General features: G+C 64.7%; 50 protein-coding genes and 1 pseudogene (1 of these 51 only partly in view). 22 read left to right on the top strand and 29 right to left on the bottom strand.

Going from position 1 to position 53499, the window contains the following annotated elements:
- A partial coding sequence (locus tag ACFI9K_RS09455) for an alcohol dehydrogenase catalytic domain-containing protein (protein ID WP_462663230.1) occupies positions 1-705 on the bottom strand: 705 nt, incomplete at its 3' end.
- A 164-nt stretch (positions 706-869) separates the two neighbouring features.
- Here ACFI9K_RS09455 and sthA point away from each other — a divergent pair.
- From sthA to ACFI9K_RS09430, 5 genes are all read left to right on the top strand, one after another.
- Positions 870-2285 carry a Si-specific NAD(P)(+) transhydrogenase gene (gene sthA, locus ACFI9K_RS09450; RefSeq protein ID WP_462663229.1) on the top strand — a complete coding sequence of 472 codons (1416 nt, stop codon included), beginning with the start codon at positions 870-872 and terminating at the stop codon, positions 2283-2285.
- Positions 2286-2493: 208 nt separating this feature from the next.
- Positions 2494-3438 carry a proteasome assembly chaperone family protein gene (locus tag ACFI9K_RS09445; RefSeq protein ID WP_462663228.1) on the top strand — a complete coding sequence of 315 codons (945 nt, stop codon included), beginning with the start codon at positions 2494-2496 and terminating at the stop codon, positions 3436-3438.
- A gap of 244 nt (positions 3439-3682) precedes the next feature.
- Positions 3683-4723 (top strand): alpha/beta fold hydrolase, encoded by a 1041-nt coding sequence (locus ACFI9K_RS09440; RefSeq protein WP_462663227.1) that lies wholly within the window; start codon positions 3683-3685, stop codon positions 4721-4723.
- Between the two features lie 90 nt (positions 4724-4813).
- On the top strand, positions 4814-7330 hold the full coding sequence (locus ACFI9K_RS09435) for a DEAD/DEAH box helicase (protein WP_462663226.1): 2517 nt from the start codon (positions 4814-4816) through the stop codon (positions 7328-7330).
- Between the two features lie 42 nt (positions 7331-7372).
- Complete coding sequence (locus ACFI9K_RS09430) at positions 7373-8044, top strand: PhzF family phenazine biosynthesis protein (protein WP_462663225.1); 672 nt, start codon at positions 7373-7375, stop codon at positions 8042-8044.
- Here the strand turns inward: ACFI9K_RS09430 and ACFI9K_RS09425 are convergent.
- Positions 8034-8678: a hypothetical protein gene (locus ACFI9K_RS09425; RefSeq protein ID WP_462663224.1), complete on the bottom strand. Its 645-nt coding sequence runs from the start codon at positions 8676-8678 to the stop codon at positions 8034-8036. The genes ACFI9K_RS09430 and ACFI9K_RS09425 overlap by 11 nt on opposite strands.
- A gap of 60 nt (positions 8679-8738) precedes the next feature.
- Between ACFI9K_RS09425 and ACFI9K_RS09420 the strand changes: the two genes are divergently transcribed.
- Complete coding sequence (locus ACFI9K_RS09420) at positions 8739-8969, top strand: hypothetical protein (RefSeq protein WP_462663223.1); 231 nt, start codon at positions 8739-8741, stop codon at positions 8967-8969.
- On the opposite strand, the gene ACFI9K_RS09415 is transcribed toward ACFI9K_RS09420, so the two are convergent.
- Positions 8953-10212, bottom strand: coding sequence for an aminotransferase family protein (locus ACFI9K_RS09415; RefSeq protein WP_462663222.1), 1260 nt, complete (start codon positions 10210-10212; stop codon positions 8953-8955). The two genes, ACFI9K_RS09420 and ACFI9K_RS09415, sit on opposite strands and share 17 nt — an antisense overlap.
- Before the next feature lie 3 nt (positions 10213-10215).
- Positions 10216-10890: pseudogene (locus ACFI9K_RS09410) on the bottom strand (Pr6Pr family membrane protein).
- Between the two features lie 70 nt (positions 10891-10960).
- Between ACFI9K_RS09410 and hrpA the strand changes: the two are divergent.
- Entirely contained in the window at positions 10961-14857 is a 3897-nt protein-coding gene (gene hrpA / locus ACFI9K_RS09405) for an ATP-dependent RNA helicase HrpA (RefSeq protein WP_462663221.1), read from the top strand.
- A gap of 12 nt (positions 14858-14869) precedes the next feature.
- Here the strand turns inward: hrpA and nrdR are convergent, their stop codons facing one another.
- Positions 14870-15334: a transcriptional regulator NrdR gene (gene nrdR / locus ACFI9K_RS09400; protein WP_222093285.1), complete on the bottom strand. Its 465-nt coding sequence runs from the start codon at positions 15332-15334 to the stop codon at positions 14870-14872.
- Positions 15335-15434: 100 nt separating this feature from the next.
- On the bottom strand, positions 15435-15863 hold the full coding sequence (locus tag ACFI9K_RS09395) for a hypothetical protein (RefSeq protein ID WP_462663220.1): 429 nt from the start codon (positions 15861-15863) through the stop codon (positions 15435-15437).
- 379 nt (positions 15864-16242) lie between these two features.
- On the opposite strand from ACFI9K_RS09395, the gene lexA reads away from it, so the two are divergent.
- Complete coding sequence (lexA, locus tag ACFI9K_RS09390; RefSeq protein ID WP_462663257.1) at positions 16243-16920, top strand: transcriptional repressor LexA; 678 nt, start codon at positions 16243-16245, stop codon at positions 16918-16920.
- Between the two features lie 92 nt (positions 16921-17012).
- Here the strand turns inward: lexA and ACFI9K_RS09385 are convergent, their stop codons facing one another.
- From ACFI9K_RS09385 to ptsP, 3 genes are all read right to left on the bottom strand, one after another.
- On the bottom strand, positions 17013-18155 hold the full coding sequence (locus tag ACFI9K_RS09385) for an acyl-CoA dehydrogenase family protein (RefSeq protein WP_462663219.1): 1143 nt from the start codon (positions 18153-18155) through the stop codon (positions 17013-17015).
- Positions 18156-18308: 153 nt separating this feature from the next.
- The gene (locus ACFI9K_RS09380; RefSeq protein ID WP_462663218.1) at positions 18309-19580 is read right to left on the bottom strand and encodes a uracil-xanthine permease family protein; all 1272 of its coding nucleotides are present in this window, start codon (positions 19578-19580) and stop codon (positions 18309-18311) included.
- Positions 19581-19600: 20 nt separating this feature from the next.
- The gene (gene ptsP / locus ACFI9K_RS09375; RefSeq protein WP_462663217.1) at positions 19601-21331 is read right to left on the bottom strand and encodes a phosphoenolpyruvate--protein phosphotransferase; all 1731 of its coding nucleotides are present in this window, start codon (positions 21329-21331) and stop codon (positions 19601-19603) included.
- Positions 21332-21503: 172 nt separating this feature from the next.
- Here ptsP and ACFI9K_RS09370 point away from each other — a divergent pair, with 172 nt between their 5' ends.
- Genes ACFI9K_RS09370 through ACFI9K_RS09355 form a run of 4 tightly spaced genes read left to right on the top strand, consistent with a single transcriptional unit; the run spans position 21504 to position 25639 of the window.
- Positions 21504-22271, top strand: a complete 768-nt coding sequence (locus ACFI9K_RS09370; RefSeq protein ID WP_462663216.1) for a DeoR/GlpR family DNA-binding transcription regulator — start codon at positions 21504-21506, stop codon at positions 22269-22271.
- The gene (locus ACFI9K_RS09365) at positions 22268-23278 is read left to right on the top strand and encodes a 1-phosphofructokinase family hexose kinase (RefSeq protein WP_462663215.1); all 1011 of its coding nucleotides are present in this window, start codon (positions 22268-22270) and stop codon (positions 23276-23278) included. Before ACFI9K_RS09370 ends, ACFI9K_RS09365 begins: the two co-directional genes overlap by 4 nt.
- 9 nt (positions 23279-23287) lie before the next feature.
- Positions 23288-25339: a PTS fructose transporter subunit IIABC gene (locus ACFI9K_RS09360; protein ID WP_462663214.1), complete on the top strand. Its 2052-nt coding sequence runs from the start codon at positions 23288-23290 to the stop codon at positions 25337-25339.
- A 42-nt stretch (positions 25340-25381) separates the two neighbouring features.
- Complete coding sequence (locus ACFI9K_RS09355) at positions 25382-25639, top strand: HPr family phosphocarrier protein (RefSeq protein WP_032377711.1); 258 nt, start codon at positions 25382-25384, stop codon at positions 25637-25639.
- On the opposite strand, the gene ACFI9K_RS09350 is transcribed toward ACFI9K_RS09355, so the two are convergent.
- The 5 genes from ACFI9K_RS09350 to ACFI9K_RS09330 all read right to left on the bottom strand — a co-directional run bounded on the left by ACFI9K_RS09350 (position 25636) and on the right by ACFI9K_RS09330 (position 30892).
- The gene (locus tag ACFI9K_RS09350) at positions 25636-26721 is read right to left on the bottom strand and encodes a hypothetical protein (RefSeq protein WP_462663213.1); all 1086 of its coding nucleotides are present in this window, start codon (positions 26719-26721) and stop codon (positions 25636-25638) included. The two genes, ACFI9K_RS09355 and ACFI9K_RS09350, sit on opposite strands and share 4 nt — an antisense overlap.
- Positions 26722-26726: 5 nt before the next feature.
- Positions 26727-28268 carry a GTPase HflX gene (hflX, locus tag ACFI9K_RS09345; RefSeq protein WP_462663212.1) on the bottom strand — a complete coding sequence of 514 codons (1542 nt, stop codon included), beginning with the start codon at positions 28266-28268 and terminating at the stop codon, positions 26727-26729.
- Between the two features lie 79 nt (positions 28269-28347).
- A complete protein-coding gene (gene dapF / locus ACFI9K_RS09340) occupies positions 28348-29217 on the bottom strand; it encodes a diaminopimelate epimerase (protein WP_222093275.1) in 870 nt (289 codons plus the stop codon).
- 24 nt (positions 29218-29241) lie between these two features.
- On the bottom strand, positions 29242-30177 hold the full coding sequence (miaA, locus tag ACFI9K_RS09335) for a tRNA (adenosine(37)-N6)-dimethylallyltransferase MiaA (protein WP_462663211.1): 936 nt from the start codon (positions 30175-30177) through the stop codon (positions 29242-29244).
- Positions 30170-30892, bottom strand: coding sequence for a class III extradiol ring-cleavage dioxygenase family protein (locus tag ACFI9K_RS09330; protein ID WP_462663210.1), 723 nt, complete (start codon positions 30890-30892; stop codon positions 30170-30172). Before ACFI9K_RS09330 ends, miaA begins: the two co-directional genes overlap by 8 nt.
- A gap of 242 nt (positions 30893-31134) precedes the next feature.
- Between ACFI9K_RS09330 and ACFI9K_RS09325 the strand changes: the two genes are divergently transcribed.
- Positions 31135-32562 carry a DUF349 domain-containing protein gene (locus ACFI9K_RS09325; protein ID WP_462663256.1) on the top strand — a complete coding sequence of 476 codons (1428 nt, stop codon included), beginning with the start codon at positions 31135-31137 and terminating at the stop codon, positions 32560-32562.
- A gap of 61 nt (positions 32563-32623) precedes the next feature.
- Here the strand turns inward: ACFI9K_RS09325 and ACFI9K_RS09320 are convergent, their stop codons facing one another.
- Together ACFI9K_RS09320 and miaB are read right to left on the bottom strand one after the other, a co-directional pair.
- Positions 32624-33211, bottom strand: a complete 588-nt coding sequence (locus ACFI9K_RS09320; protein WP_462663208.1) for an Rv2732c family membrane protein — start codon at positions 33209-33211, stop codon at positions 32624-32626.
- Positions 33208-34758 carry a tRNA (N6-isopentenyl adenosine(37)-C2)-methylthiotransferase MiaB gene (gene miaB / locus ACFI9K_RS09315; RefSeq protein WP_462663255.1) on the bottom strand — a complete coding sequence of 517 codons (1551 nt, stop codon included), beginning with the start codon at positions 34756-34758 and terminating at the stop codon, positions 33208-33210. Before miaB ends, ACFI9K_RS09320 begins: the two co-directional genes overlap by 4 nt.
- A 249-nt stretch (positions 34759-35007) precedes the next feature.
- Between miaB and ACFI9K_RS09310 the strand changes: the two genes are divergently transcribed.
- The 4 genes from ACFI9K_RS09310 to ACFI9K_RS09295 all read left to right on the top strand — a co-directional run bounded on the left by ACFI9K_RS09310 (position 35008) and on the right by ACFI9K_RS09295 (position 38256).
- Positions 35008-35736 carry an amino acid ABC transporter ATP-binding protein gene (locus ACFI9K_RS09310; protein ID WP_174557262.1) on the top strand — a complete coding sequence of 243 codons (729 nt, stop codon included), beginning with the start codon at positions 35008-35010 and terminating at the stop codon, positions 35734-35736.
- Between the two features lie 53 nt (positions 35737-35789).
- Positions 35790-36620, top strand: coding sequence for a glutamate ABC transporter substrate-binding protein (locus ACFI9K_RS09305; protein ID WP_462663207.1), 831 nt, complete (start codon positions 35790-35792; stop codon positions 36618-36620).
- 86 nt (positions 36621-36706) lie between these two features.
- On the top strand, positions 36707-37384 hold the full coding sequence (locus tag ACFI9K_RS09300) for an amino acid ABC transporter permease (RefSeq protein WP_027496837.1): 678 nt from the start codon (positions 36707-36709) through the stop codon (positions 37382-37384).
- Positions 37384-38256 (top strand): amino acid ABC transporter permease, encoded by an 873-nt coding sequence (locus ACFI9K_RS09295; RefSeq protein WP_462663206.1) that lies wholly within the window; start codon positions 37384-37386, stop codon positions 38254-38256. Before ACFI9K_RS09300 ends, ACFI9K_RS09295 begins: the two co-directional genes overlap by 1 nt.
- A gap of 102 nt (positions 38257-38358) precedes the next feature.
- Here ACFI9K_RS09295 and ACFI9K_RS09290 read toward each other — a convergent pair whose 3' ends face one another.
- The 5 genes from ACFI9K_RS09290 to ACFI9K_RS09270 all read right to left on the bottom strand — a co-directional run bounded on the left by ACFI9K_RS09290 (position 38359) and on the right by ACFI9K_RS09270 (position 42258).
- Positions 38359-38928: a regulatory protein RecX gene (locus ACFI9K_RS09290; protein ID WP_462663205.1), complete on the bottom strand. Its 570-nt coding sequence runs from the start codon at positions 38926-38928 to the stop codon at positions 38359-38361.
- A 12-nt stretch (positions 38929-38940) separates the two neighbouring features.
- Complete coding sequence (gene recA / locus ACFI9K_RS09285; RefSeq protein WP_008716921.1) at positions 38941-39978, bottom strand: recombinase RecA; 1038 nt, start codon at positions 39976-39978, stop codon at positions 38941-38943.
- 197 nt (positions 39979-40175) lie between these two features.
- Positions 40176-40367, bottom strand: coding sequence for a DUF3046 domain-containing protein (locus tag ACFI9K_RS09280; RefSeq protein WP_222093267.1), 192 nt, complete (start codon positions 40365-40367; stop codon positions 40176-40178).
- 10 nt (positions 40368-40377) lie between these two features.
- Entirely contained in the window at positions 40378-41550 is a 1173-nt protein-coding gene (locus tag ACFI9K_RS09275) for a glycosyltransferase (RefSeq protein WP_462663204.1), read from the bottom strand.
- A gap of 48 nt (positions 41551-41598) precedes the next feature.
- Positions 41599-42258, bottom strand: a complete 660-nt coding sequence (locus tag ACFI9K_RS09270) for a TetR/AcrR family transcriptional regulator (RefSeq protein WP_462663203.1) — start codon at positions 42256-42258, stop codon at positions 41599-41601.
- Between the two features lie 223 nt (positions 42259-42481).
- Between ACFI9K_RS09270 and ACFI9K_RS09265 the strand changes: the two genes are divergently transcribed.
- Positions 42482-43378 (top strand): diacylglycerol kinase, encoded by an 897-nt coding sequence (locus tag ACFI9K_RS09265; RefSeq protein WP_462663254.1) that lies wholly within the window; start codon positions 42482-42484, stop codon positions 43376-43378.
- 8 nt (positions 43379-43386) lie between these two features.
- On the opposite strand, the gene ACFI9K_RS09260 is transcribed toward ACFI9K_RS09265, so the two are convergent.
- The 5 genes from ACFI9K_RS09260 to pgsA all read right to left on the bottom strand — a co-directional run bounded on the left by ACFI9K_RS09260 (position 43387) and on the right by pgsA (position 46648).
- Positions 43387-43560, bottom strand: a complete 174-nt coding sequence (locus ACFI9K_RS09260) for a hypothetical protein (protein WP_462663202.1) — start codon at positions 43558-43560, stop codon at positions 43387-43389.
- Positions 43561-43659: 99 nt separating this feature from the next.
- A complete protein-coding gene (gene pspM / locus ACFI9K_RS09255) occupies positions 43660-44529 on the bottom strand; it encodes a phage shock envelope stress response protein PspM (RefSeq protein WP_462663201.1) in 870 nt (289 codons plus the stop codon).
- Positions 44530-44571: 42 nt separating this feature from the next.
- A complete protein-coding gene (locus tag ACFI9K_RS09250) occupies positions 44572-45381 on the bottom strand; it encodes a PspA/IM30 family protein (RefSeq protein WP_222093263.1) in 810 nt (269 codons plus the stop codon).
- 143 nt (positions 45382-45524) lie between these two features.
- A complete protein-coding gene (locus ACFI9K_RS09245; protein WP_462663200.1) occupies positions 45525-45866 on the bottom strand; it encodes a helix-turn-helix domain-containing protein in 342 nt (113 codons plus the stop codon).
- 188 nt (positions 45867-46054) lie between these two features.
- Positions 46055-46648, bottom strand: coding sequence for a CDP-diacylglycerol--glycerol-3-phosphate 3-phosphatidyltransferase (pgsA, locus tag ACFI9K_RS09240; protein ID WP_462663199.1), 594 nt, complete (start codon positions 46646-46648; stop codon positions 46055-46057).
- Positions 46649-46932: 284 nt separating this feature from the next.
- On the opposite strand from pgsA, the gene ACFI9K_RS09235 reads away from it, so the two are divergent.
- Both ACFI9K_RS09235 and ACFI9K_RS09230 read left to right on the top strand, forming a co-directional pair.
- Entirely contained in the window at positions 46933-47520 is a 588-nt protein-coding gene (locus ACFI9K_RS09235) for an amino-acid N-acetyltransferase (RefSeq protein ID WP_462663198.1), read from the top strand.
- 41 nt (positions 47521-47561) lie between these two features.
- Complete coding sequence (locus ACFI9K_RS09230) at positions 47562-47846, top strand: YciI family protein (RefSeq protein WP_462663197.1); 285 nt, start codon at positions 47562-47564, stop codon at positions 47844-47846.
- 75 nt (positions 47847-47921) lie between these two features.
- Here ACFI9K_RS09230 and ACFI9K_RS09225 read toward each other — a convergent pair whose 3' ends face one another.
- Entirely contained in the window at positions 47922-50318 is a 2397-nt protein-coding gene (locus ACFI9K_RS09225; protein WP_462663196.1) for a DNA translocase FtsK, read from the bottom strand.
- On the opposite strand from ACFI9K_RS09225, the gene ACFI9K_RS09220 reads away from it, so the two are divergent.
- Positions 50293-50610 carry a hypothetical protein gene (locus ACFI9K_RS09220; protein ID WP_462663195.1) on the top strand — a complete coding sequence of 106 codons (318 nt, stop codon included), beginning with the start codon at positions 50293-50295 and terminating at the stop codon, positions 50608-50610. The two genes, ACFI9K_RS09225 and ACFI9K_RS09220, sit on opposite strands and share 26 nt — an antisense overlap.
- 57 nt (positions 50611-50667) lie before the next feature.
- Here ACFI9K_RS09220 and ACFI9K_RS09215 read toward each other — a convergent pair whose 3' ends face one another.
- A complete protein-coding gene (locus tag ACFI9K_RS09215) occupies positions 50668-51291 on the bottom strand; it encodes a TIGR03085 family metal-binding protein (protein ID WP_462663194.1) in 624 nt (207 codons plus the stop codon).
- Between the two features lie 79 nt (positions 51292-51370).
- Here ACFI9K_RS09215 and ACFI9K_RS09210 point away from each other — a divergent pair, with 79 nt between their 5' ends.
- Positions 51371-52150 (top strand): sulfite exporter TauE/SafE family protein, encoded by a 780-nt coding sequence (locus ACFI9K_RS09210; protein ID WP_462663193.1) that lies wholly within the window; start codon positions 51371-51373, stop codon positions 52148-52150.
- A 3-nt stretch (positions 52151-52153) separates the two neighbouring features.
- Here the strand turns inward: ACFI9K_RS09210 and ACFI9K_RS09205 are convergent, their stop codons facing one another.
- Positions 52154-53499: the 3' portion of a ribonuclease J gene (locus tag ACFI9K_RS09205; protein WP_462663253.1), read on the bottom strand. 406 nt of this gene lie beyond the right edge of the window; only the last 1346 of its 1752 coding nucleotides appear in the window; its start codon lies beyond the right edge, outside the window — the gene reads right to left on this strand; the stop codon is at positions 52154-52156.

The raw sequence follows: 53499 nt of genomic DNA, 5'->3' as shown, positions 1-53499 counted from the left end.
GTCGACCTGGGATGAGTCGACGGTGTGGGTGGCCCCGAGGTCGAGAGCCCAGTCGAGTTTCTTCTTGTCGCGGTCCACGGCGATGATCGTCGACGCCCCCGCCAGGCGCGCCCCGGCGATCGCGGCGTCACCGACTCCGCCGCAGCCGATCACCGCCACCGAATCCCCGCGCGAGACATGCCCGGTGTTCATCGCCGCCCCGAGCCCGGCCATCACCCCGCAGCCGAGCAATCCCACGACCGCGGGGTCGGCGTCGGGATCGACCTTGGTGCATTGGCCTTCGTGGACGAGGGTTTTCTCCGCGAACGCCCCGATTCCCAACGCCGGGGTCAGTTCGGTGCCGTCGGAGAGAGTCATCTTCTGCGCTGCGTTGTGGGTGTCGAAGCAGTACCAGGGGGTGCCCTTCTTGCAGGCCCGGCATTCCCCGCACACTGCTCGCCAGTTCAGCACCACGAAGTCGCCGACCTCGACGTGTTCGACGCGGTCGCCGACTGTTTCGACGATGCCGGCTGCTTCGTGGCCGAGCAGGAACGGGAACTCGTCGTTGATGCCGCCCTCGCGGTAATGCAGATCGGTATGACACACCCCGCATGCCGCAATCTTCACGATCACCTCGTTCGGGCCCGGATCGGGGATGGTGATCGTCTCGATCGAGACGGGCTCACCCTTGCTCTTGGCGACAACGGCGCGGACCTGCTGCGGCATGTATTCCTCCACTGGAAATCGTGTGTAGCGTGCTCGGTTCAGCCTCGCACAACGCATCGTCACGTGGCGACATCTGCATTCGTTCGGTGTGACGAGCCGTGGAATTCACACACTCGTGACCGAGTGGGCACACAGGCTTCTCGTGGGAGCGGTACCTATGAACGATGTCTGCACCCATGGAATACGACCTGGTGGTCATCGGCTCGGGCCCCGGCGGCCAGAAGGCTGCGATCGCGGCCGCAAAACTTGGCAAGCGAGTGGCGATAGTCGAGAAGGGCCACATGCTCGGCGGCGTGTGCGTCAACACCGGCACCATTCCGTCCAAGACGCTACGAGAAGCCGTTCTGTATCTCACGGGTATGAACCAGAGGGAGCTGTACGGGGCGAGTTATCGGGTCAAGGCCGACATCACTCCAGCCGATCTGCTGGCACGTACCCAGCACGTCATCGGCAAGGAGATCGAGGTGGTGCGCTCGCAGCTGCTGCGCAATCGAATCGAACTCATCACCGGTGTCGGCAAGTTCCTCGACGCACACACCATCGTTGTCGAGGACGAGCAGCGAGGTGAACGCATCACGGTCTCGGCGGCCAACGTGGTCATCGCCACTGGGACCGCTCCCGCGCGTCCCGCCGGCGTCGCATTCGACGACTACCGGGTCCTGGATTCCGACGGGATTCTCAACTTGGAGTTCATCCCGGCCTCGATGGTCGTCGTGGGTGCCGGCGTCATCGGGATCGAGTACGCCTCGATGTTCGCCGCCCTGGGGACCAAGGTGACCGTTGTCGAGAAACGCGATTCGATGCTCGACTTCTGCGATCGCGAGATCATCGAGTCCCTTCAGTTCCATCTTCGAGATCTGGCGGTGACGTTCCGCTTCGGTGAGGCGGTCACGGCGGTCGACGTCGGGCCGCAGGGCACGGTGACGACCCTGGCCAGCGGCAAGCGCATCCCGGCGGAGACGGTGATGTACTCGGCCGGTCGCCAAGGGCTGACCACGGCCCTCGAGCTCGAGAACGCGGGCCTCGAAGCCGACGCTCGCGGGCGAATCTTCGTCGACGAGCATTTCCAGACCAAGGTGGATCACATCTACGCCGTCGGCGACGTCATCGGGTTTCCGGCGTTGGCGGCGACGTCGATGGATCAGGGCAGGTTGGCGGCCTATCACGCGTTCGGTGAGCCGAGCGCCCAGCTCACCGACGTCCAACCGATCGGCATCTACTCCATCCCCGAGGTCTCGTACGTCGGCGCAACCGAGGTCGATCTGACAAAGGGGTCCATTCCCTACGAGGTCGGTGTGTCGCGATACCGCGAGCTTGCCCGGGGCCAGATCGCCGGGGACTCCTACGGGATGCTCAAGCTGCTCGTCTCCACCGCGGACCGGTCGATCCTCGGCGTGCACATATTCGGTTCGGGAGCAACAGATCTGGTGCACATCGGTCAGGCCGTCATGGGGTGCGGCGGCACCGTCGACTACTTGGTCGATGCGGTCTTCAACTATCCGACGCTGTCCGAGGCGTACAAGGTTGCCGCGCTGGACGTCACCAACAAGATCCGGGCGCTGGCCAACTTCGACCGCTGACAGGCGTTCCTCGCCGACCCGACGACCACTGCCCACGACCACTGCCCACGACCACTCGGGAATGAACGACGGCCGCCCGGTTGTTCTTTCAGACAGTGATTCGCCACGTTCGACGTCGGCGCTTACACGATGCACCGGAAGTGTCGGCGTATTCTGACGCGGATCTTGTATCGAGGTAGCGACGAGTCGATCCGAAAGGGGCCCGGCCATGACCGAACAGTCGAAGATGTACGAGCTGGAGTTTCCGGCACCGCAAATCTTCTCCGAAGACGGCGTCGGACCCGTCCTCGTGCACGGCCTGGAGGGATTCTCCGACGCCGGTCACGCAGTGAAGTTGGCCACGACCCATCTGCGCGAGAGCCTGGAATCGGAGCTGGTGGCGTCGTTCGACGTCGACGAGTTGATCGACTACCGCTCGCGTCGCCCCACGATGACGTTCAAATCCGACCATTTCTCGGATTACGACGCTCCCGAGTTGAACCTCTATGCCCTCAAGGACCGGGCCGGCACACCTTTCCTCCTCCTGGCAGGGATGGAGCCGGATCTTCGGTGGGAGAAGTTCACCACCGCGGTCCGGTTGCTCGCCGAGCAGCTCGGCGTCCGGCGCACCATCGGTCTGGGCTCGATCCCGATGGCGATTCCGCACACGCGCCCGCTGGGAGTCACGGCCCACGCCAGTGACCGGGAGCTGGTCAAGGAGGGCAACAGCTGGGCGGGTGACCTCCAGGTTCCCGGCAGTGCGTCTTCATTGCTCGAGCTCCGGATGGCTCAGCACGGCCACGAATCGATGGGCTTCTCGGTCCACGTTCCGCATTATCTCGCGCAGACGGACTACCCCGGTGCTGCCGAAACTCTCCTCGAGAACGTCAGCGAGGCCGCCCAACTCGACCTCCCGCTCGCAGCACTCGGCGAGGCCGCGGCGCGCGTTCGGGAACAGGTGAACGAGCACATCACCGGCAACGACGAGGTGCAGTCGGTGGTGCAGGCGCTCGAGCGTCAGTACGACACCTACGTTGCCGCACAGGAGCAGCAGTCGACATTGTTGGCCGGTGACGAGCCGCTGCCGAGTGGAGACGAGCTCGGTGCCGAGTTCGAGCGCTTCCTGGCCGAGCAAGCCGGTCTGGACGAGGGCGACGAGCCGAACCAGCAGTGAGACGACACCGGACCGCAAGTGTGAGTGGTCACAGCACTATGTCGCATTTGCGGTAGTACCGGACAGCCGGGAGCGGATCGAAACATAGCTGTAACCGCGAATCCCCTCGATGTTCTGCCCTGAACGGCAACTCGTGCGAGAGTCGTAGCGACACGTACTTCGGTATGTACCGTCAACACACTCGTACACGGCGATGCCGTACTGCGTCGCCGTGCGACGCACCAGGGAATGTCAGGAGGCGCAGATGGCTACCATTCCGCGCAGTCGCAAGCTCCGCCCGGTTCCCGATGAAGAACCGCGCCTGATCTTCCGGACCATCCACGGGTACCGGCGCGCGTTCCGTATGGCCGGTGAGGGCCCGGTGGTGTTGTTGATCCATGGGATCGGCGACAACTCCGAGACGTGGAACGAGGTCATTCCACACCTCGCGAAGAACTACACCGTGATCGCGCCGGATCTTCTCGGCCACGGACGCTCGGACAAGCCACGTGCGGACTACAGTGTCGCCGCGTACGCCAACGGCATGCGAGATCTGCTCTCGGTGCTCGGTATCGAGCACGTCACGGTCATCGGCCATTCGCTCGGTGGCGGAGTCGCGATGCAGTTCGCCTACCAGTTTCCCAACATGGTCGACCGGCTCGCGCTGGTGTCCTCCGGTGGCGTCACCAAGGACGTGCACCCCATTCTTCGGCTCGCGTCGATGCCGTTCCTCAGTGAAGCCGTCAAGCTTCTCCGCCTGCCCGGCGCGATATCCGCGATCAAGCTGGCCGGCGGCGTACTGAGCAAGCTGCACAGCTCGCCTCTGCGACCCGGTTCGCTGCTGCACGACACCCCGGATCTGATTCGGGTGTTGAGCGAGCTGCCGGCACCGACCACGTACGAGGCGTATCTGAGGACCCTGCGGGCGGTGGTCGATTGGCGTGGTCAGGTGGTGACGATGCTGGACCGCTGCTACCTCACCGAGAACCTGCCGGTCCTGCTCGTGTGGGGCGATCAGGATTCCGTGATCCCGGTCGGTCATGCACGGCTCGCGCACTCGGCCATGCCGGGCTCGACGTTGGAGGTGTTCGAGAACTCCGGACACTTCCCGTTCCGGGACGACCCCATGCGTTTCCTCCAGGTGGTCGAGGACTTCATCGACTCGACGCCGTCCCTGGCGTTCGACGAGGTTCGGTGGCGAAATCTGCTGATCACCGGAGTCGGCGAGGACATGATCACCGGGAGCGCAGGCACCCGAATGGCTGTTCTCGGTGCCATGGGTTCGGACGAGCGCAGCGCGACCTGAGTTCCCTCCTCGAATCAGGATGCTCGGCGTCGGGGAGGGATGCTCGGTGTCGATGAGGGACGGACCGCACATCCCACATAGCCTGTAGAGGTGCTCCTCACCGAACTGATTCCCGATGTCTCCGCCGATGGTTCCGACGGCGTCGACCCGGACGTTCTGTTCGACACCTTCACCACCTGGACCGCGGATCGCGGTCTGACTCTCTATCCCGCGCAAGAGGAAGCTCTCATCGAGCTGGTCTCGGGTTCCAACGTCATCCTCGCGACCCCCACCGGGTCGGGCAAGTCCATGGTGGCCATCGGTGCCCACTTCGCCGCGATGGCCGCAGGCATCCGCAGCTTCTACACTGCGCCGATCAAGGCACTCGTCAGCGAGAAGTTCTTCGCCCTGTGCGATATCTTCGGCGCCCAGAACGTCGGAATGATGACCGGGGACGCGTCCGTCAATTCCGGGGCCCCGATCATCTGCGCGACCGCCGAGATCGTGGCGAACCTGGCCCTGCGCCAGGGTGCCGAATCGGACATCGGCCAGGTGATCATGGACGAGTTCCACTACTACTCCGAACCCGATCGAGGGTGGGCATGGCAGGTTCCGCTGATCGAACTGCCGCACGCTCAATTCCTGTTGATGTCGGCGACGTTGGGCGACGTGTCGTTCTTCCGAGACGACCTGACCCGGCGCACCGGCCGAACCACGACGGTCGTCTCCGGTACGGAGCGTCCGGTTCCGCTGATGTTCTCGTACGTCACGACGCCCATCAGTGAGACCATCGAGGAACTGGTGCAGACGCACCTCGCACCGGTGTACGTCGTGCATTTCACTCAGGCTTCGGCTCTCGAGCGCGCTCAGGCTTTGACCAGCGTCAACGTTGCCAGCAAACAGGAGAAGGCGGAGATCGCCGAGGCCATCGGCAACTTTCGATTCACCACCGGATTCGGCAAGACCCTGTCGAGGCTGGTTCGACACGGCATCGGCGTGCACCACGCCGGCATGTTGCCCAAGTATCGACGCCTGGTCGAGAAGCTGGCGCAGGACGGCCTGCTGAAGGTGATCTGTGGAACCGACACTCTCGGCGTCGGAATCAACGTTCCCATTCGGACGGTGCTGTTCACCGGACTGACCAAGTACGACGGCATCAGGACCCGCAAGCTCCGGGCTCGTGAGTTCCATCAGATCGCCGGCCGCGCGGGGCGGGCGGGATACGACACGCTCGGCACGGTCGTCGTCGAGGCTCCGGAGCACGACATCGAGAACGCACGTCTGGTGGCCAGGGCAGGCGACGATCCCAAGAAGCTCAAGCGCGTGCAGCGCAAGAAGGCACCCGACGGTTTCGTCTCCTGGGGCGAGCCGACGTTCGAGCGGATCATCTCAGCGAGCCCGGAGCCGCTCACGTCCCGGTTCTCCGTGAGCAACGCCATGCTGCTCAATGTGATTGCGCGGCCGGGCAATTGCTTCCACGCCATGCGACACCTGCTCGAGGACAACCACGAGACGCGGCCCGCACAACGCAAACACATTCTGCGTGCACTCTCGCTGTATCGCGGGTTGGTCGACGCCGGCATCGTCGAGCAACTCGAGGAACCGGACGCCGACGGTCGACACGCTCGATTGACAGTGGACCTACAGCCGGATTTCGCACTCAACCAACCGCTGTCCACGTTCGCGGTCGCGTCGTTCGAGCTTCTCGATGTCGAGTCTCCATCGCACGCACTCGACGTGGTGTCGATCATCGAATCGACTCTGGACGACCCTCGCCAGATCCTGATGGCGCAGCAGCATGCCGCACGCGGCGAGGCAGTGTCGCAGATGAAGGCCGACGGGATCGAGTACGACGAGAGAATGGAGTTGCTCGAGGAGGTCACCTGGCCGAAACCTCTTGCGGAGCTGCTCGTTCCGGCGTTCGAGATCTACCGCGGCACGCACCCGTGGCTCTCCGAAATCGGACTGTCACCGAAGTCCGTCGTCCGTGACATGGTCGAGCGTGCGATGACCTTTGCCGAGCTGATCAGCCATTACGGTTTGATGCGGTCCGAGGGACTCGTCCTGCGTTATCTCGCCGACGCGTATCGCACACTGCGCCAGACGGTTCCGCCGGAATCTCGAACGGAGGAGGTTCAGGACATCACCGAATGGCTGGGCGAACTCGTCCGCCAGGTGGATTCGAGCCTGCTCGACGAGTGGGAGAACCTGACCGACCCCGGTGCCGAGCCCGAAGCTCTGGTCGAGGCTTATGGATCCGACGCGCCGCGTCCGATCTCGGCCAATCCCAGGGCATTTCGGGTGCTGGCCCGCAACGCCATCTTCCGTCGGGTCGATCTGGCGGCGCGTCGGCAGTGGAACGCGCTCGACGAACTGGACGACGGCCCTGATTGGGAAGCCGAGCTGGAACCGTTCTTCGCCGAGTACGGCGAGATCGGAACCGGTCCCTCGGCCCGTGGTCCAGCCTTGTTCACCCTGAATGTAGGTGCGGAGTCCACTACGGTGCGTCAGGTCCTCGAGGATCCGGACGGAGACCACGGTTGGTCGCTCGACGGGGTGGTCGACGTGCCGGAATCCGATGCCGCAGGCGAGATCGTGTTCGACGAGATCGTGATCACTGCCGGCTGACGTCTGCGGTTGCCATGCCCGGGCTTTGGTACCGTCCCGGCCATGACTGTCGAAGTGTCTGTCGTCCGCGTCTTCACCGATCCTCACGGCAGGTTCGGCAACCCCCTCGGAATCGTGTCTGCCGATGCCGTCGCACCGAACGACCGGCAGCAGTTCGCTGCGGACCTCGGCTTCAGTGAAACGGTGTTCGTCGATTTCACCGAACCGGATACAGCATCGGCCACGATCTACACTCCCGCGGTCGAGCTGCCGTTCGCCGGACACCCCACGGTGGGACTGTCCTGGTGGCTCCGCGAGCACGGGCATCCGGTGAGCACCCTCGTCGTACCCGCTGCGGGGTTGAAGATTCGCTACGACGGCGACGACACCTGGGTCCGCGCCCGCGCCGACTGGGCCCCGGACTTCACCTTCCATCAGGTCCGCGACGCCGCCGAGGTGGCAGCGGCCGATCCCGGCGCGTACGACAGTGGGCACCACTACGTCTGGGCCTGGACCGACGAGGAGGCCGGCGCGCTGCGATCACGGATGTTCGCCCCCATGATGGGCATCGCCGAGGACGAGGCAACCGGCTCCGCCGCCGTCCGGATCACCGAGGAACTCGGTCGCGGCCTGCACATCGTTCAAGGTGCAGGCTCGGAGCTGCGTACCACCATCGACGACGGCTGGGTGGAATTGGGCGGACGCACCGCCACCGACGCGCCGATCACGGTGTGAGGGGCACGTCCACTTCTATTTCCTCGCCCAGCCGGAAGCCCGTAGCCAGTGGAAGTCGATCGCCGCTCCAGAACTTTCCGGGGTCGAACCAGTTGGCCTTCTTGTTGCCGGTGAGCAGTCCCATCGAGTCGTAGGTCATGGCGACCACTTCTGCGCAGTAGGCGGTTTCGAGGGTCGCTCCGTCCTGCTCGCGGTGCCGTAATGCGGGTACCCGGCCCCGGAACCACCGACCGGCGAGCGCGGCGGTAGTGGGGAACGCCGTTCCGTCCATGCGAGCTATCGTGCGCAGCAGGGCGTCTTCCTGCTCCGTGGTGACCGGTTCGTCCAATTGCCGCAGCCAGCAACGTTGTCGGTACTTCGTCGCCCACTGGGTGACGGCCGCGCGCAGATCGTGCAGCTGCACGCCGCGCTGAAAGTTGCCGGTCCACATGTCCTGCAACGACTTTCCCAGTTCTGCATGCCACATCAGCGGCGGGAGGTCGTCGAGCACGACGGCCATTCCGACGTGATTGACCGGACTGTTCGTCAGCGCTTGAATCGCACGGTCGGCCGTCGACTCTCCGCGGAAAATCCAGATGTCGCCCGTTCTGGTGGCGTCGACGGCGGTATCGAGGCTGATTCGGGACGGGTTCATGTGCTATACCCTAGGTCTCGGCGCAGCGGGCGCTGCACGTCCTGACGGTACGGTTGCCCGATGAACGTGTGGAAAGCTCTGGGCCTCGCCGGGATGGCCGGAGTCGCCGCCACCGGTGCGCTGGTGGTGCGGTCCGAGCGCAAACGGCGCGCCTATGCACCTGAGGAAGTACGTGATCGGCTGCACCAGCGGCTCGCGGCAGTGTCCGGTGAACCCGAATCCAAAGCTGCTCCCCCGCTCTCGCGGAGACAGCAGCTGCGCCGCAGGCTCCGGTTCAGCCGAGGGCGCTGAGGATTCGCGAGGCCATCTCTTCGATCTCGGCGTCCGTCATGACGAATGCCGGCGATATCTGCATCGCGCCCTGACCGGCCGCACGGCCCGAAACACCGTGCTTGCGTAGCGTTTTGACGAACGGGAGCGCCTCGCCCGGATCGGCGAGCTGCACTGCGGCCACCGCGCCGATACCGCTGCGGATCTCCGAGACCCGGTGGTGCTCGGCCAGCGGCGCGAGGTGCGTGTGCAAGGCAGCTTCGATGCGCGTGGAGTGCGTCAGCAATTCTTCGCGCTCGATGATGTCGAGGTTGGCCATCGCAGCGGCAGCCGCACCTGCGTGACCGCCGTAGGTGTATCCGTGTCGCCACCAGACTCCGCCGGCGAAGAACGGTTCCGCGATCTTCGGGGCGATGAACACCGCCCCCATTGGCACGTATCCCGAGGTCAATCCCTTGGCAGTGGTCATCAGATCGGGTTCGAGCTCGAAGCGCGTCGACGCGAACCAGCTACCGCCGATGCGGCCGAACCCGGTGACCACCTCGTCGGCGACGAACAGGACGTCGTTGTCGCGGCAGATCTGGCGAACCTCGTGCAGATAGCCTTCCGGCGGCAGATAGATTCCGCCTGCTCCGATCACCGGCTCGCAGAAGAAGGCAGCCACATTCTCGGCACCGACCTCCTCGATCAGCGCGAGCAGTGACTTCGCGTCGTCCCACGCGACCGTCCTGGCGTCGGCCATGAGCTCGCCGTAGTGCTCTTTATTGGGCGCGATGCCGGCCAACGAAGTCCCCGCGACGTGCATGCCGTGGTAGGCCTTCTGTCGACCGACGATCAACTTCTTGGACGGCTGTCCCATTTCCACCCAGTAGCGGCGGGCGAGCTTCGCTGCGGTGTCGATCGAGTCCGATCCTCCCGAGGTGAAGAAGATCTTGCTACCGGGAACCGGCGCGATGGCAGCGAGACGATCGGCGAGAGCCAGCGTGGTCTCGGGGACGAAGTCGCCGAAGTTCGAGTAGTGGGCGATCGAGCTCAGCTGAGTGGCGACAGCGTCGGCAATCTCACGACGTCCGTGGCCGACGTTGGTGAACCACAGGCCGGCGGTGGCGTCGAGATACTTCGTGCCTTCGTTGTCGAAGATGTACGCACCCTCGCCTCGCGACACGACGAACGGCCCGTTGGCGGTGACGTTGCCCATGTCGGCGAAGCCGTGCCACAGCGCAGAGGAGTGTGTGGAGGCGGCTGGATCCAGGTCGGAAGACATGCGCTACACAGTAGTGGAGTCCTTCTCCATCGAGTTCGGTCCGTACCTCCACCGTCCTGCGAGCCGCCCGACGGCATTCACCGCCAGGGCCATCAAGGCGAAGGCGACGGTGAGAACGACCAGTCCGACGGCCAGTGCGAGATATCCCTGGTTGCGCGGGTCGAGAAACGGATAGGGATACCAGTCGACGACGGGTCCACGAACCAAGGTGTAGATGCCGTAGAAGAGCGGGAACAGCAGCCACGTCAGACTCCGCGACTCGGAGACCGGCCGCCGCGGCGGAGCAAGAATCCAGTCGAGCAGAAGCACCACGGGCATGATGCGATGCACCACGTTGTTGGTCCACGGATCCGCAACACCCACGTCGATGTTCGCCAGCAGGACCGCGTAGATGATCCCGGTGATCACCATGTACAGGGTCACAGCTCCCCGAAAGAGCTGCCACCGCGCGGATCGCGGATCGATCACTCACCCCACGACGAGTACGAGCACCGTCAGGACGTTGCTGATGACGGTGAAGTAACTGAAGTAGTTGGCCAACGAGAAAGTCGGCGAGTCGAGCCCGTCGAGGACGATCGAGACCAGAGCCGCCGCGGTGAGTGCCGCGAACAGCACCCGCAGCGTCCTGATCGGCACCGGCGTGCGCGGTTCTGCGGCCACATCGTGCGAGACGCTCATACGGCGATCCTGGCACAGTCGCGGCCGGCATTCACGAAGGTCGAGTCGATACGGATATCCTGGCGTGAGTATGTCTACCTCTAATTCGTCCGGTCAGCGCAGAGCTCTGGCCACCCGTCTGACGGGCGTCACCATCCGCGACGAGAACCGGCTCCGTCGGCGGCTCGACAAAGCCCGCACCGACGACGCCTTCACCGCCCTCGAACGTGACGTTGCCCGTGCGGAGGCTGTCGTCGCCCATAGGCGGGCGTCGGTCCCCACACTGGAATTCCCCGAGTCCCTGCCGGTCAGTCTCCGCAAGGACGACATCGCAGCAGCTATCGCCGAGCATCAGGTCGTGATCGTCGCCGGTGAAACCGGTTCCGGCAAGACCACCCAGATTCCGAAGATCTGCCTCGAATTGGGGCGCGGTATTCGCGGTTCGATCGGTCACACCCAACCGCGCAGGCTCGCCGCGCGCACCGTTGCCGAACGCATCGCCGAGGAAGTCGGCGAGCCATTGGGGCAATCCATCGGCTACAAGGTGAGATTCACCGATCAGTCCTCGGATTCGACCCTCGTCAAACTGATGACCGACGGCATCCTGCTGGCCGAGATCCAGCGAGACAGGCTGCTTCGCCAATACGACACCCTCATCATCGACGAGGCACACGAGCGCAGTCTCAACATCGACTTCATCCTGGGCTACCTCGCTCAGCTGCTCCCCCGGCGACCCGATCTCAAGATCATCATCACCTCGGCGACGATCGATCCGGAACGATTTGCCCAGCACTTCGCCCGCGGCGGTGTCCCCGCCCCGATCATCGAGGTCTCCGGCCGCACGTTCCCGGTCGAAATGCGGTATCGCCCATTGACCGTCGACGCCGGCGACACCACGATCGACCTCGACCCCGTCGATGCCACCTGCCAGGCCGTCGACGAGTTGATGGCCGAGGGCGACGGCGACATTCTGGTGTTCCTGTCCGGTGAGCGCGAGATCCGAGACACCGCAGACGCGTTGAACGACCGCAATCTGCGCAACACCGAGATCGTGCCGCTGTACGCGAGATTGTCTGCCGCCGAACAGCATCGGGTGTTCTCACCACACTCCGGTCGACGCGTGGTGCTCTCGACGAATGTTGCGGAAACGTCGTTGACAGTTCCCGGAATTCGCTACGTCGTCGATCCCGGTACTGCGCGTATCTCGCGGTATTCGTTGCGTACCAAGGTGCAACGATTGCCCATCGAACCCATCTCCCAGGCGTCGGCGCGGCAGCGAGCGGGCCGATGCGGCCGCGTCGCCGACGGCATCTGCATTCGGTTGTACTCGGAAGAAGACTTCGAGTCGCGGCCGCAGTTCACCGAGCCGGAGATCCTGCGCACCAATCTGGCGTCGGTCATTCTGCAGATGACTGCGCTGGGGCTCGGCAAGATCGATGCGTTCCCCTTCGTCGAGCCACCGGACCCACGCAGCATTCGGGACGGCATCGGTCTGCTCGAGGAACTGGGTGCGCTCGAACCGTCCACCAAGGACGGCACGGCGACGCTCACCCCCATCGGCCGGGAACTGTCGGCGCTGCCGGTCGATCCTCGAATGGCGCGAATGTTGGTCGAGGCCAACGGCAACGGGTCACTGCGGGACGCACTGGTGGTGGTGGCGGCCCTGTCGATTCAGGACGTCCGGGAACGACCGGCCGAGCATCAGCAGGCGGCGGACGAAAAACATGCCCGCTTCGCCGTCGAGAACTCCGACTTCCTGGCCTACGTCAAGCTGTGGACGTATCTGCGCGAACAACGCAACGAACTGTCGTCCAACCAGTTTCGACGCATGTGCCGCACCGAGTTTCTTCATTACCTACGAATTCGCGAATGGCAGGATCTGCACGGCCAACTGCGCCAGATCACTCGTGGGCTCGGATGGACGGTGCCCGATGCGGACTCCACCGAAACTGCTCTGCACCAGTCACTGCTGTCGGGGCTGCTCTCCCACGTCGGACTCCGGGAAAGTGACAAGCGCGAGTTCCTGGGCGCACGCGGAGCGCACTTCGCCATCTTCCCCGGGTCGGGGCTGTTCAAGAAGCCCCCGCGTTGGGTCATGGCCGCCGAACTGGTCGAGACCGGTCGCCTGTGGGGCCGGATGGCCGCTCGAATCGAACCGGAATGGGCCGAACGGCTGGCACCACACCTGGTCAAGCGCACGTACTCCGAACCGCACTGGTCCATCAAGCGCGAATCGGCGATGGCCTACGAACGGGTGACGCTGTACGGCATTCCACTCGTCACGCAGCGACCGGTGAACTATCACCGCATCGACGCCGAGGCGTCACGGGAGTTGTTCATCAGACACGCACTGGTGGAGGGCGAATGGAAGACCCAGCATGCGTTCTTCCACAAGAACCGGGCTTTGCTGGACGACGTGGGCGAGCTCGAACACCGTGCTCGGCGGCGCGACATCGTCGTCGACGACGACGCACTGTTCGACTTCTACGATGCGCGTATAGCCCCGGAGGCGGTGTCGGCTCGGCACTTCGACACGTGGTGGAAGAAGGCCCGTCGAGCGGACCCTGCCCTGTTGGACTTCACCACGGACACCGTGGTCAACTCCGACGCGGCCTCGGTGCTCACCGGTGCATATCCCGACGCATGGCGCCAGGGTGAGATCCAGTTCCCGTTGACCTACCAGTTCGAGCCGGGTACGGCCGCCGACGGCGTCACCGCACGAATTCCGATCGCGCTGCTTGCGCAGGTGCAGCCGGTGGGATTCGATTGGTTGGTTCCGGGGATGCGCGCGGAGTTGGTGACGGCATTGATCAAGACACTCCCGAAAGCATTGCGTCGTAACGTTGTCCCTGCTCCCGACTTCGCTGCCGCCGCGCTGGCGGTCATGAAGCCGCGCGCCGAAACTCTGGTGACTGCCCTGGCTCGCGAGCTGTCGAGGGCCGCCCAGTGCCACATCACCGCGAAGGATTTCGACACTGCGGCGCTGCCCGAGCATCTGAAGATGACATTTGCCGCCGTAGACCCGTCCGGAAAGGTGTTGGGCAGCAACAAGGATCTGACCGTTCTGCGCACCAGCTTGTCCGGCGAAGTCGGTCGTCAGGTTGCCAGTGCGGTCGGCGACGCGGAGCGCGCACCTACTCTCGCATGGACTTCCGGCACTTTGGGCCGCCTGGAGCCGACGGTCACCCGTGATGTGGGCGGACAGAAGGTCACCGGATACCCGGCGTTGGTGCCGGAAGGCCCGGGAGTTGCGGTTCGAGTCCTGAGTACCCCCGCCCAACAGCGAGCAGCGATGCGCTCCGGAACACGGACGCTACTGCTGTCGACGGCACCGAAAGGTACCAAAGCTCTGCTGGCCGGTCTGCCCACTGCGGAACGCCTTGCGCTCGGCCAGAATCCGTATGGGGGTGTCGATGCCCTCCTCGAGGAATGCCGAGTTCTCGCGGTCGAGGAAGCAATGGACGCGCACGGCGGTCCGGTTCGAGATCCGGAGGCGTTCGAGACACTGCGGGCATCGGTCAATGCCGAGGTTCCCCAGCGCACCGCCGCAGTGCTGGCCCTTGTGCGCCCCGTATTGACGGCCGCTCTTGCGGTATCGGGTCGACTACAGGCGGCATCGGGTGAGCCTGCCGAGGATGTGCGCGAACAGCTCGAGGGGTTGATCTTTCGGGGCTTCATCACCGAGTTCGGTTCTCGCAGACTGGCGGACCTGCCGCGATATCTCGCCGCAGCGGCCAAGAGGTTGGCCGCGCTTCCGAGCAGCGCAGGCCGGGATGCTGCTGCGATGGATGTACTCGACCGCGTCTACGCCTCGTACGGAAGGCTGCTGGATTCGCTCCCGGAGAGCCGAAAGAACAGCGCAGGCGTGCAGGAGCTGTTCTGGATGATCGAAGAATTGCGGGTAGGGCTGTTCGCGCAAGGAATTCGCACTGCATATCCGGTCTCGGAGAAGCGCATCGAGAAGGCGATCTCCGATCAGGCCCGCTGACGCGCTGGGCTGTCAGTCGACGTCGGCCGACTCTCGGTGCTTGCGCAGCTCACGTATTTCCTTCTCGAAATCCTCGGCCGAGCTAAAGGAACGATAGACGGAGGCGAATCGCAGATACGCGACCTCGTCCAGGTCACGTAGCGGACCCAGAATGGCCAGTCCCACTTCGTTGCTGGGAATTTCGGCGGAACCGGCAGCGCGGATGGCATCTTCCACCTGCTGAGCGAGCAGGTTAAGTGCGTCGTTGTCGACATCCCTGCCCTGGCAGGCTCTACGTACTCCCTTGACGACCTTTTCACGGCTGAACGGTTCGGTGACCCCGCTGCGCTTCACGACGGCCAGCACTGCAGCCTCGACCGTGGTGAATCGTCGACCACACTCGGGGCATGAGCGACGCCGCCGAATTGCTTGCCCCTCGTCCATTTCACGCGAATCGACCACGCGTGAGTCGGGGTGCCTGCAGAACGGGCAATGCATGTGGGAGCCTCCGTCGTAGCCGATGCACCGACGTCGAACATTCGTGTCGGGGCAGTCAGTCGAGGATACTCAGTCATTCTGCGTGCACTGGGGCCGGTGGTCATCTGCCGGGCGCGTACTCGACCACAGCTCCATCGTGAACCTCGACCACACCGGCAGGCTGTCCCGCATCGGGTGTTGCGGCTCGCACGTTCGCGATTCCGATCAGGCCACCGGCGACGACGACGACTGCCAGCATCCACAGCACCAGCGATCGCATCCGCACCGGCTGACCGGCGAAGTGCGCCGAGGTCTCGTCGAAGGCGCGATCGGCGGCCTCGCGGTCGGTGACGTCGGTCCAGGACGGCTCCAGAACCGGCAGGCACGCTGACGTCTGTGCTCCGTGCGTCTCGAGAGAACTCCGCGTCTGGAGAGAAGTCCGCGTCGCGGGGGAATTGCGCAGCGCGGGACGAGCACGTCGACGACGCTCGACGCCAGTGGACCGGGTACGGACACCTACGGTGGTGGGGCGATCGGTGGTGATGGTCATCGGAACCTCGTCTTCGCTCGTTGGATCGCTTTTTCGATCAGGCGTTCGATGGACGCTTGTTCGAAGTTCTATCACGAGCCTCCGACAAAGTCTGTAGAAAACGCGACACGAGTCGAACAGATGTTTGATTCAACAGCTGATACACGCTAGATTCGTGTCAGAAACCACACGCCACACGAGTCGACACCATCAACTCCAGTCCGCGCAGAATTCATCACGCAGACCGGATCCAGGACATCAGCAGGAGGCCGACAGCATGAAGGACCAGACCTCGACGAGGTCGACCACGGGTTCCAAGACGACGGGTTCGAAGACGCCGGGTTCCGCGACCACCAAGGCCGCGGCCGCGAAGCCCGCCGCGGAGCCGACGCCCAAGGCCATGGAAGTCGGCACCGACATCAGCGCCGGCCTGACGGAGCGACAGCGGAAGGTACTCGAGGTCATTCGGGCTTCGGTGACCGAGCGCGGTTACCCGCCCAGCATTCGTGAGATCGGGGACGCCGTCGGCCTGACGTCCACGTCGTCCGTTGCTCATCAGCTCCGCACCCTGGAGCGGAAGGGATTCCTGCGGCGCGACGCCAATCGCCCCCGCGCGGTCGACGTTCGCGGTCTCGACGAGGTGCAGGCAGATCAGGCTGCCGCTGCGGTCGACGGTTCGTCCGAGGATCAGGATCGCCTGCCGACTCCGACGTTCGTACCGGTGCTGGGGCGGATCGCCGCCGGTGGACCGATCCTCGCCGAGGAAGCCGTCGAGGATGTGTTCCCGCTCCCCCGCGAGTTGGTCGGTCAGGGTTCGCTGTTCCTGCTGAGGGTCGTCGGTGAATCGATGATCGATGCAGCGATCTGCGACGGTGACTGGGTCGTCGTTCGCCAGCAGTCCGTGGCAGACAACGGAGACATCGTGGCCGCGATGATCGACGGTGAGGCCACCGTCAAGACGTTCAAGCGGTCGAAGGGTGAGGTGTGGTTGCTGCCGCACAACCCACTGTTCGAGCCGATTCCTGGTAACAATGCCGCCATCCTCGGCAAGGTAGTCACCGTGATGCGCAAGCTGTAGGAATTGCTTCGGCAGTGACACGGGAAGGGCCGCAGCACATGTGCTGCGGCCCTTGCCGTGTCGAGCGTCTACCGATCGGAGGTTCGGACGAATCAGAGGTTCAGTCCGCGACCGATGATCTCCTTCATGATCTCGGTGGTGCCGCCGTAGATCGTCTGGACGCGAGAGTCCATGTAGGCCTTGGCGATCGGGTATTCCTTCATGTAGCCGTAGCCGCCGTGCAACTGCAGGCACCGGTCGATCAGCTTGACCTGATTCTCGGTGGTCCACCACTTCGCCATCGCGGCTTCCTGGACTGTCAACTTGCCTTCGTTGAGCAGTTCGATGAACTTGTCCACCATGATTCGAGTGGCGGTGGTTTCGGTGGCCAACTCCGCCAACACGAATCGGGTGTTCTGGAACTTGCCGATCGACTTCCCGAACGCCTTGCGGTCGCGGCAGTACTGGATGGTCATGTCCAGTGCCGATTCCATGGCCGCTGCTGCAACCACGGCGATCGAGAGGCGTTCCTGGGGAAGGTTCTGCATGAGGTAGATGAAGCCCATGCCCTCTTCACCGAGCAGGTTGGCGGCGGGCACGCGAACGTCGGTGAAGCTGAGTTCGGCGGTGTCCTGGGCCTTCATGCCGATCTTGTCGAGGTTGCGTCCCCGCTCGAAACCGGGCATGTCGCGCTCCACTACCAGCAGGCTGAAGCCCTGGGCACCCTTCTCGGGGTCGGTGCACGCTACGACGATGATCAGATCGGCGTTGATCCCGTTGGTGATGAACGTCTTCGATCCGTTCAGGACCCAGTCGTCGCCGTCGCGCACGGCCTTGGTCTTGATGCCCTGCAGATCGCTTCCGGTGCCCGGCTCGGTCATGGCGATCGCGGTGATCAGCTCACCCGAGCAGAATCCGGGGAGCCAACGCTGCTTCTGCTCGTCGTTGGCCAGTTCGATGAAGTACGGCGCGACGACGTCGTTGTGCAGCGTGAAGCCGATGCCGCTGTAGCCGCCGCGGGTGGTTTCCTCGGTCACGATGGCGTTGTAGCGGAAGTCCTTGACGCCGCCGCCGCCGAACTCCTCCGGTGCGGCAGTTCCGAGGAAGCCCTGCTTGCCGGCCTCTACCCAGACACCGCGGTCGACGATGTTCTGCTCTTCCCACTTGGCATGGTTGGGCGCTACGTGCTGTTCGAGAAACTTCCGGTACGACTCCCGGAACAGCTCGTGCTCGGGCTCGAAAAGTGTGCGGTCCACGCAGATCTCCTTGTTCGATGCGCACCGTCGTCGACCACGAGAAAGGGGTGTCACAGCGCGGTCGTCGGTGCGACTGACGTCACCGTTCAACAGTACGTTCGCGGTATACCGGGGGTCGATGACCAAAACGTGCGCGATCCGTGACCGCCCCCGCTAAGTCCGCCGGTTCGCGGTGCTTCTCGCGAGCGCCGAGACGATCGGATAGCCGAGCAGGATGCCGAGCGAACCCCACGCGATCCCGCCCAGTTCGACCGATCCGACCGACAGCGTGAGGTCGCCGATGCCCGCGACGAGCGCCGCGGCGACGACGATCAGGTTGACCGGATCGGCAAAGTCGACCTTGGCGTCGGTCCAGATCCGAACGCCCAGCAGCCCGATGAGTCCGTACAGGACCAGGGTCGCTCCCCCGATGACGCCGTCGGGGACGGTGAAGATCAGGGCACCGAACTTGGGAGAGAACGCCAGCACTATCGCGGTGGCAGCGGCGACCCAGTACGCGGCCGTCGAATAGACGCGCGTGGCTGCCATGACGCCGATGTTCTCTGCGTACGTGGTGGTGCCCGAGCCACCGGCGGCTCCGGCCAGAGTGGTCGCCAACCCGTCGGCGATCAGCGCGTCCCCGGCCACGTCGTCGAGGTTCTTGCCGGTCATCGCGGCGACAGCCTTGACGTGTCCGACGTTCTCGGCGACGAGGACGATCACCACCGGCAGTGCCACCAGGATCACCGACAGCTCGAACGACGGTCCACGGAACTCCGGCAGGCCGATCCAGCTCGCCGCGCTCAGAGCGTCGAGGCGCGGTTGCGCGATTCCGCCGGTGACGGCGGCGAACACCCAGCCCACGACGACACCGAGCAGAATCCCGAGCCTGCCCAGCAGCCCCGGTCCTACGGCAGTGGCCAGCAGAATGGCAACCAGCGTCACTGCGGCGATCAAGGGCTGCGCCTCGAACGATGTTGTTGCAGCCGGGGCCAGATTGAGCCCGATCAACACCACCACTGCACCGGTCACCACCGGAGGCATCGCTGCGTCGAGCACACGCCGACCGGCGAACTTCACCACGAAGCCGATGGCCGCCAGCACGACACCGACGCACAGGACGGCACCGAGTTGCGCGGCTGGGCCGTTGGCCTGGGTGGCACCGAGCGGAGCCAGGAATGCGAAGGACGACCCGAGGTAGCTGGGCACCCGACCGCGGGTGATGATCAGGAACAGCACCGTTCCGATGCCCGAGAACAGCAGTGTCGTCGACACCGGGAAGCCGGTGATCGTCGGAACCAGCAGTGTGGCACCGAACATCGCGACGACGTGCTGCATCCCGATGCCGATGGTGCGGGGCCAGGTCAATCGCTCGTCCGGCGACACCACCGCTCCGGCCTCGACGGTTCTTCCATTTCCGTGCAGCGTCCAACCAAGATTTCTCATGATTCGAGCAGACTAAGCGGTCAGCCGAGGATCGCGCTCACTGCCTCGCGGGCAGCCGCGGTGCTGTCCGTCTTCAGGGCAGCGGCCGCTGCCGTCTTGCACTGGTCGAGCGTGACCGTGGCCAACTTGGAACCCACGTGCGCGACGGCAGCAGACGCGGCAGACAGGGAGGTGATGCCGAGTCCGACCAACACACAGGCCAGTAGCGGATCGGCAGCGGCCTCGCCGCAGACGCCCACCGGCTTTCCGACCTTGGCACCGGCGGCAGCGGTGTGCGCCACCAGGGCCAGTACCGCCGGCTGCCACGGGTCGGTCAGACCGGCGAGCTGAGCCGACATGCGGTCGGCGGCCATCGTGTACTGGGCGAGATCGTTGGTTCCGATGGACAGAAAGTCCACGTGCTCGAGAATGTGCTCGGCGAGCAGTGCTGCAGCAGGTATCTCGATCATGACGCCGGGGGTGAGGCCGCGCTCACGAACGTCGGCAGCGAAGTCTTTGGCTTCCTGCGCGGTCGCGATCATCGGGGCCATCACCCACGGGGACGAGTCGGTCGCCTTCGCGGCCGCAGCGATCCCGTCGAGCTGTCGATACAGAATGCCGCGGTCGGCCTCGGCGATGCGAATACCGCGAATACCCAGGGCCGGGTTGGCCTCGTCGGGGTGGTTGGCGAACCTCAGCGGCTTGTCCGAGCCGGCGTCGAGGGTGCGCACGACGACCTTCTTGCCTGCGAATGCGTCGAGCACCTGGGCATAGATCTCGGCCTGCTCGTCGACCGTGGGTTCGGAATCGCGGTCCAGGAAGCACAGTTCGGTGCGGAACAGACCGACACCGTCCGCAGCACTCGATCGCGCCGCACGGGCACCCGCCCCGTCCTGCACATTGGCGAGGATGTCGACCGCGTGACCGTCGGCAGTGCTGCCAGGGCCGACCCACTGGGACACTCGATCGAGTTCGTCACGAGCGGAGACCACCGCAGCGCGGGCCGAGTCGGCGTCGGGTTCGAGGTCGATGCGGCCGCTGGTCCCGTCGACAGATGCGTTCGTACCTGCGGCGATGTCGTCGAGGCCTGCCACGGCGACGATGCACGGGATGCCGAGCTGGCGGGCGATGATCGCGGTATGGCTGGTCGGACCTCCGAGCGAGGTCGCCAGTCCGACGATCAGAGTGGGGTCGAGTCCCGCGGTGTCGGCCGGCGCAAGGTCGTCGGCGAACAGGATCGAGGGTTCGGCCGGCACGGGAACGCCGGGCTCCGGGACACCCAGGATCTCGGCGATGACGCGGTCGCGGATGTCGCGTAGGTCTGTCACTCGCTCGGCCATCAGGCCGCCGAGCTGGGTAAACATGGCGGCGAACTTCTCGGTGGCCGCGGCTGTGGCAGTGACGGCAGAACTGCCCTTGGCGATCGAGGAACGAGCGGCACCGAGCCATCCACGGTCGGTTGCCATTGCGGCATTGGCCGACAGAACCTCCGACGCGGCCCCCGTCGCCAGCTCTGCGCGACCGCGCAATCGAGCGGCGACGGCGTTCGCGGCAGCATCGAACGCGGCCTTCTCGGACTCCCGATCGGCCTCGGCCACCTCGCCCGCATCAGCGGGTATGGCCGGACGAGCACCGGGGCGAATGACGGGACCGTATCCGACACCGGGCACGACCGGCGTGCCGCGCAGTGTCGTCTGCGCTGCTCCGGTCTCGGCAGCATCGACTGTCGTGTCTGCGTGTCCGGTCGACGCGGTGCTAACCGATCCCGTCATGTGGTCCTCCTCGGATCCTGCGTGAACAAAAGGTCATCGCATCTGTTCTGCGAGCTGTGGCGCACTCAATTGCTTGCCCGTGTTGTGACCGAGATTACTCCAAAGCCTTGACATGTCAACACACACGGGCGTAAAACAACATAAAGCAACATCAACCGGAAAGGAGACGCAGGTGTACGCAGAGGAACGACAGCACGCGATTGCCGAACTGATCAGTACGAACGGCCGCGTCTCCGTCAACGATCTTTCTGCTACCTACGGCGTCACCACCGAAACCGTGCGGCGCGACCTCGCCACTCTCGACCGAATGGGAGTCGTCCGTCGCGTCCACGGTGGAGCAGTACCCGCATCTGCGCTGACCACACTCGAGCCCGGTGTCTCCGAGCGAGAATTCACTCGCGCAGACCAGAAGGACGCAATCGCAGCCGCGGCGTTGTCCTTCCTGCCACCGGTGGGTGGCAGCGCGGTGTTCGACGCCGGCACCACCACGGGCAGGCTGGCAGGACTGCTTTCACACGATCGCGAACTGACATTGGTGACCAACTCGGTACCGATCGCCGCTCGAGCTGCCACCATGCCGAGCATCAGTCTTCGGTTGCTCGGCGGACGCGTACGCGGAACCACTCAGGCGGCCGTCGGCGAGGAAGCACTGCGGGCCCTCGAATGGCTGCGGGTGGACGTCGCGTTCATCGGCACCAACGCCATCAGCGTCGGGCACGGGTTGTCCACCCCGGACAGCGACGAGGCAGCAGTCAAGCGCGCGATGGTCGACGCGGCACATCATGTTGTCGTACTGGCAGATTCGTCGAAGATCGGGCGTGAGCACCTGGTGAGTTTCGCCCGAGTGGAGTCCATCGACGTCATCGTCACCGACAGCGACATCTCGACCGACGACCGTAAGAATCTCAGCGACAAAGGAATCGAGGTGGTGATCGCATGATGGTCACACTCACGGCCAATCCGAGCATCGACCGCACGGTCACACTCGACGCACCGCTCGTCCGCGGCGGCGTGCACCGAGCATCGACGTCGGCCACCGACCCGGGCGGCAAGGGCGTCAACGTCGCTCGTGTCCTCAGCGGATCCGGAGTCGAGGCGTTGGCAGTTCTCCCCGCCAACCTCGGTGACCCGCTGCTCGACGCGATGGCCGCGAAAGGTGTGCAGTACTCCGCCGTTCCGACGTCGGGGCCGGCCCGAACCAACATCACGGTCAGCGAGATCGGTGGTACCACCACCAAGATCAACGAGCCGGGTGCGACAGTGTCGGAACAGACCCGCGCCGAACTGCGGGAGCGGATCCTCACTCTTGCAACGGATGCCGAATGGGTCGTTCTGTCGGGTTCTCTTCCGCCCGGTCTGCCCGTCGACTGGTACGCCGAGCTCGTCGTTGCACTGCGGGCCACCTCCGCGAAGGTCGCCGTCGACACGTCCGACGAACCGCTGCTCGCTCTCGCAGCAGCGTTCCCGGCGTCCGCACCGGACCTGATCAAGCCCAATTCCGAGGAACTGGCTCAGCTGACCGGATACGATTCCGAGGAGCTGGAAAACGCTGCAGCACAGGGTGACCCCACCGCCGCCATCGCCGCCAGCACAATTCTTCTCGGCCGAGGCGTCGGCGCGGTACTGGCCACGCTCGGTAGCGCCGGAGCGGTACTGGTCACCCCCGGCGGATCCTGGTACGCCAGCCCGCCCCCGATCACGGCGGTCAGCACCGTCGGTGCAGGCGATTCCTCGCTCGCCGGCTACATCCTCGGCGATATCGAGAACTGTTCCAACGCAGACAAACTCCGCCGCGCCGTCGCCTACGGAACGGCAGCCACCGCACTTCCAGGCACCACGCTCCCCCTGCCCGAGCAGACCTACCCGACTTCGGTGACGGTTCGCGCGCTCGACATCTCCACGTCCGTCACCCCGTCCACGCTCTCCCCTTCTTCGAACCGTCTCTAGGAGCCCACAATGTCCAGCCCTACCGAAGATCAGCAGATCATCGCCGAGGATCTGATCCTCCTCGACGCCGATCTGGGCGAATCCAAAGCTGCCGTCATCGAACGCCTCGCAGGCGTTCTGGCAGCTGCGGGTCGCGCAACCGACACCGATGCTCTGCGTGACGCCGCACTGGCCCGCGAAGCGCAGTCGGCCACCGGCCTGCCCGGCGGCATCGCGATTCCGCATTGCCGTTCCGAGGCGGTCACGAGCGCTTCGCTCGGCTTCGCCCGCCTGAACCCGAAGGTCGACTTCGGAGCCCCCGACGGCCCCGCAGACCTAGTCTTTCTGATCGCGGCACCGGCCGGTGCCGGCTCGGCGCACATGAAGTTGCTGTCGAGCCTGGCCCGCGCGCTGGTCAAGCCGGAGTTCGTCACGTCACTGCGCAACGCGTCCTCGGCGGCCGAGATCGTCACGCTCGTCGTCGGTGTCATCAACCCCGCAGCCAAGCCCGCCGCAGCGGCGGCTCCGGCAGCAGCTACGGTGTCCACCGCCAAGCACAGCGCGGCCGCCACCCCGGCCGAGGCGTCGTCGGCCCCTAAGCACATCGTCGCGGTTACCGCCTGCCCCACCGGAATTGCCCACACCTACATGGCTGCCGACTCTCTCGTCGCAGCCGGCGAGCGTGCCGGAGTCACCGTGCACGTCGAGACCCAGGGCTCGAGCGGCAGCACTCCCCTCGACCCAGCACTCATCGCAGGTGCCGAAGCGGTCATCTTCGCTACCGATGTGGGCGTCAAGGGCCGCGAGCGTTTCGCCGGCAAGCCCGTCATCTCCTCCGGTGTCAAGCGCGCCATCAACGAGCCCGACGTCATGCTCACCGAAGCCCTTCGCGCTGCACTGAACCCGGACGCGGCTCGTGTGGGAGGTACCGCAGTGGCTGCCGGCTCGAACCAGTCCGCAGGTGAACTCGGCTGGGGCACGCGACTGCGCCAGATACTGCTGACCGGCGTCAGCTACATGATTCCGTTCGTCGCTGCCGGCGGTCTGCTGATCGCTCTCGGCTTCTTCATCGGTGGCTACACGATCTCCGACATCGCCGAGGACATCGTTATCAACAACTCGTTGACGGCCCTTCCGGACGGAGGGCTGAAGATCTACATCGGTGCCGTCCTGTTCCAGATCGGTGCGTTGTCGTTCAGCTTCCTGGTCCCCGCGCTCGCCGGGTATATCTCTTACGCCATCGCCGACAGGCCCGGCCTCGCACCAGGTTTCACCGCAGGCGCGGTGGCCGTACTCGTAGGTGCCGGCTTCCTCGGTGGTCTCGTCGGTGGTCTGATCGCCGGCTTCGTCGCTCTGTGGGTCAGCCGTTGGAAGATTCCGACCGTCCTGCGCGGACTCATGCCTGTCGTTGTCATTCCACTCGTCGCCTCGCTCGTCGTCGGCGGCATCATGTTCCTGTTGCTCGGCAAGCCGCTCGCCGCGATCACCAACGGACTGACCAATTGGCTCAACGGCCTCAGTGGATCCGCCATCATCATCCTCGGCATCATTCTCGGCCTCATGATGTGCTTCGACCTCGGCGGCCCCGTCAACAAGGCGGCCTACGCTTTCGCCACCGCGGGACTGTCTGTCACCGACATCGCGTCGCTGCGCATCATGGCTGCAGTCATGGCGGCCGGTATGGTGCCGCCGCTGGCCATGGCTCTGGCCTCGACCGTTCGCTCGCGTCTGTTCACCGAGGCCGAGCGTGAGAACGGTAAGGCTGCATGGTTCCTCGGAGCAGCGTTCATTTCCGAAGGCGCGATCCCGTTCGCCGCAGCGGATCCGCTTCGCGTGATCCCGTCCATGATGGCCGGCGGTGCCGTCACCGGCGCGCTGATCATGGCGTTCGACGTCACTCTCAGCGCACCCCACGGCGGTATCTTCGTGTTCGTGGCCATCGGCGGAATCCTGCAGTTCCTCATCGCGCTGATCGCAGGAACCCTCGTGTCGGCGTTCCTGGTGGTCGTGGCCAAAGAATTCGTCAAGGGTAAGAACGCCCCGACCGAGGCCGAACTCGATCCCGCACTCGCCACCGTCTGACACTCGCTACGATCGCAACAACCCACTACGAAGGAGCAGCACATGCCCAGCACCACAGTCGCCGTCGGATCCTCGATCGGTCTGCACGCTCGTCCCGCAGCACTGATCGCCGACGCCGTCGCCGAAGCCGGCGTGGACGTCACCCTCGCAGTGGCCGATTCGGAGCCGGTGGACGCAGGTTCGGCCCTGATGATCATGACGCTCGGAGCCACCAAGGGCACCGAAGTCACGGTCACCAGTGACGACCAGGCAGCACTCGACAAAGTTGTCGCTCTCGTCGAAGCAGATCTGGACGCTTAGCGAGAGCGCATCGATCGCCGGACGGTGAATCCCACCGCTCCGGCGATCAGCACCACACCGGCAGCGACGGCCGCTCGGAATTCCCATTCCGAGTCCGTCGCTGTCGGCGTCTCCGAGGGCCGATCTGCGCTCGGTGACGGTGATACCGACTCCGGCGCTGAGGGTTCGGGGGCAGAGAGCTCGAGCGACTGTGCACCCGACAGTCGAAGAATGGGTGGAAGGATTCCGTCGGTGGGACCGAACCCGGCCTCCGATGCGAGGAGCAGGCTGCCGTCGTCCAGGAACGCCAGTGCCTCACCCTGCGGTTGATCGGGCAATGCCACCACCGCCCGCGGCGCGTCCGGGTCGACCAACGCCGACGCGATGTCGCCGTCGGACGAACGAAACAGGTAGGCGTCGGTGTACGTGCGTACCGCGGCAACTGTGCCGTTACCGCTCACCGCTCCCCCGGTCGCCAGTATCGATCCGACCACGAAGGGCGGTCCACCGACCGTCCCGGTTGCGGAGAACGCCAGTTCGCCGACCTTGCGGAGAGTCGTCGGTCCCGGACTGCTCAGCTCGGACACGGCTTCGTCGCCTTCAGGCACGTACACCCCGCTGACGCCCGAGAGTTCCTTGGTGACGATGACCGGTCGACCGCCGGGTTCGATCAGCACCGTCTCGGCGTCGTGCGCGCCGTCGGGATAGGTGAGCCGGTGCAGTTCGCCCGCGCCCGTCATAGGGTCCATTCGCGTCAACGCGACGCTCTCGCGCCGCATCTGGTTGTCGCCGATGTCGGCCAACCACAGCGAGCCGTCGTACGAGGTCAGGTCCTCGACGTCGTACGGGTCGACGCGTACGGCGAGCCACCGTTCCACCGCACAGTTCCCGTCGAGCACCGCGACCCGGTCGTCGGCTCCACTGTCTCCGATCGCGTACAGAATTCCGTCGATCGACGTCAACCCGGACAGTTCCGCCAGCCCGGGATCGGTTGGCAGACAGTATGTTTCGGTGCCGACGGGTGCGGCGAACGCTGTTCCGGAGAACGCGGCGGCGGCGGCCACGGACGCGGCGGCACCACGCACCACCAGCCGCGACCACATCGCCGTCAGGCGCTGGGGACGATGGTCGTGAACTCGACCAGCGCTGCTGCCAGAGACTGCGGCACCCGAGCTTCGACGCGAGTGCCGTCCTCCTCGTGCGTGGACTGCACGATCCGGCCGTCGGTGTGAATTCGCGCGACCAGATCGCCGCGGGTGTACGGCACGAGGACGTCGACCAACACGTCGGGCTCGGCGAGGATCTCGCCGAGATGGTCGCGCAATGCATCGATGCCCTCACCGGTCTTGGCCGAGACGAATCGTGCACCGTCGAGCAATCCGCGCAACTGAGTGAGCTGCACTGGGTCCGCAGCGTCGATCTTGTTGACCACCAACAGCTCCGGTGGCATCTTGGCGTCCTGCTCGCGAACCACGTCGGTGATCACCTCGCGGACGGCCTTGATCTGATCGAGCGGCAACGGATCAGACCCGTCGACCACGTGCAGGAGCAGATCTGCATCGGTGACCTCCTCGAGCGTCGAGCGGAAGGCCTCGACCAACTGGGTCGGGAGATGCCGCACGAAGCCGACGGTATCGGTCAGCACGATTGCGCGGCCGTCCTCGAGAGTCGACTTACGCGTCGTGGGATCCAGGGTGGCGAACAACGCATTCTGGACCAGTACACCCGAGCCGGTCAGTGCGTTCAGCAGACTCGACTTGCCCGCGTTGGTGTAACCGACGATCGCGATGGACGGCACCGTGCCGGAAAGTCGCTGTTCCCGTTTGGTGTCGCGAGCCTGCTTCATGCCCTTGATCTCGCGGCGTAGCTTGGCCATTCGCTCACGGATGCGTCGACGGTCGGTCTCGATCTTCGTTTCACCCGGCCCACGCAGACCCACACCGCCGTTGCTGCCCGCACGTCCGCCGGCCTGCCGCGACATCGATTCGCCCCAGCCGCGAAGCCTGGGCAGCATGTACTCCATCTGTGCGAAAGCGACCTGCGCCTTGCCTTCTCGCGAGGTCGCATGCTGGGCGAAGATGTCGAGGATCAGCGCGGTGCGGTCGATGACCTTGACCTTGACGACCTTCTCCAGCGCGTTGAGCTGGGCGGGAGTCAGTTCACCGTCGCAGATAACGGTATCGGCACCGGTTGCGAGCACGATGTCGCGTACTTCTTTCGCCTTGCCGGAACCGATGTACGTCGCAGCATCGGGCTTGTCGCGCCGCTGCATCAAGGCTTCGAGGACCTCCGAGCCTGCCGTCTCGGCCAGCGCCGCCAATTCGGTCATGCTGGACTCGGCCTGCGCGGCCGTTCCGGTGGTCCACACACCGACCAGCACGACGCGTTCGAGGCGCAGCTGCCGATACTCGACCTCGGTGACGTCGGTGAGCTCGGTGGACAGTCCGGCTACTCGGCGTAGCGCGGTGCGGTCTTCGAGCTGCATGTCGCCCGAGGACGGGGAGTCCTCATCGTTGAGCGGAGATCGGGCCAGCCGCCTCGACCATGCGTCGGATTCCTCGCGAGTCCACGCCGATACGGTGTCAGGTGAACCGTCGGTATTGTCGTCGACCGGTTCGCCCGCAGGTGATGTTTCATGTGAGTTCGTCATACATCACCCATGATCCACGAAAAGCCCAGCGTGTGCACGCGGGTTTCGGCTACGCCCTCACGAGAGGCCGTGGTGATCGTCAGTTCTGGGCACCGAACCATCGGTCGTCTATCTCACCGCGGGCGAGCAGGACCGAGGGTCCACGAAGGGTGGCACCGACGTGATCGATGTTCACGCGCACTCGTCCGCCGAGTACGCCGACGCTCACCTCACCGGTCTCGAGACCCTCGTACGACAGCGCGGCTGCGGCTGCGGCCACCGTGCCGGTGCCACAGGATCGCGTCTCGCCGACGCCGCGCTCGAACACCCGCATGTCGACGCCGCCGTCGTCCAGCCTGGTCAGCAGCTCCACGTTCGCGCCGCGGGGGAAGAACTCGGTGTCCAGGGTCGGCGGTACGGACAAGTCCAGCGCACCGAGCGAGGCACGGGTCAACGTGCCGTCGACGCACGCGAGATGCGGGTTGCCGACATCTATCCCGATGCCCTCGTAGGAGCCACCCGCAATGGTCACCGAGCTCGAGCCCATCAAGGTGACATCCCCCATCGCGACGGTGACATCGGCGTCGGTGTCGTCGAACGAATGCACCGTCACCGCGCGCGCACCGGCCCGCGACCCCACGACGAACTGATCGCGGTGTTCGAGGTCGTGCACTCGCAGATAGTGGGCGAACACGCGAACGCCGTTGCCGCACATCTCGGCGATGGTGCCGTCGGCATTGCGGTAGTCCATGAACCAGTCCTCGGGCTCCACGCCCGCCGGCATGCGATCGAGAACGCCCGCATCCCGCAGCACCCCGGCTCGCGTCACCCGCAGAATGCCGTCGGCACCGAGTCCCTGGCGTCGATCGCACAGCACCGCGACCGCAGACCTGGTGAGCTCGAGTTCGGCTGACGGATCCGGCAGTACGACGAAGTCGTTCTGTGTTCCGTGGCCTTTGGCGAATTCCATGAGCGTGAGTCTACGGGGACGCCACTACGGAGAGCCGATGACGGACAGGGCGTCCGAGATCAGCGTCGACGACGCACCGTCGAGCCATCGCACTCGGTCGTCGCGGCGAAACCAGGAGCGCTGGCGTCGCACGTAACGCCTGGTGCCGATGAACGTGCGCTCGCGGGCGTGCTCGATGTCGTATTCACCCGCTACCACGTCGAGAGCCTGTGCGTATCCGATCGCCCGTGACGCCGTGACTCCCTCGCGCAATCCCCGTTCCAGCAGGTCCTTCACCTCGTCGAGCAGTCCGGTGTCGAACATCGTTCGGGTACGGACATCGATGCGCTCGTCCAGTTCAGTGGTGTCGCGGTCGACTCCCAGTATGACTGTGCCCCAACGTGGTTCACCGATCTTCGGGGCCGATGCCGCGAACGGTAGACCGGTCAGTTCCACCACCTCGAGTGCCCGAACCATCCGACGTCCGTCGGTCGGCAGGATGGATGCGGCGGCCTCGGGATCTGCTGCTGCCAACGCACGATGGATCTCGTCCACCCCCTCGCGCGCCAGAACGTCCTCCCATTTCGCGCGGACGACCGGATCCGTGGCCGGGAAGGCCCACTCGTCGAGCAGCGACTGCACGTACATCATCGACCCGCCGACGATGATCGGGCGACGGCCTCGGCAGCGGATGGCATCGACGTCGGCGACGGCCGCGGACTGGTAGCGCGCGACGGTCGCAATCTCGGTGACCTCGAGCACATCCAACTGGTGATGCGGTATGCCGCGACGCTCTTCCACGGACAGCTTCGCGGTCCCGATGTCCATCCCCCGGTACTGCTGCATCGCGTCGACGTTGACGATCTCGCCGTCGAATTTCTCGGCCAGGTCGAGAGCCAGATCGGACTTACCCGTAGCCGTCGGCCCGATCACCGCGATCGGTGTCGTGGCGGGGTCGGGAGTGGCGTGATCGTCAGTCACGAGTCCAGCTTCCGACGAAGTATCCGACGCCGAACGGTGCTCCGCGATACAGCTCGGTCGCCGTCATCGCGTCCGATCCCGCCGCCGCGGCCACTACCTGCCACGCCGCACGTCCACCGACGCCGACCGCCGCGCACAAGTCCACGTCGAGGTTCACCAGGGCATCGACGTCAGCCGTGGCCAGGGCATCGTCGACCCGTTGCTGAACAGCGTCGGCCCGCTCGTCGAACGAGCCCGGAGCCTTGGCAGTGAGCGTGTTCGCGCCGTCTGCCAGCACCAGAATGCCCCAGTTGTCCGAGGACGCGTCGAGTTCGCGTCGCAGCTCCGCCCCGAGTGTCGTGCAGTGCCGAGAACTGGCGTCGGCGGACATCGTCCGGACCTCCAGCTCGGTGTCCGGCGCGCACGTTCCGCGCAACCATCCTGCGATCAGGACGGCCAACGGCAACTCGGGATCCGCCACCGTCGACACCGTTCCCCCTGCCAGGCTCACGACCACGTCCACTCCGAAACCACGAAACGTACCGACCGTGGAAGCGGGGTAGGACCCTTCGCTGCCGTCGACACCGATGGCCATCCACCGGTCGACCGTGGACGTCAGCTTCGTCACCGCGTCCACCGCGGCGGCGCGAAGATCGGCCGTCTCGGCAGCACTCGAGCCCGTCATCTCGGGGACGAGCAACGGCGGAGAGGGCACCAGGGCCACGGAACTGAACACGAACACCAAACTAGTCGGTCCCGCGACATGGCCGGACGAGTCCACCTCGAGCCGTCTGAGCTGTTTCAATGGTCCGATCGGTCGTCACCTAGTTCAATGGTGTCCAGATCGCGAGTGAAGGCAGCCGTGACGCGCGGCAGAGATGAGGAACAATGACCGACCCGAACGCCGGCTCCACCACCGAGGCCACCTCGTCGGAGGTACCCACCCCGACCTCGAGTGCCACCCAGCCCGGTTCTTCGATGTCCGGTGGTACCGAGCAAGGCAGTGGAAGCGAGCACGGCAGTGCACCCGAGTCAGGTAGTGCACCCAAGCCGAGCAGCGGACCCAAGCCGGGCGGGCCGAAACCCGGTGGACCGAAACCCGGCGGTGGACCCAAGCCCGGTGGTTCGGCCGGGGTCAAGCCTCATCCGACGCCTTCGCACGTCCCGACCGTCGTGCCGACAGTCGCTCCGGCCAGTGATCCCAGCAAGTTCGGCAGGGTCGACGACGACGGCACCGCGTGGGTGACCACCGCCGACGGTGAGCGGCAGATCGGATCCTGGCAGGCGGGCGACGCTGCCGAAGGCCTCGCTCATTTCGGTCGTCGGTACGACGACCTTTCGACCGAGGTCGGCCTTCTCGAGGCTCGATTGACCTCGGGCACCGGTGACGCGAAGAAGACCAAGGCTGCCGCCTCAGCACTGCTGGAGAGCCTGCCGACCGCCGCGGTGATCGGAGACCTCGAGCAGCTGGCTCGCCGTCTCGACGCTGTAGTCGAGCACTCGGACGCTGCAGCGGCCATCGCCAAGCACGAGAAGGAACTCGAACGAGCCGAGCACACTGCCCGGAAGGAAGCGCTTGCTGTCGAGGCCGAGCAGATCGGCGGCGAATCGACGCAGTGGAAACAGGCCGGAGATCGATTACGCGAAATCCTCGACGAATGGAAGACCATTCGCGGGGTCGACCGCAAGATCGACGATGCTCTGTGGAAGCGCTATTCCAAGGCGCGGGAGAACTTCAACCGTCGTCGGGGCGCACATTTCGCCGATCTCGACCGCGAGCGCGGTGCTGCAAAGGTTCGCAAGGAAGAGTTGGTCGAGCGCGCCAAGGCCTTGTCCTCGTCTACGGATTGGGGCCCCACCGCGGCGGCGTTCCGCGATCTCCTGGTGGAGTGGAAGGCGTCCGGGCGGGCTCCACGAGATGCCGACGACGCCCTGTGGAAGAACTTCAAGGCAGCGCAGGACGTGTTCTTCGCGGCACGCAACGCCGCTGCGTCGGAGCGGGACGCCGAGTTCGAATCCAACGCCGAGGCCAAGGAAGCCTTGTTGGCCAAGACGCACATCGATCCGAGCAAGGACCTCGACGCCGCCCGCTCGGCACTGCGTGATCTACAGGACAAGTGGGATGCCATCGGCAAGGTTCCGCGCGAAAAGATGCAGGAACTCGAAGGCAAACTTCGCGCCATCGAAAAGTCCGTGCACGACGCCGTGGAGTCGCAGTGGCGTCGCTCCGACCCCGAGGCGGTCGCCCGTGCGGCTCAGTTCCGTGAGCGGGTGGCCCAGTTCGAGGATCAGGCAGCAAAGGCAACGGCAGCCGGTAAGACAAAGGACGCCGAGCGTGCCATGGCTCAGGCGCAACAGTGGCGCGAGTGGGCCGACGCGGCCGAAAGTGCCGTGGACGAGCTGTAATTCGATACCTGGGTCCGTTCCGCCGCCTCCCCGACCGAACCGGGCAGGCGGCGGGATCGGTCTAGGGGGCCGAGTGGCCGTCCCACAGGCGCAGCTTCTGTTCACCCGACGCGGCTGCGATACGACGCTGTTCCTGTGCGGCGAGTTGCGAGTTCGTCTTGTTCCACACGGCCTTGAGCCAGTGGAACGTCAACGCCATGACGGCGACCCAGGCGATGATCAGGCCGAGGCCCGGTCCGGCACCCTGCAGGTTGTTCGGCACAGTTTGCCTCGACCAGATCGAGAGCATGCCGAACACCGACGACACCGCGCATCCGGCGAGCGCAGCCCACGCCAGTGCCCACATTCGAGTGACGAGCGCGAGCACCGACATCACCACCCCGAACGTCAACACCAGCACGACGAAGATACGAGACGGCAGCGCAATGGACTCCGCGACTGCCGCGTCACTGCTCGAGAGCACGTCGAAGCCGCTGGCAGATCCGGCGTGCGGCAACGCGAAGGTGACCAGAAGCACCAGGACCAGTCCGGCTACCACCATGGCCCGCGCGCCAGGGTCCAACTCGGTCATCACCGCTCTCTCGGTTCGTCCGAGTTCTTCCGCGGATCGAGAAGGTACGACGCGGTCGGGTCCGTCTGTGTCGGTCATACGGTGCATCCTGTCTGAACCGGAAGCGGCGCCGGTGCGCCGATCGAGGGAAGCCCGAGGCCGACCCCGATCGGGGCCGTCTTCCGCATGACGCCGCGTTCGTGAGCATCTCCTGCCGCGGTTCGTCGGTGCGTGAGCACTCCGGCGTCGGCGATCAGGTGGTACGGGGCCGCGGCGGTGAGGGTGGTCGTGACGACGTCGCCCGGTCGAATGTCGCCCGCCCGTGCGGCATCGACGGCGAAGTGCACCAGGCGGCCGTCTCTGGCGCGTCCGCTCATCCGATGAGTCGCGGCGTTCTTGCGCCCCTCACCGGTGGCGACGAGCAATTCGACCTCGGTGCCGATCAGTGCCTGATTCGCGGTCAGGACGATCTCCTCCTGCAACGCGATCAGCCGCAGATACCGTTCTTGGACAACCTCTTTCGGCACCTGATCGGGCATGTCCGCCGCCGGGGTACCGGGCCGCTTGGAGTACTGGAAGGTGTACGCGTTGGCGAACTTCGCACGCCGCACCACCTCGAGGGTCTGCTCGAAATCTTCCTCGGTCTCACCGGGAAAACCGACGATGATGTCCGTCGTGACGGCCGCATGCGGCATGGCCGCGCGCACCTTGTCGATGATGCCCATGAACTTCGTCTGACGATAGGACCTGCGCATCGCCTTGAGGATCCGATCCGATCCGGACTGCAGCGGCATGTGCAGGGTGGGACAGATGTTGGGCGTGGACGCCATCGCTTCGATCACGTCGTCGGTGAATTCGGCCGGGTGCGGAGACGTGAACCGCACTCGCTCGAGTCCTTCGATAGAGCCGCAGGCGGTCAGCAGCGATGCGAACGCGCCGCGATCACGTGGCAGGTCCGGATCTGCGAACGACGCACCGTAGGCATTGACGTTCTGGCCGAGCAGCGTCACTTCGAGCACACCTTGGTCCACCAGAGCCTGTACCTCGGCGAGGATATCGCCCGGCCTGCGGTCGATTTCCTTGCCGCGCAACGCGGGGACGATGCAGAACGTGCAGGTGTTGTTGCAGCCCACCGAGATCGACACCCAGCCCGCGTATGCCGATTCTCGTTTTGCGGGCAGAGTGGACGGAAAGGCATCGAGCGACTCGAGAATCTCGACCTGCGCTTGCTCGTTGTGCCGGGCGCGCTCGAGCAACACCGGCAGAGACCCGATGTTGTGGGTGCCGAACACGACGTCGACCCACGGAGCCCTTTCGACCACCGTGTTTCGATCCTTCTGAGCCAGGCAGCCACCGACGGCGATCTGCATGTTGGGGTTTCTCGTCTTCGCCGGCCGCAACATGCCGAGGTTGCCGTAGAGCTTGTTGTCGGCGTTCTCGCGCACAGCACAGGTGTTGAACACCACCAGATCTGCGTCGGTGCCGGCGTCCGCAGGCACGTATCCGGCCTCTTCGAGCAGTCCGGACAGACGTTCGGAATCGTGAACGTTCATCTGGCAACCGTGCGTGCGCACCTCGTAGCTGCGGGGACCTGCCGCCGACGAGGCGCTGGCCGAGTCGGGGGCGGAGCTCCCGCGATCGGTCACGTCCACGGTCGGAAAAACACTCGTTTGCACCCCTCCAGGGTACGTCCACCGCCAGAGCGGACACGCCGGGGTCGCGGGGCCTGCCGCGTACTGTCCAGGCACTATGCGAGCCGACAGTAAAGTTTCCATTACATAATCGAAGACTGCGGGCGAAAAGGCCGGTCGGCGAGGAAACTACGCATAGGGTTTCGTCCTATGACGCACGCCACCGACGCCCCGGCATCGACATCACCGCCGGGCGCACATTCGATGATCTCGCTCAAATCCGTCGACAAGCACTTCGGTGATCTGCACGTACTCAAGGACATCAATCTCGAAGTGCCGGCCGGGCAGGTCGTCATCGTCGTGGGTCCGTCCGGATCCGGTAAGTCGACTCTGTGCCGAACGATCAACCGGTTGGAGCCGATCGACTCCGGTGCCATCGAGGTCGACGGCGATCTACTGCCCGCCGAAGGCAAGGCTCTCGCTGCACTACGCGCGGATGTCGGCATGGTGTTCCAGTCCTTCAACCTGTTCGCGCACAAAACAATTCTGCAGAACGTCATGCTCGCACCGATGAAGGTGCGCAAGCTCAAGAAAGACGAGGCCGAGAAGAGCGCGCTCGCTCTGCTCGAGCGGGTCGGTATCGCCAATCAGGCCGACAAGTACCCAGCTCAGCTGTCCGGCGGTCAGCAACAGCGCGTTGCCATCGCCCGCTCGCTCGCCATGAACCCCAAAGTGATGCTCTTCGACGAGCCCACCTCGGCCCTGGATCCAGAGATGGTCAACGAGGTACTCGACGTCATGACCTCGCTGGCCAAGGAGGGCATGACCATGCTCGTCGTCACCCACGAGATGGGCTTCGCTCGCAAGGCCGGCGACCGCGTCATCTTCATGGCCGACGGTGCCGTCGTCGAGGACACCGATCCCGAAACCTTCTTCAAGTCGCCGAAGTCCGAACGCGCCAAGGACTTCCTCGGCAAGATCCTCGGTCACTGACCCGATTCATCGCTCGTTCCCGTATACACGACCTATCCCGAAGGACATTCACTGTGAGAATCACCCGTCCGATCCGCCTCGGTGTCGCCATCGCCGCCCTGTCCATCGTTGCGACCGCATGCGGTGGCGGCGAGGAAGCCCGGACCATCTCGACCAGCGCCGAGTCCGGCAACCTCATCGTCGGCATCAAGTTCGACCAGCCGGGCCTCGGTCTGCGTAACCCGGACGGCTCGTTCAGCGGCTTCGACGTCGAGGTGGCCAAGTACGTCGCCGGCAAGCTCGGTGTCGACGAGGCGAACATCGAGTTCAAGGAATCGCCGTCCGCGCAGCGCGAGACGCTGATCCAGAACGGTGAGGTCGACTACATCGTCGCCACCTACTCCATCACCGACACCCGCAAGGAGAAGGTCGGCTTCGCCGGACCGTACTTCGTGGCAGGTCAGTCGCTCCTGGTGAAGCAGGACAACACCGACATCACCGGTGCCGATTCTCTCGAGGGCAAGAAGCTGTGCTCGGTAACCGGTTCCACCCCGGCCCAGAACATCGCCGACGAGTACCCGGGAGTCCAGCTTCAGCCGTACGACACCTACTCCGCCTGCGTCGAGGCACTGCGCAACGGCACCGTCGACGCCGTCACCACCGACGACATCATCCTTGCCGGTTACGCCGCTCAATCTCCCGGTCAGTTCAAGGTGGTCGGCGAACCGTTCACCACGGAGAACTACGGCATCGGCCTGAACAAGGACGACACCGACGGACGCAACAAGATCAACGATGCCATCGAAGAGATGGTGAGCAGCGGTGCTTGGGAGCAGGCTTTCGACGAGACCGTCGGCGCGTCGGGCTACCCGCTGCCGAGCCCGCCCACCGTCGACCGCTACTGATCGACTCTTCTCGTCGTGTTCCGCGCGCGACAGCGTGCGGAACACCACGCTTCGATCTCGCCGAGCCGTGAGGATCAACACGCACCGTGAATCTATTGAGCAAGTACGGCGATCAACTGATCGACGCATTCCTCTCGACCATCTACCTGACATTGGCTTCCCTCGTCGGGGCATTGGTCATCGGGACGATCATCGCCGCGATGCGGGTGTCTCCCATCCCGATCGCACGTGGCATAGCCGCGACGTACGTCACCATTTTTCGTAATACCCCATTGACCCTGATCATTCTGTTCACCTCGTTCGGGCTCTATCAGACAATGGGCGTTTCTCTTGCGTCGGAGTCCTCGCCGACGTCCCTCGACGACAACAACTTTCGACTCGCAATCCTCGGACTGAGCATCTACACCGCATCGTTCGTGGCCGAATCTCTCCGATCGGGAATCAACACTGTCCCGGTCGGTCAGGCAGAAGCAGGCCGCTCTCTCGGAATGACCTTCACCCAGAACATCTCGATCGTCGTTCTGCCACAAGCATTCCGAGCCGTGGTCGGACCACTCGGCAGTGTCGTGATCGCATTGACCAAGAACACGACCATCGCCTCGGTCATCGGCGTCGCCGAGGCGTCGTTCCTGATGAAGAACATGATCGAGAACGAGGCCGCGATCTTCGTCGTCGGCGGTATCTTCGCGCTCGGCTTCATGATCTTGACGCTCCCAACCGGGTTGCTGTTCGGTTACATCAGCAAGCGATTGGCGGTGTCATGATGAGTGATGCAGTAGCAGTTCTGTACGACGTTCCGGGCCCGAAAGCGGTGCTGCGGTACCGCATTCTGACCGGTGTCGTTGCGGTGGTTTCGCTCGGAATCGCCTTTCTGATCTACCGTGCCCTGGACTCCAAGGGGCAGCTCACCGCCGACAAGTGGGATCCGTTCCTCCAGTCGACGACGTGGACCACATATCTGTTGCCCGGAATCCAGGGAACTCTGGTCGCGGCAGCGTTGTCGATCGTCTTCGCACTGATTCTCGGTGCGGTCCTCGGCATCGGCCGACTCTCGGATCACCGCGCCGTACGGATAATCAGCGGTGCAATCGTCGAATTGTTCCGTGCGGTTCCCGTGCTGATCCTGATGATCTTCCTGTACGCGGTCTACGCAGATTACGAGGTCTTCAAGGTCAAGTACCTGGCTTTGGCCGCCGTGGTCACCGGCCTGACTCTCTACAACGGATCGGTCATCGCCGAGATCGTCCGTGCAGGCGTCAATTCACTGCCGAAGGGGCAGCGCGAAGCCGCGTCGGCGCTGGGCATGCGCAAGAGCCAGGTGATGACCTTGGTGCTGCTCCCCCAGGCGGTCACGGCCATGCTGCCGGCGATCATTTCGCAGATGGTGGTGGCGCTGAAGGACTCTGCGCTCGGCTACATCATCGGGTACGTCGAGGTCGTCCGTTCCGGCCAACAGGTCGGTGCGTTCTACAGCAACTACCTGCCGTCGCTGGTGATTGTGGCCGTGATCATGATCATCATCAACTCGGCGCTGACGAAGCTGGCAACCGTAGTCGAGCGGCGTTTGCGATCGCGAAAGCGCAAGACCGGCACCGCCGATGTCGTTCCTGCGCTCGACGGCGGCCAGGCAGCCTGACCTCGTGTAGCGATTGGGGAGGCCCTCGACGAGTAAGGCCCGCAACACCGATGGTGTTGCGGGCCTTACTGTTTCTCGACTACACCGCCTCGAGGTGGACGATCACATCGAGGCGGTGCCGTCGAAGTCATGGGGGCCGTCGAAGTCTTCGGTATCGGCTCCTGCGTGGTCGAGTTGCTCCTTGACGACCGCAAACGCCATTCCCTGCGAGTAGCCACGGCGTGCGAGCATGCCGACCAGCTTGCGCACCACCTTGTCTCGCTCGGCGCGAGCTTCGGGTGCGTTCGGATCCGGCAACTGCAGAGTCCGGAATCGCTTGCGTACCAACTCTGCTGCCCGCTGACGCTCGTCGTCGGCGTCGATCAGATCCAGCGCGTGCACGGCAAGTTCATTGCTGACTCCCTTGGTGCGGAGCTCCATGCTCAGCGCACGTTTGCCCTTGCCGGAGTACTTGTGCCGAGACTGGACCCACTGCTGCGCGAACGATTCGTCGTCGACCAGCTTGGCCTTCTCGAGCCGGTCGAGAACAGCGTGTGCGATCTCTTCGGTGAAGCCCTTCTTGGCAAGGCTCGCTTCGAGTTCGTGCCGACTACGCGCTCGGTCGGTCAGCAACCGAAGGCAGACGTCTTTCGCCTGCGCTTCGGTGCCGCCGCCCTCGTCTCGCTGCTGCACAGCGGAAACGGGTTAGAAGTCGACCGGAGCAGCTGCGGGCTCCTCCGCGGTGACGTCCGCGCCGATCTGCAGCTTCTCCATGATCTTCTTCTCGATCTCGTCCCGCACATCGGGGTTCTCGAGCATGAACTTGCGGGCGTTCTCCTTGCCCTGGCCGAGCTGGTCACCCTCGTAGGTGAACCACGAACCCGACTTACGGATGAAGCCGTGCTCGACACCCATGTCGATCAACGAGCCCTCGCGGCTGATGCCCTTGCCGTAGATGATGTCGAACTCGGCCTGCTTGAACGGCGGAGCAACCTTGTTCTTGACGACCTTCACTCGGGTGCGGTTACCGATGGCGTCGGTCCCGTCCTTCAGAGTTTCGATGCGACGAATATCGAGGCGAACCGAGGCGTAGAACTTCAATGCCTTACCACCGGTAGTGGTTTCGGGAGAACCGAACATGACGCCGATCTTCTCGCGCAACTGGTTGATGAAGATGACGGTGGTACCGGAATTGCTCATCGCACCGGTGATCTTGCGCAACGCCTGGCTCATCAGGCGAGCCTGCAGACCTACGTGACTGTCACCCATCTCGCCTTCGATCTCGGCGCGCGGTACGAGTGCGGCCACCGAGTCGATCACGAGGATGTCGAGCGCACCCGAACGGATCAGCATGTCTGCAATTTCCAGGGCCTGCTCACCGGTATCGGGCTGCGAGACCAGCAGTGCATCGGTGTCGACACCGAGCTTCTTCGCGTAGTCCGGATCCAGTGCATGCTCCGCGTCGATGAAGGCAGCGATTCCGCCGGCCCGCTGAGCGCTGGCCACCGCATGCAAGGCCACGGTGGTCTTACCCGAGGACTCCGGACCGTAGACCTCGATGACACGTCCACGCGGCAACCCTCCGATGCCGAGTGCCACATCGAGCGCGATCGATCCGGTGGGGATGACGGCGATGGGCTGACGGACCTCGTCACCGAGGCGCATCACCGAACCCTTGCCGAAGTTCTTGTCGATCTGCGCAAGTGCGAGATCGAGCGCTTTGTCGCGATCGTATGCAGCCATCGTGAGCTCCCTGTGTCGTGTCGTTCAGCTGTGTCGTGTCGATCAGCTTTGTCGTCGGTAACGCTAGAACGGGGTACCGACAAGAAGTTTCGCTGGACCGCTCCGCAACCGTTGTCACCAGCATAGGGGAACACGTGTTCGAGTCAACTACCACGACGTTCGACACGCCGAGCAGACTGGATCGGACCGATACCGAGCTACCAGCGTTCCTTCGGAACATCGAACTCGTAGCAGATCGAGCGCCACACTTCTCGGGGATCGACGCCCTCTTCGATCGCCTGCGCTCCGGTCCGTCCGATGCCGGACAGCACATGATCGGTCAGCAGGGAATTACCTCGAATGGAGCCGAACTCCTCGGTCAGCAGTTCACGAAATTCGGTCAGGCGCACACCCTCGACCCTAACGTCCCGTCCTTCGCGCGCTCCGGGCGAGGACCTCGTGACACACGGACACCGGATCCGCGACGGACTTCCCACCGGCCGCTGCCGCAGCTGCTGCCCGGGCAAATCGCGGATCGGCGAGAACTTGGGCCACTGCGTCGGCGATCGAGCGTGCCGTAGGAGGCCGAACGATCACCGCGCTCCCCTGCCGCGCAGCCCTGTTCGCCAGTTCCCATTGATCACCACCACCGGGCACGGTCACCACCGGGACTCCGTGGATGAGAGCTTTGGCCAACATGCCATGGCCACCCCCACACACCACCACATCGGCATGACGCAGCAGCTCGTCTTGACGACCGAGTCCGGCATTCGCCCAGCTCGGCAGCACGTCGGGGCCGCCGTCGAGCACCGACGCCACGACTCGAACCCCGGTGCCGTCCAACCCTTTCAGCGCCATCTCGAGCATTCCCTCGGCCCCAGTGAACGCCGTCGACGGGGCTACCATCACCAATGGTGATTCGCCGGCGGGCAGGTCCAGTAGATCGTCGGTCGGCTCCCACAGCAACGGACCGATCACGTGCGCGTCCTCGGGCCAGTCGGGACGCTCCACCTCCAACGCGGGAATAGTGGCGACAAGCCGCGCGCTGGGCCCCGGATCCCGCGCCGGTAGCCCGATACTCGCTCTGGCGACGGAACGTTGAGTCAGCCCTTGAGCGATCGAGCGAGCCGTCAGGGCGCGCATCACCGTATCGCGCAGCCTGCCGCGAATGCCGGTTCCCGGTGCCAGTCCACTTCCGATGGGAGGCAGGCCTTTCGAGGGTGAGTACAGCGGGTGAGGCGAGAGTTCGATCCACGGTGTACCGAGACGTTCGGCTGCCATGCCACCACCGGCAGTCAGGATGTCGGACACCACGAGGTCGACGTTCTCCCGCTCGAGGTCGGGCAACAATTCGGTGGAGACGAAGGCTGCGCGAGAGTGGATGCGCTGTCCGGCGTCCAGATCGTCGTCCTCCGGTCGGGGGGCGAGCCCGCCCAGCGGTAAGGCCCTCAGTCCGGCGTCACGGGCGGCGGGCACCCAGCGATTTCCGGTGAACAGGACCGGCTCGTCACCGGCTCGACGAAACAGCAGCGACAGCGCGATAGCCGGAAACGCATGGCCCGGATCGGGCCCGGCCACTACAGCTACTCGCATCGACCCAGCGTGCCACACCCCCCTCGGCGGGCACGATGTGCGTCGAGCTCACTGCAGGTGAACGTCGATCCCGTCAGCGCTCCGAGGACGCAGATAGGCATCGACCGCGTACGCCATCTGAGTCATCACTTCAGCACCGGAGATGCGCTCGGAGACCATCTCGGCGGACTGCACCGCCGACTGCACCATCAACAGCAACATCGTCGCCAATACGGCGGGGTCGCCCGAACGAATCGACGAATCACGTTGTCCCACAACAACCAGTGACGACAGAGTGTCGATGATCAACGATTGGCTGGTGCCGAGCCGATGCAGAATGTAGGTGGCGAGCACATCGGAATCGGAACGAAGAATCTTCACGAACAGCGGGTGGATGCGGATTCGATCGGCTGTCCGGCCCACGGCGGTCACGATCTGATCCCGTCCGGATTCCGTCGCGTCGAAGTTCGGAATGAGTGCGCTGATCTCCCGCGTGAGCAGACTGGACACCACCGCCCGGGTATCGGTCCATCTCCGGTACACGGTTGGCCTGCTGACCTCGGCTCGTCGGGCGATCTCGGCCAGAGTGGTGCGCCTCACACCAAGTTCGAGGATGCACGATCGGGCCGCGTCGAGCACGATGTCGTCGATCGACTTCTCCCGCGCATCCGTCTCGGACGGATGCTCGGACTGAGACGAGGCAGGAATCGACACCGGTCGCTCGGTCACGTGCAACCCTTCACTCTATGGGCCTGAGAACTGTACCGCGGGCAGAAGCACGCAATTTCGTTACTGTACCTCACGGCTTCGACCACATCGAGTACTCGAAACACGTACCGCCCGAATCGCACATCTGCGCTGTGGACAGTGGACACAGAATAACGTCGGTCGCCGACACGGCAATCCCCAACCCTGGCAAGCTGATCGACGTGACCGAGGAATCCTGATGACAATGACCCGATCGGTGACAGTCCTGACCAACCCGACAGCCGGCGGCGGGCGCGCAGCTCACATCGGTCGACGCGCCGTGTTCCGACTACGCGAGCGGGGAATCGATGTCACGGCCATCGAAGGGCGCACTGCGGGCGATGCGTTGGCGTTGTTGACCAGAGCCGTCGACAGTGGAACGGACGCCGTCGTTGCCGTCGGCGGCGACGGTCTCGTCAATCTCGTGATCCAAGTGCTCTCCGGCACCGAGACCCCGATGGGACTGGTGCCCGCCGGCACCGGAAACGATCTGGCCCGAGTTCTGGGGGTACCCCTCGACGATGCGGTGCGGGCAGCCGACGTCATCGCCGACGATTGCCGGCGAACAATCGATCTGGGCCGAGCCGGTGACCGGTGGTTCGCAACCGTCTTGTCCAGCGGATTCGACTCCCTGGTGACCGAGAGAGCGGGTCGACTTCGATGGTTCGGCGGTCCCCTGCGCTACAACGCGGCCCTGATTCTGCAGTTGTCCACGCTTGGAAAGCTCTCGTACGTCCTGGAATTGGACGATGCCGAGCTTCGGGTGGACGCCACCCTGGTCGCCATCGGGAACGGAAGTTCGTACGGCGGCGGGATGGCGATCTGCCCCGCCGCCCGCGTGGACGACGGCCTGCTCGACATCACCGTCGTACGGGAAGTGAGTCGAACTCGACTGCTGCGAATGTCGCCCACTCTCTATCGGGGAACACACGTGGAACTCCCGGAGGTCGATACCTACACCTCGAAGCGGGTCACCCTGCGGTGCGAGGGAATTGTCGCCTACGCAGACGGTGAGCGCGTCGGTGAACTACCGATCACCGTGCAGTCCGTACCGGGTGCTCTTCGAGTGTTCGTGGACCGCAGCGGCGAGCCGCTTGGGTGACCGCAGAGTCAGAACTTCAGCGAAGGGTGGTCGTCGTGGGAGGCGATCGCCTTGTACAGCCACACCAGTCCCAACACGATCGCGCCGGCGACAACCAACCAGAACACGCCCTTGATGATGGTGCCCAGAAGCGCGAGTGCGATCCAGATCAGGACGATGAATCCGAGTACTTTCCAGAACATGTCGGTCTCCAACCGTGTCGTCGCGCACCGTGTCGTGTCGCGTACATCGATCTTGACAGCGGAATGCTCCGAGCACATCGGGGTGAACCCTGAATTGCGTCAGCGGTGTCGCGCTCGAATCCGATCGATTTCGGTGAGTGCATCGGCCCATCCCTGCAATCGGTCGGTGGCCGATTCGAGCTCGCGGCGGTGGACGTCCACAATAGGGGTCGAAGCCGATCCCGCCGGTCCTGTCATGCGCGCTGCGGCCGCGACGAGTTGTTCGTACTGATCGACTCCGGCCGCGAGATCCGATGCAGCCGAATCTATTCCACTACGCACATGTTCACGCGTGGCAACGCTGGCCGCACTTGCCCGCTCGAGAGCAGCGATGTCGACGGCGACCCCTTCGAGACCCTGGACGGCGTCCGAGGCCACGGCGATGGTCTCCTCCACCTCCTCGGTTCCGATCGTCTCGGACCTGGCCAGAATTCCCAACAACTCGAACAGGCTCTTCTCGGCACCGGCCAGCCGGGCCATCGGCTCGTAGGCAGCAGATCCGCGCTGCGGCAACGTGCGCTTGGCAGGTATGCCGACGGGTACGGGCTGTGACTTCAGCCGTCGTAGCCGGGAGACTGCGAACACCGCCGGTACGGCCATGAGCGCAGCACCTCCGCCGCCGACGAACAGCGACCACTCCGGAGCCGACAGCACGGCCATTCCTGCGGTTCCCGCAGCCGTCGTGGTCGACGCGGCCCCGAACCGTATTCCGCGTCGTCTGGCACGGCGGATCTTCTTCAGGTGCTTCGCACGAGGATCCTTGCGACGGCCCGCAGCATCGAAGAACGACGTGCCGACGGATCTCGCGGACTCGGCGAGCGACCTGACCACCGCCCCGGACTCCGACGCCGCCGCGGCAATGGAGTCCCGATCGAACGAAGCGGCCGGCCGCTTACGCGACCGGCCGGATTCGTGTTCTGTGCTGCCCATGTCGAAGCTGATGTCAGTCGACGGACGTGCTCGCGCGGTCGATCACGCCTGAGCCGGCGGCTCGGGCGTTGCGTTCGGAGACTTGGCAATCGACGGCTTGGCCGCAGCATCGCCGGACGGCAGCGAGTCGCCTGCCATCGAGGCGCGAATCTGCTCGAGGCGGCTGTGGCCTGCCATCTGAACCGACGCCTGCTGCACCTCGAGCATGCGACCCGAGACGGTGTTCTGCGCCAACTCGGCCGAACCGAGCGCGTCGGCATAGCGGCGCTCGATCTTGTCGCGAACTGCGTCGAGGCTCGGGGTGTTGCCAGGAGCGGACAACGTGCTGTCCATCGAACGCAGGGATTCGCTGACCTTCTCCTGCATCTTCGCCTGCTCGAGCTGGCTGAGCAGCTTGGTGCGCTCGGCAACCTTGGACTGCAGTGCCATCGCGTTCTGCTCGACGGCCTTCTTCGCCTGAGTGGCGGCCTGCAGCGACTGGTCGTGCAGAACCTTCAGATCTTCGACGCTCTGCTCGGCGGTCACGAGCTGCGCCGCGAACGCCTCGGCGGCATTGGTGTACTGCGTGGCCTTCTCGACATCGCCCGCGGTAGCGGCCTGATCGGCGAGCGTGACCGCCTGCCGAGCGTTCGCGTTCAACTTCTCGACCTCGTCAAGCTGTCGGCTGAGCTTCATCTCGAGCTGACGCTGATTGCCGATGACGGACGCAGCCTGCTGAGACAGCGCCTGATGCTGCCGCTGCGCATCTTCGATCGCCTGCTGAATCTGAACCTTGGGGTCGGCCTTCTCGTCGATCTTGGAATTGAAGAGCGCCATCATGTATTTCCAGGCCTTGACGAAAGGATTAGCCATGGGGTGGTCCTGCCTCCATCTGTTGCGCCGCGGTGGCCGCGTACGGGTCGGCTGCTCTCGCAGTGACCGAAATGAACCTGTCCGTGCTGAAAAGTCTGGTGCTTGTCGTGGGTCACGAAAGGAAACTGGGTGCGTTTCCGATCTTAGGCGGCAGCGAGAGCTCTGGCAGCAGGTGCGGGAATCACGACACGGGTCTCGCCGTCGATACGAGTGGCGACGACGGCCTCGTCGAGCCGTGCGGCCGCGACGGATGCGTCGGACAGCGTCACGCTGACGTCGCTCATGACATCGGAGAGAGGGACCGCGAGGGCATCGCAGATCGCGGCGAGCAGTTCGCTCGACGCTTCCTTACGACCACGTTCGACCTCGGAGAGGTATCCCAGGCTCACGCGTGCAGTGTTCGAGACTTCACGCAGGGTTCGGCTCTGTGCGACGCGAGTACGCCGCAGACTGTCGCCGAGTGCTTCACGCAATAGCAGCGCCATCTCGCTCCTCCTCGTTGGTGTCCGTACCGACGGCCGAGCCGTCGAGACGACAACGTTCGTATCTCGTTCTTCCTGAGCCGTCAGTTGTTCAACGTCTCGGTCGGTCCGATTGGTTCCCGACCTTATATGCCCGTTCACTCCAACACGCGCCGAAGCACTTCCGACACGACTGTAGTCCGCTGCGGCATTCACCCGGCGGACACACCTCGACGTAGCCGAACGGCTTGCACGACGTAGTCGATTCCGGTGTAGACGGTCAGCAGGACCGCAAGGGCCATCAGTGCCATGGCGACCGGATCGACCGCACTCGGCAGCGGGCACAGATACACCCCGATCGCGAATGTCTGCACCAGAGTTTTGACCTTCCCGCCGCGACCGGCAGGGATCACGCCGTGCCGGATGACGGCGAAGCGCACCGCGGTGATGCCGATTTCTCGCACTCCGATGATGACGGTCACCCACCAGGACAGGTCCCCCAGGATCGACAGACCGACGAGCGCCGCACCGATCAGAGCCTTGTCCGCGATGGGATCAGCCATTTTCCCGAAATCGGTGACCAGACCGTACTTGCGCGCAACTTGGCCGTCGATCCTGTCGGTGATGGCCGCGACCGCGAAGACCGCGGTGGCCGTCAGACGCCAGGTGGTGTCGTGACCGTCCCCGACGAACAACGCCGCGAGGAACACCGGCACCAGCGCAATCCGAAGAACCGTCAGAACGTTGGCGACGTTGAGCAACGGCACCTCGTCCGTCCCACCAGGAGCGGCGTTGCCGTGTGGCAATTCCGTGCTCCGCGCAGTACTCCCGGCACGGGAGGCACCACGGCCCTGGGTACCACTGCCCGGCGTATCACTGCTCGGGCCACCACTACTCGGGCCACCACTACTCGATGGGACACCCTGACCAGGCGCAACCGGCCCGGTCATCGGCGCACTCGCGCACCGGCTAGGCGGAATCGGACAGTGCGTCCGTATGTGGGCAGCGGCCACTCGCCGAGACGGGGACACAGCTCACGGAACGACACACGAAAAGTTTATCGGTTGCGGCACTGACTACTGTTCACCCCATGACTTCTGGGCCGAATCGGGCGAGTCGCGACACCGCAGATCCCGAATCCGACGCACATTTCGACACCGCGGACGGCCGTCCCGCACCCGACGGCACCCTTATAGTGCGTCGCGCGAGGACGTCGGACATTCCCGATATCAAGCGCTTGATCGACATCTACGCCGGCCGCATCCTGCTCGAGAAGAATCTGGTCACGCTGTACGAGGCCGTGCAGGAGTTCTGGATCGCCGAACGTGACGGCGAGGTCATCGGATGCGGGGCTTTGCACGTGCTCTGGGCCGATCTCGGGGAAGTTCGTACCGTGGCGGTCGATCCTGCCGCGAAGGGGCACGGTGCCGGGCACCTCATCGTCGCCAAACTCGTCGACGTCGCTCGCGAACTCGCGCTGCAGAAGGTGTTCGTGTTGACGTTCGAGGTGGACTTCTTCGCGCGGCACGGATTCGCCGAAATCGACGGCACTCCGGTCACCGCCGAGGTGTACGCGGAGATGTGTCGGTCGTACGACACCGGCGTCGCAGAGTTCCTGGACCTGAGCTACGTCAAACCGAACACGCTGGGTAACACCCGGATGTTGCTGTCCCTCTGACAGAATTCGGACTTCGACCCTCGAATTCGGAAGAGAGCTCCATGCCCCTCATCGCCGTCAACTACACCTACTCCCCCAGCACCACAGCCGGCCGGGACACCCACCGCGCGGCCCATCGTGCCTGGCTGGCCGACCTGCTCGAGCAGAAGACCCTGGTCTCGAGTGGTCCGTACGCCGACGGCAGCGGGGCACTGCTCCTGGTAGAGGGCCCGGACGCCGCGAGCGTCGAGACGCTGTTCGCGCAGGATCCGTTCGCCATCGAGAACCTGATCGAGTCTGCGACGTTCGACGAATGGACCCCGGTGATGGGCACCTTCTCGTCCTGATACACGGTCGTGCGCGGTAATTCGTAGTGGGCTACGGCCGAATTACCGCGCACGTGCGACGCAGTCGCTCCGGCGTCAGAAGTCCTCGGACGCCGGCTGTTCGTCCGGATCCCCTCCTTTGATGGACCACAGCAATCCATCGAGTTCGTCGGGCTTGACGAGTACCTCGCGGGCTTTCGATCCCTCGCTGGGCCCGACGACTCCGCGGTTCTCCATCAGGTCCATCAAGCGGCCCGCCTTGGCGAAGCCGACTCGCAGTTTGCGCTGGAGCATCGAGGTGGAGCCGAATTGGCTGGTGACGACCAGTTCGACTGCCTGCAACAGCACGTCGAGATCGTCGCCGATGTCGGGGTCGACGTCCTTCTTGTCCGACACCTTCGCGGCAGTGACCGTGTCGTTGTACTCCGGCTCGGCCTGATTCTTGGCGAAATCGACGACCGCCGCGATTTCCTCGTCGGTGATGAACGCACCCTGCAGACGCGTCGGCTTGCCCGCTCCCATCGGCAGGAAGAGCGCGTCGCCCATGCCGATCAGTTTCTCGGCACCGGGCTGATCGAGGATGACTCGCGAGTCGGTCAACGACGACGTGGCGAACGCCAGGCGCGACGGCACATTCGTCTTGATCAAGCCGGTCACGACGTCCACGGACGGGCGCTGTGTAGCGAGCACCAGGTGGATACCCGCGGCACGCGCCTTCTGGGTGATACGGACGATGGCTTCCTCGACGTCGCGAGGAGCCGTCATCATCAGGTCGGCGAGCTCGTCGACGATCGCGAGGATGTACGGGTAGGGGCGGTAGACACGCTCGCTGCCCAACGGTGCGGTGATCTCGCCCGAGCGGACCTTCTTGTTGAAATCGTCGATGTGCCGGACCTTGTTGATCTGCATGTCCTGGTAGCGCTGCTCCATCTCTTCGACGAGCCAGGCCAGGGCCGCGGCAGCTTTCTTCGGCTGCGTGATGATCGGGGTGATGAGGTGCGGAATCCCCTCGTACGGCGTCAGCTCGACCATCTTCGGGTCGATCAGAATCATCCGGACCTCGTCCGGTGTCGCCCGGGCGAGCAGCGACACGAGCATCGAGTTCACGAAACTCGATTTACCAGAGCCGGTGGATCCCGCCACCAGTAGGTGCGGCATCTTTGCGAGGTTGGCACTGACGAAGTCACCTTCGATGTCCTTGCCGAGCCCGATCACCAGAGGATGGTGATCCTTACGCGTCGACGGGGCGGTGAGCACGTCGGCCAGTCGCACCATCTCGCGATCCGAGTTGGGGACCTCGATGCCCACCGCGGACTTGCCGGGGATCGGCGCGAGCAGACGCACGTTGTCGGTCGCGACCGCGTAGGCGATGTTGCGCGCGAGCGCAGTGATCTTCTCGACCTTGACGCCCGGTCCGAGTTCGACCTCGTAGCGGGTGACCGTCGGACCCCGAGTGAATCCGGTGACCGCAGCGTCGATCTTGAACTGCTCGAGCACCTCGGAGATGGCCTCGATCATGGCGTCGTTCGCCTGGCTGCGCGTCTTGGGCGGGTCGCCGTCGATGAGCAGGGACAACGACGGGAGCGTGTAATCCCCGTCGACGACGCGGTCGACGACGATCTTGTCGTCCTCGGCTGCCGGCTTCGGTTCGGCCGCTTTGACGATCGGCTTGGGCTTGGGCCGCGGCGGGGCGGCAGGCTCGGGCACCGGGGCAGGTGCGGCCGCGGCAGGCGTCATGACTTCGGTGGGGGCCTCCGGCGCGGGCGTCTTGCGGGCACGCGGCTTGACGACCGGGATGTATTCCTCGGTCGGATAGTTGTCGTAGGGGTCTGCGCCGCCGTGCACCGGATAGCCGTCGGCGTCGAAGTTGGAGTCGTAGTCGCCGTAGCCCTCGTCTCCGAATTCGGAACCGAAGTCCGCCGGGTCGTAGTCCTCGTATTCGTCGCCCCGACTGTCGGTGCCGAACAGTGCCCGCATGCGGTCGGGTACGTCGCGCACGGTGGTACCGGTGAGCAGCAGCACTCCGAACAGGCCGGCAAGCAGAAGAAGAGGCACAGCCAACCAGACGGTGAGGCCGTCGGCGATAGGTCCGCCCGCGACGTAGCCGACGAAGCCGGCGCCCTCGGACCGGCCCGCTGTGTCGGTCGGCGAGCCGGCGGCCATGTGCCACAGGCCGAGGATCGGGAGACCGAGAAGAATCGAGCCCAGAACCAGGCGAGGACGAACCTCCGGGCGGGGTTCGGACCGCATCAGGACCACTGCGATGGCGACACCGAGCACCGGGGCCACGTACCCGGCCTCACCGATGACGGCACGGATGCCGACCTCGATCCATCTCCCGAGCGGCCCCCCGGCGCTGAACCAGACACTTGCGGCGACAACCACACTGACGGCAATCAGCCCCAGGGCGATGCCGTCCCGGCGGTGACCGTGTTCGATGTCTGCGGCTTTGCTGACCGTCCTGGTCGTGGCACCGACACCTCGGGCTGCCATCGACCAAGTGGACGCGACTCCGCGGCCGATCGCGTCGAGTGCACCCCGCGACTTCTTCTTCGCGGGCGGCCTCCGCGTCCCGCGAGCAGGTCCCTTGCCACGCGACGACGCAGCCGCCCGGGTGGTCGACGGAGTGCGCGGCGCAGTGGGCTTCTTCGGCGTGGTGACGGTTCGCGCGGTGCGGCCCGTGCTTGCTTTACGAGAGGTGCCGGACGCGCGCGGAGAGCCGGACCCGCTGGATCCGGCCCTGGCGGTGGAGGTGCTGGTCTTTCCTGCCATGCACCCAGGCTAGTCGCAACAGCCCCGTCGAAACCATCCGCAACACCAGTAACATCCGACCGGTTACGCGTCAGAAGCTCAGATCGAGCGCCTTCACCGCAGCGACGTCGTTGTCGGAACCTTCGTACTCGACGTCCACCTCGTCCCGACCGAACGCGTACAGAAGCAGTTCGGACGGCTCCCCCACCACCGTCACGCCGGCACCGGAGCCGCCCTTGAACGTGGCTGTGCGGCCGTCCGGTGTCCGGACGTGGACCGGAATCGGAGCAGATCGATGGCCTGCCCGTCCGATCAATCGAACCTGCGGCCACAGCCGCGTCTCGACGGCGACGGGCAGTACTCGTCGCGTCCACGTTCCGGTCGCCCGGCGCAGGTCCTCGTGGTGCACGAACATCTCGCCGAGGTTGATCAGCGGATCCAGCAGGGCGAACGGCGACCACATCGGCGGCCCGGTACGAACGTCCTCGACCACCGACGCGAACGGCCGATTCGCAACCGAACGCTGTACCCGCTCGGTGTAACCCGCCAACGGCGTGAGAAAAATCCCCGGCGACGCATCGAGCCGCCGTTCGCGCACGACGAGGTGCGCAGCCAGATCGGCGGCAGTCCAATCACCGCACAGGGTCGGGGCGTCGGGGCCGACGTCGAGAAGGGTTCGAACAAGCTGGGAACGTTCATCCTGGGCGAGGCTCACCTGCACCACGTTACGTCCACTGCGGATCGGCGGCATCCTGCCGCGGGCTCCGATCCTTCATCTGGGTAACGTCCCCACGGTGCCGGTATCGGAAATTCTCGTCATCCTGCTCGCCGGTCTCGGGGCCGGTGCGATCAACGCCGTCGTCGGCTCCGGAACGTTGATAACGTTCCCCACGCTCGTCGCGTTCGGTTATCCCCCGGTGGTCGCCACGATGTCCAACGCCATCGGACTGGTGGCGGGAAGCGTCTCGGGCACATGGGGGTACCGCCGAGAACTCCGCGGGCAATGGCACCGATTGCGATGGCAATTACCCGCGTCTTTTCTCGGAGCGCTCGGTGGAGCCTGGCTATTGCTGCACCTGCCCGAGAAAGTGTTCGCCTCGGTCGTTCCGGTTCTGCTGATCGGTGCGCTGATTCTGGTTGTCGCACAACCGAAGATCCAGGCCTGGGCCAAACGGCGATCGGAAGCGGCCGGCAAGGCGGCGAACCAGATCGGACGCGGCCGAATGACGCTGGTCACCATAGGGACACTGCTGGTGGGCATCTACGGCGGCTATTTCACTGCGGCGCAGGGCATCTTGCTCATCGGTGTGATGGGAGCACTGCTGCCCGAAACCATGCAGCGCATGAACGCGGCCAAGAACTTGCTGTCACTGGTGGTCAATATCGTTGCGGCAGTGACGTTCACGATTTTTCGATTCGACGACATCAGTTGGCAGGCCGCCGGTTTGATCGCTGCGGGGTCGCTGATCGGCGGAGCTGTCGGAGCACGCTACGGCCGCCGGCTCTCGCCGGCGGCCTTGCGCGGTGCCATCGTCGTCCTCGGGCTCATCGGCCTCTGGCGACTGCTCGTCTGAACTCTAGGACTGCGGTTGCCGCTTGACCGCGATGATCGTCGGAACGATCATCGGCTTGCGGCGATACTTGTCCGCCACCCATCGGCCCACGACTCTTCGCACTGCTTGGGCGATGCGATGAGTATCGGAGACTCCGTCCGAGGCCAGCCGCTGTAGTTCCGCCTCGACGAGTTGTCCGGCTTCCTTGAGTGCAGCCGGGTCGTCGGAGAATCCGCGACCGGACACCTCGGGTGCGGTCACCGCACGGCCGGTAGCCGAATCGACCGCCACGCTGATCGCGATGAAGCCGCCCTCGCCCAGTACGAGACGATCGGACAGCGTCGAGTCGCCGACGTCGCCGACCGAGAGACCGTCGACATAGACGTGGCCCACCGGAACCTGCCCGACGATCTCGGCGAGACCGTCGACCATGTCGACCACCACGCCGTCCTCGGCGAGCACCACGCGATCCTCGGCAACACCGGTCGCTTTCGCCAGGGCGGCGTTGGCGCGAAGGTGACGCCATTCCCCGTGCACCGGCATCGCGTTGGTGGGACGCACTGCGTTGTACAGGTACAGCAGTTCCCCCGCCGAGGCGTGACCCGAGACGTGGACCTTCGCGTTCTGCTGCGTCACGACGGTCGCACCGCGCTTGGCGAGGCCGTTGACGACCGCGAACACGGAGTTCTCGTTGCCCGGAATGAGCGAGGAAGCCAAGACCACGAGATCGTTCGCCTTGACGTTGATCTGGCGGTGCTCACCTCGAGCCATGCGCGAGAGTGCAGACAACGGCTCACCCTGCGACCCGGTGGAGATGAGCACCAACCGATCGTCGGGAAGTGTTGCGGCAGTGTCGACATTGACCTCGAGGCCGTCGGGTACCCGCAGATAGCCCAGGTCCTGGGCGATCTGCATGTTGCGCACCATCGACCGGCCGACGAACGCCACCCTGCGGTTGTACCGCTCGGCGACATCGATGACCTGCTGAATGCGGTGGACGTGACTGGCGAACGACGCGACGATGACGCGTTGCTTGGCCTTGCCGATGACGGTGTCGAGGACGCCGCCGATCTCACGTTCGGGTGTGACGAATCCGGGCACCTCGGCGTTGGTGGAGTCGACCAGGAAGAGGTCCACTCCCTCGTCGCCGAGCCGTGAGAAGCCGGCCAGGTCGGTCAGACGACCGTCGAGCGGCAGCTGATCGAGCTTGATGTCGCCCGTGTGCAGCACCAGACCAGCGTCGGTCCTGATGGCGATCGCCAAAGCGTCGGGAATGGAGTGGTTGACGGCGAAGTACTCGCAGTCGAACGGCCCGTGCTGCGTGTGCTGGCCCTCGATCACCTCGACGAGGTTCGGCCGCAGCCGATGCT

The organism is Rhodococcus sp. PSi06 (genome assembly GCF_054960675.1).
The sequence above is the reverse complement of the archived record's forward strand: the minus strand, read 5'-3'. Positions and strand labels throughout refer to the sequence as shown.

Excerpts from the sequence above, each read along its gene's own strand:
- nrdR (WP_222093285.1), bottom strand. The coding sequence starts at position 15,334 with ATGCATTGCCCGTTCTGCAGGCACCCCGACTCACGCGTGGTCGATTCG.
- ACFI9K_RS09225 (WP_462663196.1), bottom strand. The coding sequence starts at position 50,318 with ATGGCAGCCCGAGGTGTCGGTGCCACGACCAGGACGGTCAGCAAAGCC.
- ACFI9K_RS09310 (WP_174557262.1), top strand. The coding sequence starts at position 35,008 with ATGATCTCGCTCAAATCCGTCGACAAGCACTTCGGTGATCTGCACGTA.
- dapF (WP_222093275.1), bottom strand. The coding sequence starts at position 29,217 with ATGGAATTCGCCAAAGGCCACGGAACACAGAACGACTTCGTCGTACTG.
- ACFI9K_RS09420 (WP_462663223.1), top strand. The coding sequence starts at position 8,739 with ATGAACGTGTGGAAAGCTCTGGGCCTCGCCGGGATGGCCGGAGTCGCC.
- ACFI9K_RS09260 (WP_462663202.1), bottom strand. The coding sequence starts at position 43,560 with ATGTTCTGGAAAGTACTCGGATTCATCGTCCTGATCTGGATCGCACTC.
- ACFI9K_RS09320 (WP_462663208.1), bottom strand. The coding sequence starts at position 33,211 with ATGACCGACACAGACGGACCCGACCGCGTCGTACCTTCTCGATCCGCG.
- hflX (WP_462663212.1), bottom strand. The coding sequence starts at position 28,268 with ATGACGAACTCACATGAAACATCACCTGCGGGCGAACCGGTCGACGAC.
- ACFI9K_RS09265 (WP_462663254.1), top strand. The coding sequence starts at position 42,482 with ATGACCCGATCGGTGACAGTCCTGACCAACCCGACAGCCGGCGGCGGG.
- pspM (WP_462663201.1), bottom strand. The coding sequence starts at position 44,529 with ATGGGCAGCACAGAACACGAATCCGGCCGGTCGCGTAAGCGGCCGGCC.
- ACFI9K_RS09245 (WP_462663200.1), bottom strand. The coding sequence starts at position 45,866 with ATGGCGCTGCTATTGCGTGAAGCACTCGGCGACAGTCTGCGGCGTACT.
- ACFI9K_RS09275 (WP_462663204.1), bottom strand. The coding sequence starts at position 41,550 with ATGCGAGTAGCTGTAGTGGCCGGGCCCGATCCGGGCCATGCGTTTCCG.
- ACFI9K_RS09360 (WP_462663214.1), top strand. The coding sequence starts at position 23,288 with ATGTCCAGCCCTACCGAAGATCAGCAGATCATCGCCGAGGATCTGATC.
- ACFI9K_RS09250 (WP_222093263.1), bottom strand. The coding sequence starts at position 45,381 with ATGGCTAATCCTTTCGTCAAGGCCTGGAAATACATGATGGCGCTCTTC.
- ACFI9K_RS09380 (WP_462663218.1), bottom strand. The coding sequence starts at position 19,580 with ATGAGAAATCTTGGTTGGACGCTGCACGGAAATGGAAGAACCGTCGAG.
- hrpA (WP_462663221.1), top strand. The coding sequence starts at position 10,961 with ATGTCTACCTCTAATTCGTCCGGTCAGCGCAGAGCTCTGGCCACCCGT.
- ACFI9K_RS09365 (WP_462663215.1), top strand. The coding sequence starts at position 22,268 with ATGATGGTCACACTCACGGCCAATCCGAGCATCGACCGCACGGTCACA.
- ACFI9K_RS09295 (WP_462663206.1), top strand. The coding sequence starts at position 37,384 with ATGAGTGATGCAGTAGCAGTTCTGTACGACGTTCCGGGCCCGAAAGCG.
- ACFI9K_RS09325 (WP_462663256.1), top strand. The coding sequence starts at position 31,135 with ATGTCCGGTGGTACCGAGCAAGGCAGTGGAAGCGAGCACGGCAGTGCA.
- ACFI9K_RS09425 (WP_462663224.1), bottom strand. The coding sequence starts at position 8,678 with ATGAACCCGTCCCGAATCAGCCTCGATACCGCCGTCGACGCCACCAGA.
- ACFI9K_RS09440 (WP_462663227.1), top strand. The coding sequence starts at position 3,683 with ATGGCTACCATTCCGCGCAGTCGCAAGCTCCGCCCGGTTCCCGATGAA.
- lexA (WP_462663257.1), top strand. The coding sequence starts at position 16,243 with ATGGAAGTCGGCACCGACATCAGCGCCGGCCTGACGGAGCGACAGCGG.
- ACFI9K_RS09415 (WP_462663222.1), bottom strand. The coding sequence starts at position 10,212 with ATGTCTTCCGACCTGGATCCAGCCGCCTCCACACACTCCTCTGCGCTG.
- ACFI9K_RS09395 (WP_462663220.1), bottom strand. The coding sequence starts at position 15,863 with ATGACCATCACCACCGATCGCCCCACCACCGTAGGTGTCCGTACCCGG.
- ACFI9K_RS09235 (WP_462663198.1), top strand. The coding sequence starts at position 46,933 with ATGACTTCTGGGCCGAATCGGGCGAGTCGCGACACCGCAGATCCCGAA.
- ACFI9K_RS09430 (WP_462663225.1), top strand. The coding sequence starts at position 7,373 with ATGACTGTCGAAGTGTCTGTCGTCCGCGTCTTCACCGATCCTCACGGC.
- ACFI9K_RS09350 (WP_462663213.1), bottom strand. The coding sequence starts at position 26,721 with ATGTGGTCGCGGCTGGTGGTGCGTGGTGCCGCCGCGTCCGTGGCCGCC.
- recA (WP_008716921.1), bottom strand. The coding sequence starts at position 39,978 with ATGGCTGCATACGATCGCGACAAAGCGCTCGATCTCGCACTTGCGCAG.
- sthA (WP_462663229.1), top strand. The coding sequence starts at position 870 with ATGTCTGCACCCATGGAATACGACCTGGTGGTCATCGGCTCGGGCCCC.
- ACFI9K_RS09230 (WP_462663197.1), top strand. The coding sequence starts at position 47,562 with ATGCCCCTCATCGCCGTCAACTACACCTACTCCCCCAGCACCACAGCC.
- ACFI9K_RS09445 (WP_462663228.1), top strand. The coding sequence starts at position 2,494 with ATGACCGAACAGTCGAAGATGTACGAGCTGGAGTTTCCGGCACCGCAA.
- ACFI9K_RS09355 (WP_032377711.1), top strand. The coding sequence starts at position 25,382 with ATGCCCAGCACCACAGTCGCCGTCGGATCCTCGATCGGTCTGCACGCT.
- ptsP (WP_462663217.1), bottom strand. The coding sequence starts at position 21,331 with ATGACGGGATCGGTTAGCACCGCGTCGACCGGACACGCAGACACGACA.